Consider the following 57,671-nt stretch of genomic DNA (forward strand, 5'->3'; position numbering starts at 1 on the left):
TCGGTCGGGTGCGTGCCGGCGCCGCATCGGTCTGGTCGCCCTGCTCGCGGCCTCGCGCCTCGCCGCCCGGTGCGGCGCCGAGACGTCCGAGGTATCGGCCGCCCGCCATGTCACGGGACGACAGAACCGCCCAGGGCACGAGGACGACGTCGCGCCCCTTGGCGCGACGCGCGGCGCGCCGTCCGCCGGGCCCGGCGTGTCGTGCCGGGCCCGAGCTCGTCCGCCACGACCTCGGCTCGCACGAGGACGTGACGCTGACGCTGCAGGAGCCCCTCCCGGGCGAAAGCCCGCCGTGGACGCTCTCCGTGCGCGGGCCAGAGCCGCGCGAGCGCACCATCGGCCGTCTGGAGCGCATGCGCCCGCGCGCAAAGGAGTACGCAAAGGACTAACGAGACCTTCACTGCAGCACGGCTGCGCGTGCGTGCCGCGCGCGTGCATCGATTGCGCGACGCATCCTCCTCTCCGCTGGCCTGACCTCTGCAGACACCGGCGACCCAGGTGGCACAGGGTAGGCGTCGGGGGGAGCGGCCATGACAATGCGCATCGGGGCGATGGCGGTGGGCTCAGCGGTTCTCGCGCTGGGCTGTATGGACCTGGATCAGCAAGAGCCGCCACGCGAAGGCGTGGCCGCTCTGCAGATACAGAGCGGCGCGCGGCTGGAGACGGCGCGCTTCATCGAGGGTGGATCGATTCCGTACGTGCTCGGCTTCTCGCCCGAGACCGGGCAGATCCTCGGCGGCTCGCACACGCTCCTCATCCCGCTGAGCGGGACGCGAGAGGCCATCGACGGCGCGAACCTGCCCACGAGCCTGCATCCGGAGCTCAGGGGGTCGTACGTGGCCCTGAACTCGAGCCTGCTGCAAGGCCAGTCCACGGGCCCCTTCGCCTCGCAGTGGTGGCCGCAAAACAGGAACGGCATCGCGGACCGGTGGAACTCCGCGGTCAAGGACTACGGCGATCTGACGTCCGATCCAGACAATCTCTCGCCGGCCGAGAAGTACGATCTCCTGTTCTACGCGGGACAGGGCCGGTCCCTCGATGCGCCCGCGGGCACAATCACCTTGGGGGTGGGCCGGGCTGACGGGCTGCGCGCTCCCCGGGCGACGCGCGTGGCGGGGCCGACGACGTACTGGGAGCTGAAGCACCACGGCCTGTATCAAGGGGTGACCCCGGAGTACTGGTGGGGACACTGCAACGGCTGGGCGGCCTACGTCGTCGCCGAGGACGGCGGGCCGCCGCAGCGCGACATCCGCGTGAAGCTCTCGGGCGGCAAGGTGACCACGTGCGCTTCGGTGGAGACGGGGTGCATCCTGTTCCGCACCGCCGATATCGAGGCGCTGATGACCGAGCTGTACCACAGCGACTCGGCCACGGTATCCGGGCGGCGCTGCGAGGCGCGCGAGGACCTCGTCCAGCGCGATCAGTACGGCAGGCCCGTCGATCCGGCGTGCCGCGATCTGAACCCCGCGACGATGCACATCGCCATGACCGGCCTCCTCGGGCTGGGCGCAAGCTCCATCAGCTCGCCATCCAGCGCTCGGGCGCGGCGCGCGTTCGTCGTCGACTACACCTGGCACCGCGAGGTGTGGAGCTACCCGGTCACGTCGTTCGCCATCGACACGATGGCGGAGGTGAGCGCGCAGGAGGCAGCGCGGCTCGTGTGTAACGGCGGGTTCCAGGGGGCGGATTGCTACAATTACCGGTTCAACCCGTACGCGAGGCGCTTCGTCCGCGTCAGCGGGCGCTACGGGATGGTCTCGGACGAGGTGAGCGCCGAGCAGCTCCTCCAGCCCCCCGCGCAGCGCAACATCCCGGTCATGAACGTGGAGCTCCACTACGTGCTCGAGCTCGACGATCGGCTGGCGGTGATCGGCGGCGAGTGGATCAGGAACCCCGCCCTGGTCAACGGCATCAACGGCAAGTTGATGCACCCCGACTACCTCTGGCTCCCGGTGAGGGCGCAGGGGCCAGGGGAAGACGCCGACGATCTTGGCGGCTCCACGGACAACCCGTACATCGCGTACTCGCGCGCGAAGGCGCTGCTGAATCTGTCGCGCGCTGCCGTGACGGGGAGCAGGCCGTCGGAGTGACTCGGAGTGACCGAGCGCCGACGGCCTCGGTGACAAGGCGCCGGGCATCCCGGTGAGCGCGCGCCGACGGCCTCGGTGACAAGGCGCTGGCCATCGCTTTGCCGGCGCCGCGCCGCCGCGCGCCGGTCTACGATGGCGCCGCCATGGTGCACCTGGACGAGACGTTCGCCGCGGCGCTCCGCCGCGCGGACGTGCGGTGGCTCGCCGAGCACGTCGAGCACGTCGATGAAGCGCGCTGCAGCAAGGAGATGCTCCGCCAGCTCGTCAAGCACGAGGACGAGCGCGTGCGGTACCTCGGGCTCACGCGGATGGCCCAGGCCGCCCGGCGTGAGGGCAGCGCAGAGCGGCGAGAGCTCGCGGCGCTGCTCCCGCGCACGCTGGACAGGACGCCGGAGGTCGCGCTGCTCCTCGCCGGGCTCTACCGCGAGCTGTGGCCCTCCCTCCCGGATCAGCGCCTCCCGGCGTGGCGCGAGGCCTCGCTCCCCGCCGCCGTTCGCGTCGCGTGGCTCCGGACCGAGATCCTCACGCGGCCGGAGGCCGTCCGCGGCGAGCCCGCCGGCGAGCTCCTCTACCAGGCGCTCCACGCGCTCGATCCGGCCGAGATCCCCGCGCCCGAGGCGCTCCTCCCCGAGCTCGCGGCGCGCCGCGATCCGGTCCTCGCGGCCGCGGCGCTCGACCTCACCCGGCGCTGCCTGTACGCGGCGCTGCTCGCGCCCGATCAGGCGCGCGCGGTGCTCGCCGCGCTGCTCGACGCGGCGGCGCCCGCGATCGTCGCAGGCGCGCTGCGGGAGCTCGCCGCGCCCTGGGCCGTCCTCGCCGGCGCGCCGCTCCCGGGCGCGCGCCTGGAGGAGCTCCTCGGCGGCGTCCCCGAGGTGGCCGCCGCCGCGCTGGAGACAGCGGCGCACCACGGCGAGGGCGCCGCGCTCCGCGCGTTCGTCGCCCGCGAGGACGCGCCGCCGCGGCTCCGGCAGCGGGCGCTCACGCTCCTCGGCGAGCACGCGACCCGCGAGGACGTCGGCGCCATCCTGAGCGTCGCGGGGGGCGATCCGCTGCTGCTCGGCCCGAGCGCGATCACCTGCCTGCGCGCGCTGCACCGGCGCGGGCACTTCCCCGCCCCGGAGCACGCGGCGGCCCTGCTCGATCTCGCCCTCGCCGATCCGTCGATCGCCGCGGAGGACGTCGCGGCGATCGCCTTCACCTGCCGGCGCGCGCTCCTGTCGGCGCTCGCCGCGGCGCCGGGCGGCGACGCGAGCTGGCCGCGCCGCGCCGAGATCCTCGTCGCCATGGCGCGGCAGGGCGCGGCGGATCTCCCGCTCGGCGACGCGCTCGCCGAGAAGCTCCGCGACGCGCCCTCGCCCGCCCCCCTCCTGCGCGCGCTGGGCGCCCTGCGCCACGCGGCCGCGGAGGACGAGGTGCTCGCCGCCCTGCCGCGCGCGCCCGCCGCGGCCCTGGAGGCGCTCGCCGCGATCGGCGGCCCGCGCACGGCGGAGGCGCTCCGGGTCGCGCTCGGCCAGGGCGGCGCAGGCGAGGCCATCGCCCCGCACCTCCGAGGCGAGCGTCACCGCGCCGCGGCGCTGCTCTGGCACCTGACGGAGGATCCGGCGGACCGGCGCGCGCTCGTCGCCCGCCTGAACCCCCGGGACCTGCCGGCCGAGATCGCCGCCGACCTCGCCGGGGCCGAGGCGGCGGAGCTCGCGGTGCTCCAGCGCGCGGTGAAGCGGTGCACGCCAGCGGACGCGCTCAGGGCGCTCGCGCGCGCGGGCGACGCGAGCGCCCTGCCGGCGATCGCCGATCTGCTGCTCCGGATCGCGGCGGATCACGCCGCGGCGTGGGCCCCCGGCGGGCCAGCCGAGCCGCCCGATCGCGACCTCGACTGGGGCCCGGCGCGGCCCGCGGAGCCGGCGATCCCGGACGATGTCGCGGAGGCGATCCGCGGCCTCGGGCGGCGGCTCCATCAGCGCCGGAAGATCCGGCCTGTCTGCCTCCTCGACGCCTCGAGCGAGAGCGCTGCCGGCGACGCGCTGCTCGCGAGCCTCGCCCTCGATCTCCTCGACCGACCCGGCGTGTCCGCGGGCGAGCGCGCGCTCCTCGTCGACCTGCTGCGCTCGGCGCGCGGTCAGGCCGCGCGCTCGCGCGTCCCGCGCTTGCTCCGCCACCGCGATCCCCGCGTGCGCAAGCGCGTGATCGCGCTGCTCGCCGAGGACGGCGCCGAGGCGCTCTCGGCCAGCCTGACGCTCCTCACGGGCGCGGGCGACGTGCAGACGGCGAGGCAGGCGCTGCGCGCGCTCGGGGGCATGGGGGCGCGCTGGGCCTGCCCCGCCATCGCCGCGTGCCTCGATCACCCGAACATGAGCATCAAGAAGACGGCGGCCGAGGCCCTGGCGCGGGCGGGCGGGCCCGAGGCCGCGCCGAAGCTCGTCTTCTGGCTCGGCCGCCACGACAACCCGGGGCTGCGCGCGGCGCTCGAGGCCGCGCTGCGGGCGATCGTCGGGCCGGCCTGCGAGGCGACGATCCTCGCCGCCGCGGGGACCGTGGAGGACGAGCGCGCCCGCGACCGGCTGCTCGACGCCCTGAGCGGCAAGCTGTCAGCCCAGGCGATCCGGAGCGGGCTCCGCCAGGGATCGGCCGCTGCGGCGCGGCTGCTCGAGCGGGTGCTCGACGGCGAGATCGCCCTCGCCTCCGGGACCGCCGACGAGCTCGCCGTGGAGATCGAGGCGCACGGCCTCCCCGCCCGCGAGCGAGGGCGGCCGGGCGCCGCGCCTCCCTCAGGCGCCGCGGACGCGCTCGCTGCCGCACTCGCCCGCGACGGCTGGGACGACGCGACGGCGCGGCGCCTGCTCGAGCGGCAGGCGGCGCTGACGCAGCGGTGGCTCGCCGCCCTGAGGAAGCTCGCGCCGGAGTGGCTCCGCCTGGCAGCGGACGAGCCGGCGTTGCGCGACGCGGCGCTCCGGCTGATCGTCCGCGCGTCCACCGCCCCGTGGTCGCCCGCCGAGGCGCGTCTGTACGCCCGGCACGCCGCGGTGCTGCTCGACGGGCTCGCCGCGGCGGCGGCCGATCTGCGCGACGGGCTGCTCCCGCTGCTCGAGGAGGCGGCGCCCGAGCTCGCGCGCGCCGAGGCGCTCGGCGTCGCGGCGCGCGTGCGCGGGCTCGCGCCGGCGCCGGGGGCGCGCCGATCGCCGCTCGCGCTGCTGCGGCGGTGCGGGGCGATCCTCGGGCGCGCCGACGTCGTTCAGGCGCTCGCGATGGCGCGCGCCGCCGCCGATCCGTGGACGGCCGAGCCGGCGATCCTGCGCGAGGCGTTCGGGGCGACGGCCGAGGCGGGCGATGGCGAGGATCCCGAGGGCGCGGCCCCGTGGCGGGCGGCGCTCCGGGCCGCGGCGCTGGAGCCGGCGGCGCTCGCGGCGCTCCGGGCGGGGCCGCGCGGCGGCCTCGGCTCGCGCGCGCAGCTCGCCGCGCTCATCGAGGTGTTCCCGGCCGCGGCCGAGGCGGCGCGGCCGGCGCTGCTCGACTGGATGGAGTCGCTCCAGCCGATCGGCGCGCCGCCCTGGACCCTCGCCGAGCAGGCGGCCGCTCCGAGCGGAGACGCGCGGGTGCCCCGGCCGTCCGATCTCGACCAGCCGCGCTCGGCCGCGCTCCGCGAGCGCCTGCTGTCGATGCTGGCCGCGCCCGCGCCCGAGCTCCGGAGCAAGGCCGCCGTCGCGCTCCTCTCGTGGCCGGAGCCCGACGCCCGCGCCGCCGCGCTGCAGGCCTACCTGCGCGGCGACATGGACGGCGTGGACCGCCCGGGGCTGCCCTCCCTGGCGCCCTCGCTGCTCGATCTCTCCGAGGAAGAGCTCCGGGGCGACCCGGCCGACGAGGCGCGCCGAGAGCGCGCAGCGCGCCTCGCGGACCTGCTGATGCCGCCGGAAGCGGAGCGCCTGTTCCCGCAGCTGCTCTCGTGGTGGGAGTCGGGCGCGCCGGCGACGCGCGCGGCGGCGGCCCAGGCGATCCGCCGGGTCGCGCCCGACGCGCGGGCAGCTCGCCTGGTCGATCGCCTCCGGCAGGGGGCGTGGGGCTACCTCGATCTGGTCGCGGGGGAGCGGCTGCTCCGGACGCCGGAGCTCGAGGCCGTGGTGGAGCGCCTCCGCGCCGAGGGGCGCGCCGATCTGGCCGGGCGGCTCTCGCTCGACGACGGCCCGCTCCGGCCGCCCGGAGGGGGACGCGCTGCCGAGGACGCGCGGGCGCTGGAGGCGCTGCGCGCGCGCCCGGAGCCACGGGCGCCCGAGGCGAGCGACCGAGGTCCGGCGCGGCAGGAGCTCGTGCGGCTCGCGCGCGAAGGGGACGCGGAGCAGGCGCGCCGGGCGCTCTCGGCGCTGGCCGGGGCGCCCGACGGGGAGCTCGCGGCGCTGCTCGTGGAGCTGCTCGGCGATCGGCGCCCCCGGGTGCGGCTCCACGCGCACCGGCTGCTCCGCGACGCGGTCGATCGCGCCGCCTACCTGCGCGCGACGTGCGTGCTCCTCTCGGATCCGCTGCCGGACGTGGTCCGCTCGGCGATCCGGATCCTCTGCTTTGCGCCGTGGCCGCCGGCGCTCCCCGCGATCGTGGGCCTGCTCCTGCACCCGCACGCGGTCGTCCGCCGCGCGGCCGCGGAGGGGCTCGGGCACGTGGGCGCGCCGGCGATCCCCGCGCTCAAGGACGCGCTGGGCCGCGCTCGGCCGGACCGGCGCGAGGTCTATGCAGAGGTGATGAGGCGGATCGAGGGGCGGTGAGCGAGCGGGGCGCCGCTCCTCAGTTGACGCGCGGCCCCGGCGCATCCCCGGGCGCCGCTCCCGGCCCGAGCTCCCCTGCCCCGGGCGCGGCCGGCGGCGACACCGCGCCGCGGTCGGGCTCGCCGAGGACGCAGGCCTCCTTCCCCTCGACGACCTTGCAGCGGTAGTCGGCCGGGCATTTCCCCCCGCACGGCTGCCGCACACACATCCCCGTGGCCGCGTCGCACGCCGTCCCGGTTGGACACGCCGCGTAGCAGGTGTCGTACACCGCGCGGTTCGCGACGGTCGACCCGGCCGCACCGACGAGGGCGGCCGCGGCGTCCGCATAGCCGGTGCCGGTGACCCCGGTGCCTGCGTTCTCGTCCCGGGCACCATCGCTACCAGGTGATGTCCGCACCGCCCTCGCGCCGAGAAGGAACTCCGGCGGTCCCTTCCGCGAGGTGAAGCACCCTGCCAGGATTCCAACCGAGCAGCAGGAGATCAGAAGGACGGTAATTCGCATAGAACCGAGATCCTCCATACACACCGAAACGATTCCACGACAACGCAGGAGCACACTCCGGTACCATCGACGCGATGCAGGGGAGGGAAACGAGGTGAGTGAACCTGTGCACCTAACGCCGTGGCCCACACCACTCCGCTGGGAGGTACCACCCAGGAGCTGGAGCGCCGGGAAAGCGTCGAGCCTGACCGTCACGGCGGGCGGCAAGACCGACCTGTTCCTCGATCCGGAGCGCACCCGGGGCGGGCTGAACGCGCCGCGCTTGCTCGGGACGCCGCACGGGGACTTCCTCGCCAGCGCGCGGGTGACGGTGGGCTTCTCGGCCGTGCGCGACGCCGGCGTGCTGCTCCTCTGGGCGCACGAGCGCTCGTGGGCGAAGCTCTGCTTCGAGCTCTCGCCGGAGGGCGCCCCGACGGTCGTCTCCGTGGTGACCCGCGGCCTGTCGGACGACCGCCGATCCTTCGAGGTCGATGCGGATCACGTCTGGCTGCGCGTCTCGCGCCTCGGGCGGGTGTGCGCGTTCCACGCCTCCACCGACGGGACGACATGGCACCTCGTCCGCAGCTTCTCGCTGGGCAGCACGGCGGAGCTCGCCGTCGGCTTCTCGGCCCAGTCGCCCGCGGGCGACGGCTGCACCGCGGTCTTCGACGACATCCGCTTCGCGCGGCGCCGGCTCGGCGACCTCCGCAGCGGAGACGCCGCGTACGGTGATGCGCTGGCGCGCGTTGGTCAGATGCCGCCGCTCACCGGGATCGCCTTGCCGCTGCCGCACGTGCTGTGAAGCGCGGGCCGCGCGATGGCGCGCGCGGCCTCGTCCGGCGCGCTCCCCCCCGGCGCCTGTGAGCGCGCAAGAGCCGGCGTGGCGGCGGCGCCAGGGACAGGCGAAGGCGCGCCCGGGTGTCCCTGGCACGCCGCGTCTTGTCCCTGGTACGCCGTACGTCGTCCCTGGCCCGCCATACCTCGGCCCTGACGGCGGTCTCCGTGTCTCTGGCGACGACACCGCAGGTCGCCATCGGCCCTGACCGCGGTCCCTGGCCAGGATCTCCACATCCAGGTCGCTCGATTTCGTGTCCCTGGCGGCGTTCTCCATGTCCTGTCGCCAGGCTCCGTGTCCCTGGCGGTCGTATCCATCTTCGATGTCGCTCGTTTCCCTGTCTCTCGTGACGTTCTCCGTGTCCCTGTCGCACGATTTTGCCCCGGGAGCGGAGATGCCTCGATATCTGAAGTTAAGCCAGTGACGCTGTAACGTCGGGTGACAGACGCCCCGAGCATAGCTCTTGCTCGTGAATCCGACGAGGCTCGCGAACGGTGACCACCGGGGCTCCACCGCAACGAGTCTCCGTCGTCGGCAACGAGTCTCCGTCGTAGAAAGAGGGGAAGTATGAGCAATCGTCGCAATCTCCAGAACTGGCTAGGCATGGCGCTGGTGACAGGGCTCGTCTGCGTCTCCGGCTCCGCCTGCGTGGGTTCCATGGATCCGTCGGTCGACAGCGAAGAAGCCGGCGAGACCGAGCAAGCGATCGTGACCGGCTTCGTGGCAGGGAGCAGGCTCGATTGCACGATGTCGGGCCCCACCCCGACGGGGAGGCGGTGGGCATATCTGATCGTCGGCAATGACCAGTCCACCTGTTACCGGACTCCCAACATCCATCGCCCGGACCTGGCGCCGGAGACCGCCATCCACTGCCACTCTCTCGGCAGGAGCATCGGATGTGATTACATCCAGGACCTCTAGGTCCCATCCCATCAGGCGGACGCGCGCGGCGGGGCGGCTCGGCCGAGCGTGACCGCCTGGTCGAGATCGAGGCGACGCCGAGGGCGGCCGTGGCCCCCTCGACGCCGCGAGCTACTCGTGTGGTGCACGCTGGCCCCTCCGCACGCCGCGCCGCGAGCATGACCATCGCCGCGGTCCTCGTCTGCGCCCGCGCGCCGGGCGCCCTCCTCGGGTGGGCGTTCGACTGATCTCCCGGGCTGTTTCCCTCGCTCGCCGGACCCGGTAGCCTCGGGGCCGATGCTTGAAGAGAACACCCCTCAGCGCCCGCCGGCCGGCGAGAGCGCGCGCCGGGTCGGCGCGCTGTTCCAGCCCTTCTCGCCGGGTTATGCAGACGACCCCGCGCGCGCGTTCTATCAGGCGGCCCACCGGGAGGCGCCGGTCGCTTACAGCGAGGCGTTCTCCGCCTACCTCGTCACGGGCCACGCCGAGCTCACGCAGGTGCTCCGCGAGCCGGTCGCGTTCTCTTCCGCGCACATCCTCGACCTGCCGCCGGATCTGCCGCCGGAGGTGATCGCCGAGCTCAAGCAGGGCGTGTACGAGCTGCCGCCGGCGCTCTTCAACAACGACCCTCCCGGGCACACGCGCGCGCGGGCGCTGTTCTCCAAGGGGTTCACGCCAGCGAGGGTCGCCTCCCTCGAGCCGGCGATCGCCCGGGCCGCGGACGGGCTGGTGCGCGCCATGGACCCCGGCAGCGGCCCTGTGGATCTGATGCAGGCGCTCGCCTTCCCGCTCCCCTTGCAGATGAGCGCCGCCCTCGTCGGGATACCGCTCGAGGACGCGCCCCTGCTCAGGGCCTGCCAGGACGAGCGGTTCATTCTCTACGATCCGACGGCCGACACGGCGCGAAAGGTGGAGGCGGCGCGGCGGTTCGTCTCCTACGAGCGCTACCTGGCCGCCCTCATCGAGCGGCGCCGCGCCGAGCCCGCCGACGACCTCATCACCGCCCTGATCGGCGCCCGCGTCGACGGCGAGGCGCCGCTGTCGGTCGACGAGATGATCTCGCATATCATCGTCCTGTTCTTCGCCGGCTACGAGACCGTCGCGAGCCTGATCGGATCGCTCGTGCTCCGCCTGCTGGAGGCGCCCGCGCTCTGGGACGCCATCGGCGGCGACGCGGCGCTGCTCCAGGCGGCGATCGAGGAGACGCTCCGGATCGACGCGCCCGTGCAGATGGAGCCGCGGCGCGCGACGGCGCCCGCGGTCGTCGGAGGCGTCGAGATCCCCGCGGGCGCCACGGCGTTCGCCTTCTTCGGGGCCGCCAACCACGACCCCACGGTCTTCCCGAGCCCGGAGCGGTTCGACGTGACCCGCCCCGTCGCCACCCCGCGGGGGCGGCACCTCGGCTTCGGCTGGGGGGTCCACACGTGCATCGGCGCTCCCCTTGCGCGCATCGAGGTGAGGTGCGCCGTGCAGGCGCTGCGCGCGGCGTTCCCCGGGCTGCGCCTCGCCGCCGCGGCGCGGCCGAGCTACGCGCCCAGCCTGTTTTTCCGCAAACCCACGGCCGTGCCGGTGACGCTCCGCGCGGCGTGACCGCGTCCCGGAGATCAGGAAACATCCTGATGCCGTGCCGAGGGACGGCACATCGCAGGAGGCAAAGCACCATGACAAGAGATCTTCGGGCGCGCATCATGCACGTCGTGGGAGCCGGCATGTTCACCGGCCTGTCGTTGGCTGTCGGCTGCCTCGATGGCGCCGTGGAGGGCACGGAGACAGGTACGGGCGCGGGTGGTCAGGGCGGCGCCGGCGGTCAGAGCAACGCTGCGGGTCAGGGCGGCGCCGCGGGTCAGGGCGGCGCCGCGAGTCAGGGCGGCGCCGCGGGTCAGGGCGGCGCTGCGGGTCAGGGCGGCGCCGGCGGTCAGAGCAGCGTCCAGACGAGGTGCTTCTCGCTGGAAGAGATCCAGGCAAACGCCGGCGACGGGGACGGCGGGGCCGGCGGCGCGGGAGGGAGCGCCGAGGCCTGCCCGAGCGACTACCATCCGAACCCCGTGTCCTGCGTGAGCTACGAGAATGGCCGGCTGGAGGACGGCCAGTGCTGCTACGATGTCGACGACCCGGGCATCGGCGCCTGCGGCCGCCCGTTCTTCGTGGGCGGCGAGCCGCGCCTGGCCGGCGTCGAGGCGCGCGCCGACTGGGTGCTCGATCCTGCCGCGGACGACGTGACAGCGCTCGATTCCGCGACGCGCGCCGCCCTCGCGGAGGCGTGGCTCGCCGACGCGCGCCTGGAGCACGCCTCGATCGCGTCCTTCGCGCGCTTCACGCTCGATCTGCTCGCCCTCGGCGCGCCGCCCGCCCTGATCGACGCCGCGCACCGCGCCCTGTCGGACGAGCTGCAGCACGCGAGGGCGTGCTTCACGCTCGCGAGCCGCTACGCCGGCCGGCCGCTCGGCCCGGGGCCGATGGCCATGGACGGCGCGCTCGGCGCGCCCACGCTCGCCGGCGCCGCGGCCAGCGCGGTGCGCGAGGGCTGCGTGGGCGAGACGCTCGCCGCGCTCCTGGCCAGCGCGCAGCGGGACCGCGCGCGCGACCCCGAGGCGCGCCGTAGCCTCGACAGGATCGCGGCCGACGAGGCCGCTCACGCCGAGCTCGCGTGGGCGTTCGTGCGCTGGGCCGTGGCGCGCGGCGGCGAGCCGGTGCGCGCGGCCGTGGCGCGCGCGTTCGACGAGGCGCTCGCCCAGGTGCGCGGCGCGGACCTCGGCGAGCGCGCCGGCATCGACGCCGCCGCATGGCACGACCACGGCCGGCTCACCGAGGCGGAGCGGGCGCGCTGTCACCTGGACGCCGTGCGCGACGTGATCGCGCCGTGCGCAGAGGCGCTGTTGTCCGCGCCCCTCTCCGCTCCCTCGCCCGACGCCAGCCCCGGCGCCGCGGCGTCGCCCTCGTGAGAGGCTCCAAGAAAGCATCCATACCCCCGTCCCGGTCCGCGTCGGTCGAGAGCAGCCGATATCAGCCGGCGTCAGTGGACATCGGTCGGCGTCGTGCGACTTCAGCCGACGTCAGTCGACGTTGAGCCTCGCCGCAATGGCGCGCTCATGACCCAGCAGTTTCAAGCAGTTGTCGACAGATGGCGGCAGCAAAAAAACATCGCTGAGCGTGTCGATCTCGGGCCCGCCCGTTCGTCGTGACGGTAGAACCAGGGCGCATCCGGTCAGTGCCGTCCGGACGACCCGCTTCGAGCCAGCACGACCCAGGAGAGGAGATACGACATGCGATCCATGATCACCGCGGAACCGGCCACCAACGACGCGAAGGCAGCGCGGGAGCGGCCGGAACACGCGCCGCCGCATTCCGATCGCCGGACGAGGAGCGCGGTCGTGAGGCGCGTCTCGATGGCAGCGTGCCTGTTCGTCGCCGCGTGCGGCGGCGCGGACGACTCCAGCGATCCGGAGCCGACCGCGTGGAAGGACATGAACTTCGAGCAGCGCGTCGCGTACATGAACAACGACGTCCTGCCGCGGATGAAGGAGGTGTTCGTGGCGTACGACCCGGCGTTCGCGACCATGGACTGCGCGACGTGCCACGGCGCCGACGGGGCCACGCGCGCCTACGCCATGCCGAGCCCGGCGATCGCCGTGCTGCCCGACACCGAGGAGGGGTTCCTCGAGTACGTGCAAGACCCGGAGCACCCCGAGCGCGCGGAGTGGAGCACCTTCATGTTCGAGAAGGTCGTGCCCGAGATGGCCAGCCTGCTCCAGCGCGTCCAGTACGACCCCACGACCGGCAATGGCGACTTCTCGTGCAACAACTGCCACACGCTGGGGTCGGTCGAGCCGTGAGGCCGCCCGAGGGGGGAACGAGCGGCGCTGACCTCGGCCCCCTCGCATCCGTCGGCGCACCTCCGCCCTCCGGTCCGCGTCCTTTTGGGATTGGCGCCTTCGTGATGGTTTCGTCACATCCGGCGCCCTGATCCGCCAGGTTCGATCGGATCATCCTGCCAGGCCAGAGCGCTCCGCTGCTGCCGAGCCGACGGCCACGGCAGCATCGCGGGGCCCGCGCGCCCGACGGCGAAAGCTCGATCGCCGGGCGCCTGGCCCGGTATATCTCGATCCAGAGGAGGTCTCCCATGTCCGACCCGACCGAGATCGCAGAGTGCAACGCGCAGTTCCTGGCCGCCTGGATCCACTTCAGCCGCTGCCTCCCCGGCCACCGGATCGAGCACACGGACGGTGTCTCCGTCATCCTCTCGGGCACGGACATGGCCCTGCTCAACATCGCCACGCTCTCCTCGCCGGCCGGTAACCTCACGGATCTGGAGCGGCGCGCGCGCATCGGCGCCGAGCTCGCCCGGACCGGCGGCGTTCCCTGGTTCTTCGCGCTGTCCGACAGCTGGGCGCCCGGCGGCGACGCGGAAGCGACCGCCGAGCTCCTGGCCGGGCTCGGCTTCCAACCTGCGGTGTCGATCATGGGCATGGTGGCCGACGCGCTCCCCACCCCGCGGCGGGAGATCGCCGGCCTCGAGCTCAGGCGCGTGGGCGACGCCGAGACGCGCGCCGCCGTCGCCGATCTCAACTCCGTCGCCTACGGCCTCCCGCTCCCCACCGGGCGCGCCGCCCTGGCCCACGAGGCGTTGTGGGACGACCGGGCGTTCGGGCGGGTCGGCTACGTGGGCGACCAGCCGGTATGCTGCGCGGCGACGTTCATGGTGGCGGGGATCCGGTACGTGGGCTTCGTGGCCACCGCGGCCGAACACCGGCGCAAAGGCTACGCCGAGGCGGTGATGCGCTGCTGTCTCGACGACGCGCTGAGCGCCACCGGCGCCCAGAAGACCGTCCTCCACGCGACGGACCTGGGGCGGCCCGTGTACGACGTGATGGGCTACCACGCGGTCACGCGCTTCGCCTTCTACACGCCGCCGCCGGACTACCTGCCGCCGCCGCAGGCCTGATCCCGCGCGCCCCCGCCTACCACCCGCACGTCTTGCCGCGGTTCTGCTGGTCGAGCCAGTCCTTGAGCGGCCCGAAGTAGTCGAGCATCGCCGCCGCATCCATCCGCCGCGATCCCGTCACCACCTCGAGCGCCTCCGGCCACGGGCGGCTCCGCCCCATCTCCAGCATCCGCCGGAGGCGCTCGCCGGCCTTCTCGCTGCCGTAGATCGTGCAGCGGTGGAGCGGCCCCTTGTACCCCGCTGCGTCGCAGAGCGCGCGGTGGAACTGGAACTGGAGTATATGGGCGAAGAAGTACCGGATATACGGGACGCTCGCCGCCACATGGTACTTCGCGCCAGGATCGAAGTCCGACTCGGAGCGAGGCACCGGCGGCACGACCCCCTGGTACCTCCTCCGGATCTCCCAATAGGCCTTGTTGTATCCCGCCGGCTGGATGTCCCCCGAGAACACCCCCCAGCGCCACCGGTCGACCGAGACGGCGAACGGCAGGAAGGCGATCTTGCCGAGGGCCTCGCGGAGGAGGAGCGAGAGGTCGCTGGAGGCGGGGGGCAGCTGGTCCACGAGCCCGATCCGCTGGAGGTACTCCGGACTGACCGAGAGCCCGATCGTGTCGCCGATGGCCTCGTGAAACGCGGGGTTGGGGCTGTCGCGGTACAGGAGCGGCAGGTCCTTGTATGCCCGCTGGTAAAAGGTGTGGCCGAGCTCGTGGTGGATCGTCTGGAAGTCGCCGGCCGTGATCTCGATGCACATCTTGATGCGCAGATCCTCTTCGTCGTCGATGTTCCACGCGCTCGCGTGGCAGACGACGTCGCGATCCGCCGGCTTGACGAAGAGCGACCGCTCCCAGAAGGTGGCCGGGAGCGGCTCGAACCCGAGCGAGACGAAGAAGCGCTCTCCCGTCTTCACCATCTCGATCGGCGTGTACCCCTTCGCCTGCAGCGCGGTGTCGAGATCGTAGATCGGCGCCGCTCCCTCGGGCTCCACGAGATCGTAGATGTTGCTCCAGTCTTGCGCCCACATGTTGCCGAGCAGATCCGCCCGGATCGGGCCCTTGCCGGGCACGACGTCCTCGCCGTACTTCGAGGCGAGCCGGCCCCGCGCGTAGCAGTGGAGCGCGTCGTAGAGCGGCTTGACCTGCCCCCAGAGGCGATCGGCCTCCCGCGACAGCACGCCGGGCCGCATCTCGAATTTCGAGCGCCACGCGTCGCCTGTGTCCTTGAACCCGAGCTCGCGGGCGCCCTCGTTCGCCAGCTGGACGAGCCGCGTGAAATCGCCCCGCATGGGAACAGAGACCGTGTGCCAGCCGACCCACGCCCGCTTCAGCTCCTCGGGGTCGCGGCTCTTCGCGAGGGTCCTGCTCAGGTCCTCGAGGTTGAGGCACTCGCCGCTCGCGGGGCAGTACTTGCCCGCTCCGTACATGGCCTCCAGCCTCGACGCGATGGTCGCGACCTCCTTCGTTTTCGCGGGATCGGCGGGTGCGTAGAGCGTGAGGGACGTTCGCAGGAGCTCGAGCCGGCGGCGGACGTCATAGGGCAGATCGAGGTCGAGGAAGCGGGCGGCCCGCTTCGCGTAATCGGCCTGCACCCCGAGCAGCTTCGCGCTCGCCGCGGCCGCGAGGATCTCGGTGTCGACGGTGATGTACGTCGCCGCCACCCACGCCGCGCGGTTGTTGTAGGTGCTGAGCTCGTGCAGCTCCGCCTCGGCCGCATCGATGAACCGCGCGGCCTCCTCCGCCGCCGGGTCGGTGGCGGGCCGCGGCGGCGTGGGCGGGGCGGGATCGGAGCAGGCCGCCGTGAGCGCGAGCATGCTGCAGGGCAACGCGACGACGAACATCGGAATGCGCACCATTTCTCGCCGCTCCTCGATCGCGACAGCTCCGGCGTAAGACCGTCCCTCCACCCCGGACGCGCAGAGGGCGCGGGGTGCGCTTCGGCGCCGCGATCCTGGTGGGGCTCCTAAGGCCGCTCGCCGGCTCCAGCAATCCTCTCGGGCGCGCCGCGGCGAGGGCCGAGAGGCGGCAAAGTCCGCTCGATCCAGGTCATCGCGCCAGCCTGGAGGTGGCCCCTCGCCGCGAGATCGCTCAAGATCCGCCGGAGATGGGCAACCGCCCACGAAAGGGAGGAAGCGAGCATGGCCGTCCAGCTCAATCACACCATCGTCCCGGCGCGGGACAAGACGACGTCCGCTACCTTTTTGACCGAGATCCTGGGCCTCTCGGCGCCGGTGCCGTTCGGACACTTCTTGACGGTACGGCTCGACAACGACGTCACGCTCGACTTCATCGACACCCCTGGTGAGATCCGCTCCCAGCACCTCGCCTTCCTGGTCAGCGAGGCCGAGTTCGACGAGATCTTCGGTCGAATCCGCGAACGCCAGATCCCCTACTGGGCCGATCCCAGAGCGCAGCACCCCGGGGAGATCAACCACCATGACGGCGGGCGCGGCGTGTACTTCCCCGATCCCGACGGGCACTTCCTCGAGATCATCACCCGCCCTTACGGCAGCGGCGGCGGATGACGGAGCGATCGCTCGGCCGGGGAAGGATCCGCGGGTTGCGCGGCGCCTGGCCGCGGGCTGCCGGCGCGCGTGACGTCGTCCTCGCCATTTCCTCCCGCGCGTTTCCTGTCTAGCTTCGGGTCCATGGTTCGCACCTCCACCTTCCTCGTCACCCTCGCCATCGCCGGCTGCGGCGGCGCCCCGAAGCCGCCGCAGGAGCCCCCGCAACCCGCGCCGATCGCGGCTGAGCCCGAGCCCGAGCCCGAGCCGGCGCTCGACGACGCGCCGATGCTCGACGTGGTCGCGGCGCAGCCGACCGAGATCCTGCTGGACGGCAAGCCCATCGGGACGACGCCGATCTCGGGGCGAAAGGTCGCGCCCGGGTCGCACGAGGTGACGTTCGTGGACCCGGAGCGCGGCAACCGGACCATGATGGTGACGCTCGAGCCCGGCGACGCGAAGACGGTCCAGTCGGACCCGCCGCCCTCCCTCGTGGAGGCGAGCGGCGGCGCGACGGGCGACAAGCAGGGCGAGAAGAAGTAGCGTCAGAAGAGCGAACGCCTGCTCTGGCGCGAGGAGCGCGAGACTCGGCCAAACAGGGACAGCGCTACGTTTACGCAGATGCGGTCGTCGTGTGCGGCGGCGCGCAGACCGAGCCAGGCGCCGGCGACGTCCTCTCGAACCCAACTGCCATCGTGAACGTGCTCTCGCGCAGCACCGAGGCCTTCGATCGGGGCGAGAAGTGGGAGGGGTACCAGCGCCTCCCCTGCCTGACGGACTACCTGCTCGTCTCATCATGGCACGTGCGTATCGAGCACCATCGACGCGAGGGGGACGGCTCCTGGCGGTATCGCGTGCTCGAGCGGGGCGATACGATCGCCCTGGCGAACGGCGCCCAGATCTCCGTCGATGCCATCTACGACGGTGCCTTCGCGCTAGAAGCCGACTGACGTCGCAGAGTTTCACCGCGGGCGGCCGGATGTGGCAGCATGGGGCCGGAGGAGACCCCACCTTGCGCCTCGGGATCGATTTCGGAACCACGCGGACCGTGGTCGCGTGCTGCGATCGCGGGAACTACCCTGTCATCAGCTTCCAGGACGCGGCGGGGGACACCGTCGATTTCTACCCCTCCGTGGCCGCCGAGCGGCGGGGGGAGCTCCGGTTCGGCTTCGACGCCCTCGCGGTCGCCTCGGATCCCGAGTGGATCGTGCTCCGGTCGTTCAAGCGGGTGCTCTCCGGCCCGCGCGCGTCGCCCGACGTCGAGGTCGAGATCGGCGGGACGAAGCTCCGGGTGCTCGATCTCCTGACCCTGTTCCTGCGGTCGCTCCGCGACGCCGTGCTGAACCGGTCGAACCGGCCCAAGAAGGACGACGACGGGCGCCTCATCTCGGTCGTGGCGACCCCGGCCAACGCGCACGGGTCGCAGCGGTTCGTGACGCTCGACGCCTTCCGCCGCGCCGGCTTCGAGGTCATCGCGCTCCTGAACGAGCCGTCGGCCGCCGGCTTCGAGTACACGCACCGCCACCGCAGCACCATCACGTCGAAGCGCGAGCACATCGTCGTCTACGACCTCGGCGGCGGGACGTTCGACGCGTCGCTGGTCCACATGACCGGGCGCAGCCACGACGCCGTGACGACCGCGGGCCTGAACCACCTCGGCGGCGACGACTTCGACGCCGCGCTGGCCTCGATGGCGCTCGACGCCGGCAAGATCGAGCGCGAGGGCCTGCCGGCGCGCGCGCTCGCGGCGCTCGCGGACCAGTGCCGCGAGGCGAAGGAGCGGCTCAACCCGAACTCCCGGCGCATCGTGATCGACCTGGAGGCCTGCCTGGGCGACCTCTCGACCGCCCGCGAGGTGACGATCGCGACCTCCGACTACTACGACCGGTGCGTGCCCCTCGTGGAGTCGACCATCACGGCGATGCAGCCGGTGATCGCGCGCCTCGACGCCGGCGCGGGCGAGGCGCTCGCCGACATCGCGGGGATCTACGTCGTCGGCGGCGCCAGCTCGCTGCCCATCGTCGCGCGGACGCTGCGCGAGCGCTTCGGGCGCCGCGTCCATCGCTCCCCCTACCCCTCGGCGGCCATCGCGATCGGCCTGGCCATCGCCGTCGACGAAGACGCGGGCTTCGAGCTCTCCGACCGGCTCTCGCGCCATTTCGGGGTGTTCCGGGAGGGCAGCGGCGGGGACGAGGTGGTCTTCGACCCGATCTTCGACCGGGAGGCGCGCATCCCGTCGAGCCACGAGGCGCCGGTGGTCTCGCGGCGCGTGTACCGGGCGGCGCACAACGTCGGCCGCTACCGGTTCGTCGAGTGCGCCGCGCTCGACCGGCTCGGCGTGCCCCACGGCGACATCACGGCGTTCAACGAGGTCGTGTTCCCCTTCGACCGGCGGCTCCGCGACCGCGCCGCCGAGCTCGGCGGGGTGACCGTCGAGCGCATGGGCAGCGAGGGGCCGCTGATCGAGGAGCAGTACGCGATCACCTCGCACGGGATCGTCGAGGTGACGATCACGGACGTCGAGGCAGGGTACCGGCGCGTCTACCAGGTCGGGGCGTGAGGGCGCCCTGGTACCGGGTTGCTCACAACCGCCCATGGGGCGCTGGCAACGGGCACTCCTGATCGCACATCGAAGGAATCGCCTCCGCTCGACGACACGCGGGCTTGCCTGCTCACGCGCCCGAGGCGGCGTGCCCGCGCACGCGCCCGGGGCGAGGCGAGAGGGCATACGCGATGCCCGAATCGAGCGTGGACCGCACCAGGAGCCCGCCCAACTCCGCCCCGAGCTCGACGAGCGTCCGCGCGATGGCGGGCTGGATCCCCGTCAGGAGCACCTGTGCGCCGAGCAGGTTCACCGCGCGCGCCGTCCGCACCAGCGCGCTCGCGACCTGGGTGTCGATGGTCGGCACGCCCGTAACGTCGAGGATCACCATCGAGGCCTGGTGGGCGACGATGCCTGCCAGCAGGATCTCGAGCACCTGCTGAGCCCGCGGCGCATCGATGTTGCCGATGAGCGGCATCACCACCACGCCGCGCGCGATCGGCAGCAACGGCGTGGAGAGGGCGCGCAGCCTGGCCTCCTGCAGGTGGATGATCTCGTCCTGAAGCCGCTGAGCCTCGGCCTCGGCCGCTCGGCTTTCGGTGACCTCCACGGAGATGCCGCACACCGCGTGCAGCTTGCCTCGTGAATCCAGCAGCGGGAACCTCGTGGTCACGAAGGAATGGACGCGGCCCTCGATCAGGAGCTGCTCCTCCTTGACGAGCGGCGCCTCCGTCGCGATGACCTGCCGCTCCGACTGCGCAAAAGCCTCGGCGAGCTCCGAGGGCATGACATCGCGATCGGCGCGCCCGAGCACCGCGTCGCGGGAGAGGCCCATGAGCCGCTCGAAGTGCCTGTTGACGAGCGCATAGCGGCCGTTCAGATCCTTGACGTAGACGGCGCTGGGCGCGTGCTCCACGATTGCGGTGACAAATGCCGTGCTGTCCCGGTACGCCTGTTGGGCGCGCATCCTGTCGGTCACGTCGAGGTTGATCCCGATCACGTAGCGCGCGCCGCCCACGTCGGCCGCCGACATCCTGGTCTCGGTCCAGACGGTGCGGTTCTCGGTGCGCTCGAGGCCGGCGTCGGCCGTGTTGTACGCGGTCGGCGCCATGATCACGCCTCCGCCGCTCCGGATCACCTGATCGAAGTGGGCAGTGTATCCGCCCGCCACGGCGACAGGGTCCTCGTACATATTATGCTTGCCGACCATGGCCTCCTTCGACGGCACGGCCAGTATCTCGCGGTTCCGTCGGTTGATGTCGACAAGTACGCCGTCGGCGCCGTAGAGCGCCGACGGGACCGGCAGGTGCTCGAAGACGCCCTGGTACAGGGCCGCCTGCGCCTCCGCGGCCTGGGCGCGCTGCTCCAGCGCCTTGACCTCGCAGCGGAGCCGCTCCAGCTCAGCCTGCAGTCCCTCGATGTCCATGCCCCCCAGGATCATCGAATCTGCCCTTTCAGCTCGCGAGTGGCCATCGCGCTCAGGTCGAATACATTCATTATTACACGCCGGACACTTACATATTCCTTCCAGCATTGCCAAGCCGATTTGCAGAGCTCGGCTTTCAGCGATTGGGCGCGTGGCGGCGCTCACACCTGCGCGGGACCTGCGCTCTGCGTCGCGTCAGGCCGCGTTATGCCGCGTTGGGTAGCTCGCTCGCGCCTGATGTAGGCACAGCGGAGACTCGCCTGTACCTGGCGGGGCCCCTCGCCGAGATACCGGGCATCCTGGTCAAGCTGTTGCGCGGCCTCACCGTGGCGGTATGGAATTTCGTCTCGCTCACGACCGGCATGGTCCAGAGAGTGGTGCCTGATCAGCGGAGGAGCAGAGGGCGCGCTACGGGACGATCCGGCGCAGCACCTCGATGACGATCGGCAGGCTCGCCAGCGCCCCGAGCGTCGTCACGACCGCCGTGGCCGCCGCGAACTGACCGTCGCAGCCGTACCGCGCGGCGACGATCACGGACACCATCGACGTCGGCATGGCGGACTGAAGCACCGCCACCTCGGAGGAGGGCCGCTTCAGGCCGAGCGCAACCGCGGCGCCGAGCGCGATCGCGGGCGACAGGAGCAGCTTCACGGCGGCGATCGCCGCGAGCGGGCGCACGCGGCCGCGGAGCGAGCCAAGGTCGAGGCTGAGCCCCAGCGCGAGGAACACGAGCGTCGGGGTCGCGCTCCCGAGCGCGCCGAGCGCGTGCTCCAACCACACCGGCAGCGGGATCGGCGCCGCGTGGAGCGTGAGCCCGACGGCGATCGACAGCACGTTGGGGTGCAGGAGCACCGCGAGCAGGCCCCGCCCGTCCCCGCCGCCGCCCCCGCCCATGCGCGCGGCGAGCGCGACGCCGAAGGTCCACAGGAGGAACGCCGTGACGATGCTGTCGACGAGGATCGCCGTCCCCGCCGCGCCGCCCGCGTCGCCGTAGAGGGCCAGCACGACGGGCACGCCGAGGAAGCCGGTGTTGGAGAAGCTGCCGACGAGGCCGGCGGCGCCCTGCGCGGCGCGCGGGAGCCCGAGCGCCCGCGCCACGGCGACCCCCGCGAGGGCGCACGCGAAGAGCGCGACGGTCGACGCGGCGACCGCGCCCCACGCGCCGTGACCGATGCCTGAGCGGCGGAGCACGCTGACGATCAGCGCGGGCGTGGTGACGTCGATGACCAGCCGGTGCAGCACGGCGGCGTCCGCCTGACCGGCGCGGCCCAGCGCGCGCAGCAGCACGCCGACCCCGAGCACCGCGAAGAGAGCCAACAGCTGCGAGATCAGGTCGCCCGACGGCACGGGCCCGCTTTTAGCTCGGCGGCGGGCGGCGTCCAGCGCTGTCGCCGGTCATGCGGCCGGCGTCACTCCGCGCGCCTCGTCCGCGTCCCGGCGGCTGGCCGCGGCGCCGCGCCGCCGTCTGCCGCGGCAGGGCAGCTCTCCGCGGTCTCGCCGGTGCAGCACTCGGCCTGGTTGGCGCCGAACATCGGGCAGCGGCCGTTCACGCAGGCGGCGTGGCCATGAATGTAGGCGAGCGGCGAAGTGCAGATCGGGCAGCGCACCGCGGCAAACTGTAGCGCCGGCCGGCCGGCAGCGGAACGGGAGATCGAGAGAGCGCGCCAGGAGCGCCGAGGAATGTTGCTTCCCGGCGCTCCCGGCGGTCTCTCGCTTCTTCAGAGGGTCAGGGCACGAGGTCCTGCACGGCCTGCACCACCGCCTGGGCATTCATGCCCAGCCGGTCCATCACGATGTCGCCAGGGGCGCTCGTGCCGAAGCGATCAATCCCGAGGGCGATCCCCTTGAAGCCGACCCACCGGTGCCAGCCGAAGGTGACGCCCGCCTCGATGGACACGCGCCGCGTGCACGCGGCGGGCAGCACGGCCTCGCGGTAGGCGTGATCCTGGCGCGCGAACCGCTCCACGCAGGGCATCGAGACGACGCGGACGCCGGGTCCGATCCGCTTCGCGGCCTCGACCGCGTGCTGCACCTCGCTGCCCGTCGCGATCAGGATGGTCTCGAGCGCCGCCGTCTCCTTGACCAGGACATAGGCGCCACGCCGGACGCCCTCGCGCTTGGCGGCGGCGTCCCCCGGAAGCAGCGGGACGGCCTGGCGCGTGAGCGCGAGGACCGTCGGGCCGTCGTTGCGCTCCAGCGCGGAGATCCAGGCGCCGGCCGTCTCCTCGGCGTCCGCCGGCCGGATGACGTCCAGATCGACGATGACGCGCAGCCCGGCGACGGTCTCCACGGGCTGGTGCGTCGGCCCGTCCTCGCCCACGCCCACCGAGTCGTGCGTGAAGATGTAGATGACCGGCAGGTGCGACAGCGCGGCCAGGCGGATGCTCGGCCGCAGGTAGTCCGCGAACACGAGGAACGTCGCGCCGCTCGGGCGCAGGCCGCCGTGGTACGCGATGCCGTTCATGATCGCGCCCATGCCGTGCTCGCGGATGCCGGCGCGGATGTTCCGGCCGCCGGGGTGCTCCGGATCGAAGTCGGTGCTCGACGCGATGTAGTTGAACGTCGAGCCGTAGAGGTCGGCGCTCGACCCGATGAGCGCAGGCACCGCCTCGGCGACGGCCTGCAGCACGGTCTCGCCGGCCTTGCGCGTGGCGACCTTGGTGCCGGCGGCGAAGGCGGGGACGCGCGCGTCGAGGTCCGCCGGGAGCTTCTTCGCGAGGCCGTCGTCGAGCTGGCGGGCGAGCTCGGGGTTCTTCGCGCGCCAGGCCTGGAAGGTCGCCTCCCACGCCCCGCGCACCTTGGCGAGCTCTTCCTTGCGCGTCGCGAAGAACTGCTTCACCTCCTCGCTGACGTAGAAGTGCTCGGCGGGCAGCCCCAGGTTCTTGCGGGCCTGATCCACGAACTTGGCGCCGCCCTCGCCGTGCGCCTTCTGCGTGCCGGCGACCTCCGGGATCCCCTTGCCGATGAGGGTGTGGGCGACGACGAACTTCGGCTTTCCGCTCTTCGACGCCCGCGCCTGGCCGAGCACCCGGTGGACGGCCTCCAGATCGTTGCCCTGCTCGATGTGGAGCACCTCGAAGCCGTAGGCCTCGAAGCGCTTGGCCGTGTCCTCGCTCTGGGTCTTGATGGCCATCGCGTCGAGGGTGACGTCGTTGGCATCGTAGATGAGGATCAGGTTGTCGAGCTTGAAGTGCCCGGCGAAGGATGCCGCCTCGGCGGCCACGCCCTCCTGGAGGCAGCCGTCGCCGGCGAGGCAGTAGACATTGAGATCGAAGATCGTGTGCTCCGGCGTGTTGTAACGCGCGGCGAGCATCTTGGCGGCCACCGCGTGCCCGACCGCGTTGCCCACGCCCTGGCCGAGCGGGCCAGTCGTCGCCTCGACACCCTCGGTGTAATGGTACTCCGGGTGGCCGGGCGTCTTCGACTCCCACTGCCGGAAGCGGCGGACGTCGTCGAGGGACACCGGATAGCCCGAGAGGTGCAGCCAGGCGTAGAGGAACATGCTGCCGTGACCGGCGGACAGGACGAAGCGATCGCGGTTCAACCAGTGCGGTTCGCTCGGATCGTGGCGGAGGATGTCGCCGTACAGCGCGGCACCGATCTCGGCGGCCCCTAGCGGTAGGCCGAGGTGACCGGATGAGCAGGCGTGGACGGCATCCATGGCGAGGCCGCGGGCGATCGAGGCCGCGGCGGCGAGCTTGGCGAAATCAGGCATGGCGCGCACTCTAACCTACTTCGTCGCGAAGCGCGCCCCTTCGCGAGGCCCCCTCACCCCGCCGCCCGGCGCCTGGACCGCTCCGAGCGCGCCTCGGCGCTCGCGTGACTGCCCAGGCCTTCGTGAGACGCGCGGGGCCGCGGAGCGGAGATCGGGCCGAGCCGGTCATCAACCCCCCCTCGGCGAACGTCGCTCCTCCCTCGGCGGGACCACGAGACGTCCCTCGCGGGGGGCGCCACGGCGCCTGTCCCGCCCGCTGGTAGACCGCGTCGACGCGGGATGCAGCCCCCCGCGGCTCGCCGTCGACCCGCAGGCGCAACGCCTCCGCCGCGCGGCCAGCTGGCGCTCACGGAGCCCCCGACCGCTGGTCGCGCTTTCACCCCCACCTGGGCCGTCGTCGGGGTCACCCAACCTGGACCGAGCCACCGCGGACCACTCCCGACGCAGGCGCGCTCGCGTGCTTCAGGGGGCGAAGGCCGCGACGAAGCCGTCCTTGCTCGTAGCGGTGAGCGGGCCGGTGCCGAAGCCGGCTGTACCCGTGAAGTCGCCGACGAGCGCGATGCGATCGGCGGGATAGGTCGTCAAACCTCTTATCAAAGTGCGTTCCGGCGGGACTGGCCCACCGCCGAGATCCAGAGGCGGCTTGGCGGGTTTTCTGCCGCTCCGGGGCAATTTTCCGCCGTCGTGTTAGCCCCTGCCACACCCAAGTGCCTCCGTGTCTCACGCGCTCCACCCTGCCGTTCCGGGTGCGGCGTCGCGGCGCCCGACGCCAGGTCGCTCTCAACATGGCTGTCCTCGCCCAGGCCACGCCGTGATCCTTCGCACCTCCGTGGCCCCCCGGAAGGCACCGGGGAGGCAGGGATGGGACGGGAGAAAGAGGCCCTGTTCGCGCCCGAGCTCAAGGCGGAGGCGGTACGTCTGGCGAAGGCGGACGACCGGAGCTCCGGCCAGCGGCCGGGAGCGCTCACGACGCCCGAGCGTGAGGAGCTCCAACGGCTGGAGATGGGGATGGAGCGTGAGAGCCGGAAAAAGCGGAGACCTCGTCACGAAGGAAAGCGAGTGAGGCGAGCCGACATGGGACCTCGGAACGAGGCGGAAAGCGCCCATCTCATGCGTACTCATGCGTATGTAGATGGAATGGATGGCCTGTGTGGCTCAGCCTACCCTCTCCACCGCACCCTGCACCCCTCTCCGCTTCCGCCTACAAAAGGTATGTTAAGGCTGAACAGCCCGTGGTACGAACGGAAGAAGAGAAGACGGAATGTTTCCTGTGATGGGGCCGCCGGCTCACAGTGTACGTATTTGCTCGCCCGCCGTGCGTTGGGGCACGCCGACCGGGCGCACCAGGATCGCTCGATCGTGCTGAGCCGGCAGAGACCCATGCAAGAACAAGAAACTCCGCTCTCTGGCCTCGTCCTCATCGTGGACGATAGCGCGGACAACCTGACCGTGCTGTCGCACGCGCTCATGTCGGATGGCCTGGAGGTCGCTGTCGCGCGCGACGGTGAGGAGGCGATCGAGCTGGTCAGCCGGGCCCAGCCGGACCTCGTCTTGCTCGACGCTCTGATGCCCGGCCTCAGCGGGTTCGAGACATGCCGGCGGCTCAAGGCCGATCCGGCGACGCAGGGCATCCCCGTCATCTTCATGACGGCGCTCGCTGAAGCGAGGTTCAGGCTCCAGGGCTTCCGCGTGGGCGCCGTCGACTACGTGACAAAGCCGTTCGAGAAGACCGAGCTCCTGGCGCGGGTGCACACCCAGATCTCGCTCCGGCGCGCAACGCGGGCTCTCGAGGAGCGCAATACGAGGCTCTCGGAGGAGATCCGGGAGCGCGCCAAGGCGGAGGAGGCGCTGGCGCAGGCCGTGCAGATGCTGCGCGACACGAACGAGCGGCTCTCGCAGCAGCTGATCCAGAGCGAGCGCGCCGAGGCGGCCAGGGCGGCGCTGCAAGAGCAGATCATCGCGGCCCAGCGGGAGCGGCTCCTCGAGCTGTCCGCTCCGCTCATTCCGATGATCGATGGCGTCCTCGTGATGCCCCTCATCGGCACGGTGGACGTCGAGCGTGCCGGACAAGCGGTCGAGACAGCGCTGCGCGGAGCGAGCGAGCGCAGGGCGGACTATCTCATCATTGACATCACCGGCGTAAAAGCAGTAGATGAGACGGTTGCGCGCATGCTCGTGCAAGCCGCGATGGGGCTCTCGCTGCTCGGCACGCGGACGGTCGTCACGGGCATCCGCGCAGAGGTAGCGCAAACGTTCGTGGCGCTCGACCTGCACCTCGATCAGCTCGTGACGAAGGCCACCCTGCAGTCGGGCGTGGAGCACGCGCTGCGGACACGCGACCGCCGACAGCACAAGCCCGAGCGTTGAAGTACCGGAGAATTCCGCTGTTCACCCGGCGTCTCCGCCGGACCCGAAGAGGAGCTGAACCGGGATGGATCTGAGAGACTACGTTGTGGGGGAGGTGATGCACGAAGGGGCCGAGACCCGCGTGTGCCGCGCGGTCCATCGTCCCTCCGGCGACCGGGTGGTGCTCAAGCTCCCCGTGGCGGCCGCGCCGAGCTCGCGCGTGACGGGGCGCATCCTGCATGAGCATCACATCCTGACACAGCTGAGAGAGGTGTCAGGGGTGGCACGGGCGCGGGAGCTCCTGCAGCGGGGCGGCACGGTCGCGCTGGTGATCGAGGACCCCGGCTTCCGGTCGCTGGATCTACAGCTCGCCGAGCACGGGCGCCTGCCGGTGGAAGCGGGGCTGAGGCTAGGAGCGCTCCTCGCCCGAGCCCTCGAGGCCGTGCACGCGGCCGGCATAACGCACAAGGATATCAAACCCCAGAACGTGCTGGTCGACGCGGCGTACGCGCAGGTCAAGCTGCTCGACTTCGGCATCGCCTCGTCGCTGCCGCTGGAGGCGACGGCGGCGAGCATCCCCGAAGGGCTCGAGGGGACACTGGCGTACATGTCGCCCGAGCAGACGGGCCGCACGGCGCGAGCGCTCGATCCCCGCACCGATCTGTACTCGCTCGGAGTGACGCTCTTCGAGGCGCTCTCGGGGCGGCTGCCGTTCACCGAGCGCGACCCGCTCGCGCTGGTGCACGCGCACCTCGCCAAGGAGCCGCCGTCCCTCGACGAGGTCGTCCCCGACGTGCCTCCGGGCCTCGCGGCGATCGTGTCCAGGCTCCTCGCGAAGTACCCTGACCGGCGGTATCAGACGGCCAAGGGGGCAGCGGAAGACCTGGAGCGAGCGCTGCGCATGTGGCGCGAGCGCGGCGCGGTGGAGCGCTTCACGCTCGGGGACAAGGATTTCTCGCAGAGGCTGCGGCTGCCAGACGTCCTCGTCGGGCGGGAGCACGAGCGCGATCTCCTGGGCGCAGCCTTCGCCCGCGCCGCCGAGGGCGCGGCGGAGCTCGTGCTCATCGGCGGCCCGTCCGGCATCGGCAAGACGGCGCTCGTGCGCACCGTCTACCAGGACATCGCGCGTGCGGGGCGCGGGCTCCTGATCTCGGGCAAGCACGACCAGCTCGCGCGGTCGACGCCCTACGCGGCCATGGCGCAGGCGTTCGGGGCGCTGATGCAGCAGTGGCTGGCGAGCCCGAAGCCGACGCTCACGGCGTGGCAGGAGCGAATCAGGGCCGACGTGGGGGACAACGCCCGGCTCATCGCCGACGTGGTGCCGGAGCTCGACCTGATCATGGGCAAGCTCGCGCCGGTGCCGCCGGTGCACGGCGAGCAGGTGCTCGCCCGCCAGAGGCTGACCTGGCTGAACTTCGTGCGGGCGGTCACGACGCCGAACGCGCCGCTCGTGATGTTCCTCGACGACATGCAGTGGGCCGACAGCGCCACGCTGGAGATCCTGAGGACGCTGCTGACCGACGCAGAACGAAGAGAGCTCCTCGTGCTCGCGGCGTACCGCGACAACGAGGCGCCCCCCGAGCACCCGCTGTGGAGGCTCGTGGCGTCGGTCGAGGAGAGCGGGGCGAGGGTGTCGAGGATGTCGGTGCACCCCCTGTCGGCGGAGCACGTGCAGGCATGGACAGCGCGGGCGCTGAACAGCGAGGCGGCGCAGGTGGAGCCGCTCTCGCGCATCCTGTGGCAAAAGACGCGAGGAAACCCGTTCTTCATGGAGCATCTGCTGCTGTCCCTGCACCGGCAGAGCAAGGTGGCGCGGGACCCGGAGAGCGGCGCGTGGCGCTGGGGCCAGAAGGAGATCGAGCAGGCGCAGGTGACCGACAACGTCGTCGCCCTCCTGACGGACAAGCTGCTCGAGATGCCTGAAGCGACACAGCAGCTCCTGGGGCTCGCGGCGTGCGCGGGGCACGCCTTCCACCTCCACGACCTGGAGCGGCTCAGCGGATGGGAGCGCGCCCGGGTGACCGGCGCGCTCTGGCCCGCCCTGCGGGAGGAGCTGGTGGTGCCGGCCGATGGAGCCTACCGGACCGCGCAGGCGCTGGGAGCGGCCGGAACTGGAACCGGAACTGGAACCGGAGAAGGAGCGCTCGACGCTGAATACCGCTTCTTGCACGACCGCGTGCAGCAGGCGAGCTACGAGCGGGCCCCGCCGGCGCAGCGCGTCCTGGCGCACCTGGAGATCGGCCGGCGGCTGTGGGCGCGGCATCGGACGCAGAAGGGCACACCGCAAGAGCTCCTGGAGCTGGTGCGGCACCTCAACCTGGGCTCGGCGCGGATGGACTCCGCAGGCGAGCGCGAGGCGCTGGCGCGGCTGAACCTCGAGGCCGCGCGCGCCGCGAAGGCGGCGAGCTCGTACCGGCTCCTCCTGAGCCTCGCCGAGACCGCGCAGGACTTGCTGGGCGATGACGCCTGGCGCAAGGACGCGCCGCTGTGCGCGGAGCTCGCGCTCGAGCAGATCGAGGGGGCCTTTCTGCTGCGGGAGTTCGACGACGTCGAGGCGCGGTGCGCGCGGCTGCTCGCCAGGCCGCTGCCGGCGCTCACCAGGCTCTCGGCGCACGAGATGCGCGTCCGCAGCGCCCAGGCGGCGGGCCAGTTCGCGCGAGGGGTCGAGCTCGGGCTCGCCGCGCTCACCGAGCAGGACATCGCATTTCCGGGCGCGGACGAGGCGCGCGGCGCCGCGCTCCTCGAGGAGTCCGCCGAGCTGGATCGATGGTTCGAGCGCGACCCGGACGCGTTCGAACGGATGCCCCTCGATCCCTCCCCGGAGCAGGTGCTCATCGATGCGCTGACGATGCACCTCATGGTGTGCGCGGCGATCGGCGGTCAGCCGGTGCTGTCCGGGCTCGTGATCGTTCGCGCCGTGCTGAGGGTGCGAGAGCGGCGCGCGCTCACGCCGGTCTCTCCCTTCATCATCGTTTGCTTCGCGAACGTCTGGTCGCTCACCACAGGCATGTATCGTCGCGCTGCGTGCTGGGTCGGCCCTGGAGTGCGCGCAGCCGAGCGCGTCGCGTCGCCCTTTCTGGCAGAGTGTCTGTCCTTCCAGGGGCAGTACACGGCCTACGGCCGCCCCGCGGATGAGATGGCGCCCATCTTCGAGCGAACCTGCGCGACCGGCCTGAAGGTCGGCTCGTTCCAGGGGACGAGCTGGGGGCTGGAAGGCGACCTGTTCTACTACCGAGTGTGGCGCGGCCAGCCGCTCGGGCAGCTCGAGGCGCACCGGGCGGCGCGCTGGGGGTTGATGCAGCGCGCGGGGACCGCGCTCGGGACGCACTATTTCGAGGCGATCGCGTCGTGGTGCGACCTCTTGACGACCGCCGACGGCGCAGGGAGGCTCCTGTCGGGCGAGCCGCTCTCACGAGGATCGCGCTCCCTCCTGGCTGACGGAGACGGGATGGCAGCCGAGCTGGCGCGCATCCTCGAGGCGCACCTGTTCCTCGTCGCCGGCGCGTACCCGATGGCCCTCTCGCGGGCACGGGAGGCCGAGCAGTTCCGCGTGTCCATCTTCGGCTTTCCCCCGGTCACGGACATACCGCTCTGGCTCGCGCTCGCGGCCGCGAGGTGCTGGCCGGCGGCCGCGGACGCGGGGGAGCGGGCCGGGCTCCGCGACGACATCGAGCAAGGCCTCGCGCGGCTGAGGTACTTCGCCGAGGGGAGCGCGGACAATTTCCTCCACAAGCTGCGCCTCCTCGAGGCCGAGGACGCCCGCGTGCAGGGCAAGACCGACGAAGCCATGGCCAGGTACGACGAGGCCATCGAGCTCGCGCGCGAGCAGCGATTCTTTCACATCGAAGCCCTGGCGGCTCAGCTCTGCGCCGAGTTTCACCTCGAGGCGGGCAGGAGCCGTGTCGCCGCGCTGTACCTGCGCGAGGCCAGGGACGCTTATGTTCGCTGGGAAGCGCACGCCGTGGTGGCCCACCTGGAGGCGAGATGGCCGGCCCTGCTCCGTGCGCCTGCCCAGCCCGCGACGGCGGAGCGCCGCCGCACGACGGGCGTCGCCACGCTGACCACCACGGGAGTCACCGGCGGCGCGCAGCTCGATGTGAACACCGCGGTGCGCGCGGCGCGGGCGCTGTCGAGCGAGCTCGACCCGGAGCGGGTCGTCGGGCGTCTGATGGAGCTCGTGCTGGAGAGCGCCGGGGCGCAGCGCGGCGTCCTGCTGCTGGGCGAAGGCGAAGAGCTCTCGGTCGTGGCGCGGCTCTCGGTGGAGGGAGGCCACATCGAGACGGGCCTGTCCGAGCCGCTCTCGCAGAGCAGCGAGGTGGCGAGGACGGTGGCGCACTACGTGGCGCGCACGAACGAGCCGGTCGTGGTGGACGACGCCAGGTCGGACGCGCGCTTCGCGGCCGATCCGCACCTGGCCTCGCGCTCCGTGCTCTCGCTCCTCTCGCTTCCCTTGTCGCATCGAGGGCGCCTCGTGGGCGTGCTCTACCTCGAGCATCGCGAGGTGCCTGCGGCGTTCCCCGAGCGGCGGGTGGAGCTCCTGTCGGTGCTCGCCGCGCAGGCCGCGATCGCCGTCGAGAACGCCCTCCTGTACCGGGACCTGGAGGCCAAGATCAAGGAGCGCACCGTCGAGCTCCGCATCGCCAAGGAGGCCGCGGAGCGCGCCAGCCAGGCCAAGAGCGACTTTCTCTCCAGCATGAGCCACGAGCTGCGAACGCCGCTCAACGGGATCATGGGTTATGCCCAGATCCTGGAGCGAACGCCCGACGTCCCGCCGGCGTGGCGGGAGGGCCTGCGGGTCATCCAGAAGTCGAGCGAGCACCTGCTCTCGCTCATCAATGACCTGCTGCACCTGGCCAAGATCGAGGCGGGCAAGATGGACTCCGTCCTGACGGAGTTCCGGTTGCCTGCGCTCGTGCGGACGGTGGTCGACCTGTGCCGGGTGCGCGCCGAAGCGAAGGGGATCACGTTCTCCCATGAGCTGCTCGGCCCTGCGCTTCAGGCCGTCTGTGCCGACGAGAAGCGGCTGATGCAGGTACTCTTGAACCTCCTCGGCAATGCCATCAAGTTCACCGAGCGGGGACGCGTGTCCCTCCAGATCGAGGTGCTGGAGGAGACCGTCCCTGCAGGGCGGATGGTGCGGTTCCGGGTCGAGGATACGGGTCCTGGGATCGCCCCGGAGCACCTGTCACGCATCTTCGAGCCCTTCGAGCAGGTGGGGGAGCAGAGCGCGAAGAGCGAGGGCACAGGGCTTGGCCTCGCCATCACGAAGAAGCTCGTGCAACAGATGGGCGGTGCGATCGAGGTGCAAAGCGAGGTCGGCGAGGGCAGTGTCTTTACCGTGACGCTCCCGCTCGCCGAGGCGCAGCTCGCGACGAGCCCAGGCGAAGCCAGGGGGTGGGACACGATCGTCGGCTATCCTGGGGAGCGCCGCACGATACTCATCGTGGACGACAGCTCCGACAATCGCGCGGTGGTGCGCGGGCTCCTCGGCCCGCTCGGCTTCGATCTGTGCGAGGCTGACGGCGGGAAGGAGGCGCTGCGCATGGCGGCGCTGCGCGCGCCGGCGCTCATCCTGCTGGACGTCTACATGAAGGACATGGACGGCTACGAGACAGCGCGTCGCCTCAGGCTCATGCCCGAGCTCCGGCACGTCGTCATCCTGGCCTCGTCGGCGAGCGTATCCGAGGCCGAGCGGCAGCAGTGCGCCAGCGCCGGCTGCGATGACTTCTTGTCCAAGCCGATCGTGGCGAGCGCGCTCCTCGACAAGATATCGCGCTTGCTGAGCATCGAGTGGCTTCGCCGCGATGGAGCCCCCGCTCGGGACGCGCCGGCGAAGGAGCCCGAAGGCGGCGGACACCTCGCGCCGCCTCCGGCCGAAGAGCTGGCGATCCTGTCGGCGCTCGCGAAGAAGGGGCTCGTCCACAAGATCCTGGAGGAGGCGGAGCGGATGGCGCAGCACGATCCGCGGCTCAGACCTTGGATCGAGCAGCTCACGACGCTGGCACGCAGCTATCAGACCCGGAAGCTGCGGGACTTTGTCGGCGTGTACGACCCAGGCGGCGCGGGCGGCGCCGACGGCCGCGCGGATCCACAGGAATCGATGTAGCGAGTGGCCCAGGTCGGGGGGACGATGCCAGGGATGGCGGGAGAGAGCCGCCGGGTCGCGGTCGTTACCCCGATCTGGGGCGGGTCGCCCGTTCGAGCAGCCGCTCCACCGTCGCTGTCTGCAGGTCGCGCGTCTGGGCCGTGAGCGAATAGAGCATCGCCTCGCGGAAGAGGCGCTGCGCGGCGTGGTCGAGGAGGTTGGCGCTGCCGCCGGTCGCAGCGACCGCAGCGTGCGCGGCCCTGACGCCCAGATCGATGCACCAGGCACGAACGCGGACCGCATGCTGTGCATGGCCCTCCGCCTCCGGCCGGTCCGCCCATGCATCGACCTCGGCGCGGGCGGCCTCCCTCTCGTCCTCGAACGCCCGCGCGGCGTGCGCCAGGCGCGCGCTGCCGCGGCGCTCCGAAAGCTCCGCGAGCAGGGCCGCGGCGGAGCAGGCCGCGCCCAGGGAGAGCGCCGACGGCGTGAGCAGGCCCGCCACGTCGCGGGCAGCCTGCTGCTCGCGCGTCAGGATGGCGATCACCTGCTCGGGCCCGACGCGCAGATCACGCAGCGTCAGCGACACCGTGGCCGAGGCGTTCATCGCGCTCAGGCGGAGCGGCGGCGATGCCTCGATGGAATCCCCCGCCTCCAGCGACGTCAGGACGTACACCAGGCGGCCATCGGGGAGCGCGCCGGCGATGACCGCATCGTCGGCGATCCCATGGCCGGTCAACCAGGGCACGGTGCCCTCGAAGCGAAACCGGTCACCGTCGGGCTCCACCCTGACCATCGGCGGGCCCGGGCGGCGGACGTGCGAGAAGCCCACGGTGCAAAAGCGCTCTCCAGAGGCGAAACGAGGCAGGACGCGCTCCTTGAGCGCCTCGTTGTCGCCGCGCGCGATGAGCGGGCACGCGGCGGCGTGCTGCATGTGGACGAACGCCGTCACGCCGCAGGCGCCGGCGAGGATCTCCAGGACCTCGCGCGCGACCTGCGGCGGGGCGCCATGGCCGCCGTGGCACGCAGGCGTCGCGATCCCGAGGAGACCTGCGTCCGCGAGGGCGCGGATGTGCTCTCGGGGAACCGCCGCGGCCTGATCCGTGGCGTTCGCCGAGGGGGCGAGCACGAGCGTCGCGAGCCGGCGGGCGCGCTCGATCAGCGCGGCGGAGCCGGCCGTGGCCGGCGGCGTGGGCGATCCGGGGGACATGCGAAGGGAGTGTAGGCCGCGGCGGCGACGCGACCCAGCGCCCCGACCGAGCGCGGCGCCGACGAGAGGCGGCCGAGCGGCTCCGCGCGGCCGCGGCGGCGCTCCCGGACGGCGGCGCGCGCCTGCGCTTCGGGGCGCGAGGCGCGCGCCTCCACCTGCTGGAGGCTGCAGCCTCCTTGCAGCGGCGCCGGGGCGGCGCACCAGGGTCGAGGAGGACCGCGCGCCCCTGAGGTGTTCATCAGGCGAATCAGGCAAAGAGGAGCGCGAGCGCGCACAGCATGATGCAGATGCCGAAGATCTTCCCGACGTGCCGCCCGTGCCCGAGGATCTCCACCATCACGCGGCCCGCCACGACATAGATCATGAAGCAGGCGAAGCCGATGGTGACGATCGGGACGCCTATCGCGATCACGCTGCCCGCCACGCTCCGCCCCACGAACTGGGGAAAGAGGGCGGCGAAGAACACGATCGCCTTGGGGTTGACGATGGCGAACATGAAGCCGTCGCGGACGTGCTGCCACGACGACCCGGCCCGCGCCGCGACCTCACGGTCGCTCCCAAAATTGGCGACGCCCATCAGCGTCCAGCCGATGCAAAAGATGTACAGCGCCCCTACGAGCTTCATGCCGAGCAGGAGGGTGCTCGACAGGCTGCCGACCTTCAGGATGACGAGATAGGAGGCGACCGCCTGCACGATCGTCGCCGCAATGTTTCCCGCCCCGGAGAGCGCCCCTGCCCCCCAGCCGTGGTTGGCGCCCTTGGCGAGCGCGAGCAGCATCGATGGGCCCGGGATGATGGACGCGACGAAGATGGCCATGCAGTAGGCCAGCAGCACCTCAGTGCTCACTGTCGGCTCCCCGGACGATCTGGCGGAACAGCTGTCGGTTGTTGGTGGCGTTCTTCGGCACGATCTTGTCCGTCGCCACGAGCTGCCCGAGGGTGTATCCCTCATCGATGTAGTCATCGAGGACGCCTCGATCCGCCTCCTTCTTGAGGTTGCGCACGAGGTGCCCCATGAACACCTCGCCCGTGATGGTGAGCTGGTAGCGGTCCCCCGACCGGAAGATCAGCCCCTCCTCGATGAACGAACGAAAGTTGCTCATCTGCGCCTCGTCGAGCGCGCCGGACTCTCGCAGCGCCTCGTACTCGCTGACGGCGAGCCCGTTTCCCATGAGCGGAAAGACCCACAGCGCCATGTCGCGCTGGTGCGACAGGGACGACTTGTCGAGCGAGAACCCGTGCTCGCCCCGCTCGGCGAATGCGCTCCATGCGTCGATGTCGACGATGTTCTCGGCACGCGCGCCAGGGATCGACGAGATCGCCTGGGCCCCTGCGCCGATCAGGAAATCCTCGTATCGCCGGGCGCCGATGCACTCGTTGCCTGCGACGATGGAGAGGGCGCGCTCCGGGATCTTGTCCGGGTTCATGTACGTGTTGGTCCCCTTCCGTATCCATCCCCGACGCAGCAATGTCGCGTAGGTATGCAGCCTGAACAGCGCCTGGTGCTCGTGGCGGGGCTGCGCCGGGACCCTGCCCGCCTGGATGTCCCCGACGAGCTTCGGCGCCGCGCCGGGCGTGAGGAGATAGCTGCTGACGGCGTTGATGTGCGGATGGTCGACGATGCACTCCAGATCGGACAGCACCGACTCGACGGTCTGACCCGGGAAGCCCGTCATCAAGTCGGCGTTGATGATCGGCACGCCGCGCGCGAGCTTCTCGCATGTCTCATCCATGTTCCGGAGCGCCGATGGCATGTGCAGGTGGCGCCGGATGGCGGGATCGAGGACCTGCACGCCGAAGCTGGCCTTCGTGACCTGGTGCTCTATCAACGCGTCGATGAACTCGTCGGTCACCGTGGAGAGGGTGAACTCGACCGAGATCTCCGTGCTGTTCGTGCATCCCGGCAGGTCGCGGACGGCCCGGAGCACCTTGCCGATGTGAGCGCGCAAGAGATCCGGGCTGCCACCGCCGATGTTCACCGAGGCGATCGGCTTGCCCTTGGCCTGGCTGCGGCCGAGCAGGTCGCGCATCTGCCAGATCAGCAGATCCGCGTAGCGGTCGGCCATCTTGAAGCTCAGGGAATTTCCGCCGGAGAACGCGCAGAAGCTGCATTTCTGGGCGCAGTACGGGACGTGCAGATAGAGCTGCACGGTGGCGCGGTCGAGCCAGGGCGCCAGGGTCCATGCGTCGAGGAGCTCGGCCGCCGACAGGTTGGCGCTATCGGGCTTCATCCAGTAGTCGATGGTGTTCCTGGCGACGTGGTCAAACCTGCTATGCAGCAGCATCGAGCCTCCTGCTGTGCTGGTGGGTGGGTGATAACTCCGCGTTTCCGGCGCCCAGCCGTCCGGGGCCGCAGCGACGCGACGCGCGCTGTGCCGAGGCTGTGGGGCAAGCGTCGGACCAGCGGCGATCCTCGTCCGGTTCCGGCGAGAAAGACCGTCACGAGGGCCAGAAGCGCACCTCGGCCAACCAGGGGTTCAGGGCGCGCCTCGAGGCGCGCCGCGGGAGATAGGCAACACATTGCGTGGTCGAGCAACAGCCTGTCATGCGGCAGGAGCGAGCCGCCGATCAGCCGCGGCTCGGGCTCAACCACCTGCTCGATCGACTGCGCTTTGCCGGACGTCCGGTGTCTGCTCGGCGCCGACGTCAGCGCGCGAGCCGAAGGTTCCTCCGGCGGGTCTCGGCACCCTCCGGTTCGACTTTCAGCTCTCCTGGGCAGCTCGCTCGCCCGACGGCCGAGGCTTGCGAGCGTCCTCCCTCACCGGACGCGACGCGGCCCCTCCCGCGCCCTGCTCCCGCCCGCGCTACCGCCGCTGTCCTGCCTTCCTCGCCCGGAGCGCCGCCGCCGACCGGACCCGCCGCGCAGACCGCGCAGCGTCCGCCTCCCGCGCACCTGCGCGCGCCGCCGCCGCGGCGCGCGCGCAGCCCGGCGGCGAGCCGTGCTCGCGTACGCGGCCCGATCATTTCAGCCGCACGCTTCTAGGAATGGACACGTGCGACGGCAGGCGCGCAGACCTCCAGCCGGCGAGCCGGTGGATGCTCGGGCTCAACGAACAAGGCAGCAAATTTACAATGGCAGTCCATGAGCGTCGCTGTCTCCGATTTCTGTGGAGACATGAAGACTCGACTGGAGTACTTTCCTCACATGGTCCGCGGGCGACACACAATGCAGCTCCGATGCAACGCGGCAGCTCGCCGCACAGCGCACGCACTGGCCTCCTACGTGGGAGCCGCCGCGCTCCGTGAAGGCGGGCGGCAGCGGCATGGCGCGTGGTGCGCCACGCTCGCGCTCGCGCTCGGCGCTGCGGCGTGTGGCAGCGATGGCGCCGACGGCTCGAGCTCGGGTGATGCGGGCGGCGGCGCCGCGAGCAGCGGCGGCGCCACGAGCAGCGGCGGTACCACAAACAGCGGCGGTACCACGAGCAGCAGCGGCGGAGGCGCGGGCGCGTCGGGCGGCGGCAACCCCACGGGCGGTCAGGGCGGCGACTCGGCCTCGGCCGGGAGCAGTGGGTCCGGCGGCAGCGCGAGCGTCGACGAGCCGCCGAGCTGTGCGCCCGGCGGACCAGGGCTCTCGACGTGCGGCCCGGACGGCAACGAGAGCTGCTGCACGAGCCTGCTGGTCACGGGCGGCACGTTCTATCGAACGTACAGCAACAACGGCAGCGGTGCGACCAACACGAGAGATCCAGCGACGGTGAGCTCGTTTCGACTGGACAAGTACGAGATGACGGTGGGCCGCTTCCGGCAGTACGTCGATTACCTGGTCGCCGGCGGCTCCCCGCCTGCGGCGGGCAGCGGCAAACACACGCATTTGAACGACGGACAAGGCGTGGCCGATAGCGCAAAGCGCGGAAGCTTCGAGTCCGGGTGGAACTCGAGCTGGGACAGGTACATTCCGACGGGCCAGGGCGCGGCCGCCACGTGGACCAAGAACCTGACCCCCACCGTGTACGGCACCTGGACGGCGAACGCCGGCGACAACGAGATGCTGCCGCTCACGTTCATGAACTGGTACGAGGCCCACGCCTTCTGCATCTGGGACGGCGGCTTTTTGCCGACCGAGGCCGAATGGAAATACGCGACCGCCGGTGGAGACGAGCAGCGCATGTACCCCTGGGGCTCGATGGATCCCGGCTCTGGCAACCAGTACGCGATCTATGATTGCTACTATCCGAGCGGCAGGCGAGGCGCTTGTACGGGCGTCGTGAATGTGCCGGACGTCGGGAGCACGCCGCTCGGCGTCGGGCGCTTTGGACAGTGGGATCTCTCGGGAAGCGTGTGGGAGTGGAACCTCGACGTCTACGCGAACTACGTGAGCCCCTGCGAGGACTGCGCAAACCTCACCGGCGCCACGAACCGGGTGCTGCCTGGCGGCGGCTTCCACACGGGGTTGATGCCGTACCTCCTGTCGTCGAATCGCTCGGCGGTCTCCTACGATCCGGCGAACTATCGCGGCGACTACGGCGTCGGCGTGCGCTGCGCGCGCACGCCGTAGCGCCGAGCCGTCGCCGAGGGCGGCCCTCGCGCGACCGGACGCGCGCGAGCTGAGCTCGAGCGCGCGGTGCCACCACGGGCCGACGTGCGCGACGGACGCTGCGCTGGCCGGGCAGGACGAACACGAGGCACCCTGTGGCGGGGACGCCACAGAAGGGTGGATTTCGAAATGATCGCACCCGGGATCCGCGAGCTGTCGAGCGGCTACGCGGACACGGCGAGGTTCGCCGCGGACCTTGCTGCAAGGTGGATCCTCCGGCAGGCTTCCGACATGACGTCCCTCGCCTTCGCGATGCCGGCGGAGATCGTCGACCCGAGCGTCGTCGCTCCGCCGGGCGATCTGTACAGCAACGAGCCTCCGATGGAGACCTACCAGCACCTCGTCCAGATGATCGTGCTGCTCGAGAGCCTGGAGCTCTTCTGGAAGGACCGGGCCGACTTCTTCGCCGCGGGGAACCTGACCATCTACTTCAGCCCCAGGCAGCTCAAGACCGAGCACTTCCGGGGTCCGGATTTCTTCGTCGTGCTCGGCACCGATCGGAGGGCGCGCAAGAGCTGGGTCGTCTGGGAAGAAGACGGCCGGTACCCGAACGTGATCGTGGAGGTGCTCTCGGAGAGCACCGAAGGCGCCGATCGCGGCCTCAAGAAGCAGATTTACCAGGACGTCTTCCGGACGCCGGACTACTTCTGGTTCCATCCGGAGACCCTCGAGTTCTCGGGCTTCCACCTCGTCGACGGGCAGTACGAGCCGCTCTCCCCCGATGCTTCCGGGCGCCTCTGGAGCGCTCAGCTTGAGCTCTTCCTTGGCGTCCAGGAGGGACAGCTCCGCTTCTTCACCCCCGAGGGAGAGCTCGTCCCCGCTGGCAAGGAGCTCGCGAAACGGGCCGAGTCCGCCGAGCAGCGCGCCGAGTCCGCCGAGCAGCGCGCCGAGTCCGCCGAGCAGCAGGCAATGCGGCTGGCAGCGAGGCTCCGGGAGCTCGGCGTCGATCCCGACACGCTGAAGTAGCGATCGGCGCCCGCGCTCCTCTCGCTCCTCCTGTGAAGCGCATGATGAAGCTCTATTTCAGCCCTGGCGCCTGCTCGCTCTCTCCGCACATCGCGCTGCGCGAGGCCGGCCTCCAGTTCGAGCTCGAGCAGGTCCACCTCGGCACGAAGAAGACCCGGTCGGGCGCCGACTTCACCTTGATCAACCCCAAGGGCTACGTGCCCGCGCTCGAGATCGAGGGAGGCGAGGTGCTCACCGAGGGGCCGGTGATCGTCCAGTACATCGCCGATCGGAGGCCCGAGTCCGGGCTCGCGCCCCCGGCCGGCACCCTGGACCGCTACCGGCTGCAGGAGTGGCTGAGCTTCATCAGCACCGAGCTGCACAAGCAGTTCTCGCCGCTCTTCAAGCCGCGGGCGCCGGACGAGCAGAAGAACGCGGCGAGGACGCTCCTCGGCCGGCGCTTCGCCCACGTGGCGCACCGCCTCGAGGGCACGACGTACCTCCTCGGCGAGCGGTTCACGGTGGCGGACGCGTACCTCTATACCGTGACGACGTGGACGAGGTTCGCGGGCGTCGATCTCGGCGGATGGCCCGTCCTCGGCCGCTACAGGGAGCGCGTCGGCGCCCGCCCTGCGGTGCAGGCCGCCATCGAGGCCGAGCGGCGGCGGTAGGCCTCCTTCGTATCCCTGGTGGGTACACGCCTTGACGCCTCGATCACGCGCGACTTTGCATGACGGCATGCTGCGGGCGATCGCCGAGGAGGTGTGGGCGTACGAGAGGGACTTCCGGCTGCCGTTCGGCGATCTGCCGGCGCGCGCGACGGTCGTGAGGCGGGCCGACGGCGGGATCGTCATCCACTCGCCGCTGGCGTTCGATGACGACACCGCCCGGGAGATCGACGCGCTCGGCGAGGTGCGCGCCCTCGTCGCCCCGAGCTGCCTCCACCACGTCTTCTTGAGGGCCGCGACCGAGCGCTGGCCGCGCGCGAGCGTGCTCGGGGCGCCCGGGCTCGAGAAGAAGCTCTCCGGCCTCCGCTTCACCCCGCTGCCCCGATCCGGCGTGGCGCCGGAGATCGGCGACGATCTCGGCGTACGCCTCGTCGAGGGCGTGCCGTACATCGCGGAGCACGTGTTCCTGCACGCGCGGTCGCGGACGCTCATCGTGACGGATCTCCTGTTCAACGTGCATGAGGCCCGCAGCTTCGCCATGAAGGTCTTCCTCTGGGTGGGCGGCGTGTGGAGGAAGACCGCCCAGGACCACGTGTGGCGCGTGCTCATGAGGGACCGCGCCGCGGCGGCGCGCAGCGTCGCCGACGTCCTCGCGTGGGAGTTCGAGCGCGTCGTCGTCGCCCACGGAGACGTCATCGAAGGCGAGGCGAAGGACCGGACGCGCCGCGCGCTCGCGTGGATCGGCGCCGGGGCTGGCCGGCTCCTGCCGGCGAGATGAGGGCTCTCAGGCGGCCGCCTGCGCGCGGCGCAGCCCGATGACCTGCGCCTCCGCGAAGAGCGCGACGGCGAGCGCCTGCGCCGCGACGAACGCATGGCCGATCGCCGTCGGCTCGAACCAGCCGAGCGCGAGGAGGAGCACGCTGTCCACGACCCAGAGCGCGTTCGCGATGACCACGGCGACGACGGCCCTCCGCGCCGGACGCTCGCGCGTGCCGAGCCACGCGACGAGCGCCGCGAACGGGAGGAGGCTCGCGCCAGCCCATCGGAACAGCGCCTCGGGGAGGCCGGTCAGGCCGGCGAGGGGCGCCGCGGCCGCGAGCATGAGGAGGCCTGTAGCGCCGCTGAGGGCCGCGTCGGCGAGGAGGACACGGCGCAGGAAGCGAGGAGAGATCACGAACGACATGGTGGGCTCCTTTCGTTGCGGTCGGGGCTCATCGCCCCTCGATGGGCGGGACCGCTCGACATCGGACGCGCGTGGCGCGCCGGGTGTCCGCAGCGCCCCTGACACCGCTCACCTTGGGGCGCCCTCGGCACGGATCGATTACCTCCCAGGTAATGGGCGTCATTTTCCGGCGTGCTAGGGTCGACTCGCGATGACGAGCTCACACCCGCCGGTCGGGGGTCTCCTGCGCGAGTGGCGCCAGCGCCGTCGAATGAGCCAGCTCGACCTGGCCTGCGAGGCCGACATCTCGACACGCCACCTGAGCTTCCTCGAGACCGGCCGCGCGCAGCCGAGCCGCGAGATGGTGATCCACCTGGCCGAGCGCCTCGATGTGCCCTTGCGCGACCGCAACCGGCTCCTCGTGGCGGCGGGGTACGCGCCGCTCTATCCGGAGCGCAGCCTCGGCGATCCGGCGCTCGCGGCGGCGCGCAGGGCGGTCGATGTGGTGCTCGCCGGCCACGAGCCCTATCCGGCGGTCGCCATCGATCGGCACTGGACCCTCGTCGCCGCGAACGGCGCGATCGGCCCATTCCTGGCTGGCGCCGACGCCGCCCTCCTCCAGCCCCCGATCAACGTGCTGCGCCTGAGCCTGCACCCAGGCGGCCTCGCGCCGCGCATCGAGAACTCACCCGAGTGGCGCGCGCACCTCCTCGCCCGCCTGCGCCGTCAGATCGACGTGAGCTCCGATCCCGCCCTCGTGACGCTCTTCGAGGAGCTCATCCGCTATCCATCGCAGGAAGGATCGATGCGCCCCGAACCCGCCCGCGAGCCCGACCCGGTCGCCGTCGCGGTGCCGCTCAGGCTCAGGACGGAGGACGGTATCCTGAGCTTCCTCAGCACGACGATGGTCTTTGGCACGCCGATCGACGTCACCCTGTCCGAGCTCGCCGTCGAGTCGTTCTTTCCCGCAGACCAGGCGACCGCGGAGGCGCTGCGCGCGACGGCGCGACGCCGAGGACAAGGGCCCTCCGCCGAGGAATCCCATCGGATCCCGCTCTGAGGGCGCGCGCCGCGCGCGCGTCGACGAGCCGTGCACGGCCCGCGCTCCCCTGAGCAGCGCCGGGAGCGCTACCGGTGCATCGCGATGTCGTTGCGGGGAAAAGGCTTGATGCGTCGGGTGTGCCGCCCAGTGGACGGGATGGTCTTGGTCCGCCCGGGCGATCGCGCGGGGCGCACGGAGGGCTTCTTCTTCGTTGTCGACCGCGAGGCCTCGCTGGTGGGCGCGCTCTCGGGCTGCGCCGCAGCGGCCTGGACGGGCTCCTGGAGCTCCGGCGCGAGCAGCGGCCGGGGTGCCTCCACGACGCTGGCGAGGAGCGTCGACTCGGTCGAGCTCGCCAGCCCGGCGCGGGGGGCGACGGCGGCGAGCGCGGCGCTGTCAGCAGCGGGCGCTGCGAGCCGGACGCCGAAGAACAGGCTGGCGCCGGCCAGCACGGCGCCGATCACGGCGGCCGCCGCGAGCCGCGCGGATGGCCTCTTGCGCTTCTTGCGGCTCGACGCCGCGCCCAGGACCGCCGTCGTGCCATCGCCGCCGTCGTCCTCGCAGAGATCCGCCTCCACGACCGGTATCGACGGGGACGTCATGACAGGGTTGCGCCGGGTGACAACGCCGTCCTGCGAGCTCACGGGCGGCGCCTCGACAACGCTCTCCGCAGCCGCGTCCCCGACCGCCGGCGCCGGCGTCTCGGTGCCCCACTTGCGTGACGACAGCGCACGCTCCAGCGCCTCCGCCATCTCCTTCGCCGACCCGAAGCGCGCGCTCGGATCCTGCTGCAGGGCCTTCGCCATCCATTCGTCGACGGCGGCCGGCACGTCGATCCGGTGCGCGCTGGGGGGCGTGAACCGCCCCCTGTGCACGGCGAGCGTGAGCGCCGCGAGCGTCTCTCCGGAGAACGGGGTCCGCCCCGTCATCGCATGGTAGGCGACGACGCCGAGCGACCAGAGATCCGCACGGAAATCGAGATCCCTCGGGCTGACGAGCTGCTCCGGGCTCATGTACAGCGGCGTCCCAACCACGTTCCCCGTCGAGGTGACCCGCAGGTCCCGGACCCGCTTGGCGATACCGAAGTCAAGCACCTTGACGAAGGTCTCCCCGTCCACCTGGGTCAGGAACAGGTTGTCCGGCTTGATGTCGCGGTGGACGATGCCGAGGCGGTGCGCCTGCCCGAGCGCCTTGGCCGTCTGCGCCACGATACGCGCCACCTCGCCGAGCGGCAGCCGGCCCTGGCGGCTGATGCGGGTCCTCAGGTCGTCGCCACGGAGGAGCTCCATCGCGATGTACGGCATGCCCTCCGCCGTCAAGCCGTGATCGAGGACCTGCGCGACGTGCGGGCTCGTGATCTGCGCCGCAGCGACCGCCTCTCGCCGGAACCGCTCGACGTAGCCCGGATCATCCGCGTACTCGGGCGACATGAACTTCACGGCGACCTGAGCCTTCAGCGGAAGCCGATCGGCAACCCAGATGCTCCCCATCCCGCCGCGCCGGAGGATGCGCACGAGCCTCAGCGAAGGCGTCACCATCTGTCCGGTGTGCAGGGGCATACCTCTGCTACTCCTTCTCGCACAGGCCCGAGCCGGTGGTTCCGTCAGCTCCAGCCGAAAACTCGCCCGTATGGCGTAAATAGATCACTACGACGCCTTCATTACCTCTGCAAGAGAAACAAAGTGCTCTCCGCCACGTCGGTCACGTCGGTCACGTCGGTCACGTCAGTCACGTCAGTCACGTCAGTCACGTCAGAGCGTGTGTCGCGTATCCGCGCACATTGAAGCCAACCCGTCTCTTACATCCCCCAGGAGCGCAGGGGCCACGGAGCACTCATGTGCGATACGGCCACGTGGACGGACATCCACCGTGCGCCGGTGTCGGCGCATGAGCGCATGCCAAGCGCCAGGTTCGTCCGGCCGGCCGAAAGCACCTGTCGTCGCGAGCGGTGACGCAGAACAACGGAGTTGAAGGTAGGCCACCTGATGAACAGGTGGGGAGCCCGGGAACAAGCGTGCCTGTCGTGCGGCCATGGCTCGCGATCCGCTGCGGCTTCATCCATGGGCTCACCTCGCGGCGCCAGATGAGCCCCCGGGGGCGCGCGAGGGCTCATCGCCTCTTGACTTCGAAAAAAGTCTTTCATTTTACCTCCACAACCACCGTCCGGGCAGCGCGGAGGACGGCGCTCGCGTCTTCATCCAGCGCGGGAATCACGAGGACGGGGCGAGACCCATTGGGGTGTCGGCATCGTCCGACATCGGAGGGCGGGCCTGTCCAGAGCTCCACCCGCGCGGCGCGCTCGCGCTTCCTCGGAGCACGCGCCGCGACAGGCGGGTTGTCTTCTGGAGGAGGATTGAAGCCTCTCGTCTTCTGGATGCCGGCTCACTGAAAGAGTTCACCCTGCCGAGGACGGCCTGGACACCCGCGGAGCTCGCGCGTACGCCGGCGGAGGAAATCCACCCGCGCCGAGGCTGAAGCTGAGGCGTAGGGGTGCGATAAAAAATGAAGCGCGGGTGTCATCCATGGTTGCGTCTACGCGCGCAGGCGTAGAATCGCCGGAACCATGAGCCGATCCCCCTCCGACAAGGACGCGCACAAAAAGGCAACGGTCAGCCCCGTGCCGTCGCGAGGGATCCCGCCGGAGACGATCCCGTCGCGCGCCAGCGCCGGCGCCAGCAGCGCCCTGCCGTCAGCGCCGCCTCCGACACGCAACAGCGCCGGCAACGGCAGCGCCCTGCCGCCGGCGCCCGCATCGAACCGCGGGGGCAGCACCCTCCCGCCTCCTCAGCAGCACGCGCCGCCCCCGGCGCGCGGCAGCCACTTCCCGGCCGACGCGCGCGTGCGGCGAGATCGGCCGAGCGTCCCGCTCTCTCCGCACGGCGCCTATGCGTCGCAGGAGGCGCGCGGCTGGCGAGAGCGGCCGACCGCCGCCGCCGCGGCCGCGGCGCGCAGCGGCTACACCTTGCAGGATCCGTTCGACCGGTGGGACCCGCCCGAGGGCGCCCCCGCGGCGCCCGCGACCCAGCCGCCCGAGCCGCCGAGCTCGCGCGTCCCGGAGGGGTCGCGCCACGACGACGCCGGCCGTGGCCACGCGCCGGCGTCGTCGCCGGCCAGGCGCACGGCGACCGGCGGGCTGCCCGCCGCGCATCAGCCCGCGCCGTCGGCCCGGCCGACCGCGGGGCGCGAGCCGCAGCGGCTCCACGAGCCGCACGGCGGGGGCCACGACCCGTACACGCCCATCAACCAGATCCTCGGCTACACGCGCCTGCTCGTGGCGTCGCTGCAGGGCAAGGTCGCGCCGCAGCACATCGAGGACATCCGCAACATCGAGCTCGCGTCGCGCAAGCTGCTCACCATCGTGCAGGCGATGGAGAACGGCGACGAGGACGCGCCCTCGAGCGTGAAGGTCAGCATCCCCTCCCCGCACGAGGAGCCCGCGGTCCACGCCGAGATCGAGGGCAGCGGGCGCGGCGCCATCCTCGTGGTCGACGACAGCCGAGGCAACCGCGACGTCCTCTGCCGGGTGCTGCGGGACAACGGCTACCGCACCGCCTCCGCCGAGGACGGACCCCGCGCGCTCGGGCTCGCCGCGCGCGAGCGCTTCGACGCCGTGCTGCTCGACGTGAACATGCCCGGCATCAGCGGCCTCGGCGTGCTCTCCGCCCTGCGCCAGAGCCGGTCGCAGGCCGAGCTCCCCGTGATCATGGTGACGACGCGCGGCGCGAGCGAGGACGTCGTCGAGTCGCTCAAGCTCGGCGCCAACGACCATGTGACGAAGCCGATCGACTTTGACATCCTGCTCGGGCGGCTCGACACGCAGCTCACGCTGAAGCGCTCGCGCGAGCAGCTCTCGCAGCTCGCGGCGGAGCTGTCGGTCAAGAGCGAGTTCATCCGCAAGACGTTCGGCCGCTACCTGAGCGACGACGTGGTGAACCGCCTGCTCTCCTCGCCCGAGGCCCAGCTCCTCGGCGGCGAGGAGCGCGAGGTGACCATCATGATGACGGACCTCCGCAGCTTCACGACGATGACCGAGAACATGCCGCCCGACGTCGTCATGCGGCTCCTGAACGGCTACCTCGGCGAGATGGCGCGCATCATCGTCGCGCGCGGCGGCACGATCATCGAGTTCATCGGCGACGCGATCCTCGCGCTCTTCGGCGCCCCGTTCCCGGCGGGCGACGACACCCGCCGCGCGGTCGCGTGCGCGCTGGAGATGCAGATCGCGATGGACGCGGTGAACGAGAAGAACAGCGCCGAGGGCCTGCCGACGCTCCAGATGGGCATCGCGCTCAACACCGGCCCTGTCGTCGTCGGCAACATCGGCTCCGAGGCGCGCACGAAATACGGCGTTGTCGGCGCCCAGGTGAACCTGACGTCCCGCATCGAGTCGTGCACGGTGGGCCGCCAGATCCTGATCGCGGACGCCACGCGCCGCGCCGCCGGCGCGGGCCTCCTGCTCGGCCAGAGCCACGCGCTGGCCGTCAAGGGGTTCTCGAACCGCGTGCTGGTCCACGAGGTCCTGGGCCTCGACAACCCCGAGCGTCTCTACCTGCCCGAGCGGCGGGTCGAGATCCTCTCGCTCTCGTCGCCGCTGCCGGTCGTGTGCGCGCGCCTCGCGGGCAAGCGGGTCGAGGGCGAGCCGCAGTCCGCCTTCATCCTCGGGCTCTCGCCCTTCGGCGCCGTGCTGCGGATCCATCCCCGGCCCGCGCCCTTCACGAACCTCCAGATCCACCCGTCCGGCGCGCTCGCCGAGCAGCTCGGCGGCGAGCTGCACGCGAAGGTGATCGAGCTCGACGCGCGCGCCGACGACGTCGTGCGCATCCACTTCACGTCGTCGCCGCCGGGGCTCGCGGCGTTCGTCCAGAAGCTGCACCGCGCCGAGGCGTAACGGCTCGCCGCCGTACAGGCAGGCTCGCGTCTGGGTGGATGGGAGGTGCTGCCGAGCCGCCCGGCCCCAAGGAGGGAGCTCGTCGCGCGGGGCGCGGACGGGCTGAACTCGCCTGAGACGTCCTGCGCCCGACGTGCTGCGCACGCCGGACACAGGACGTTATTTGGGCTCAAACCCCAGCCCGTCCCCGCCCCGCGCGGAGTGCCCGTGCTCTCCGCAAACACTCCCGCATCATGCGTCCACCCACGAGCGATCCACGATCTACATTCGAAAAATAGAAGCCAATAGCGTCCCCGCGACTCGCGCTGCTCCTACCTGTCGCAAACATTCTCGCAGTCCATCGCACAAGTGAGCATACGACTTCAACTCCGAAAGGTCCATATCAAGAGAAACCAAAGCCTGCGCCACCTCGGGCTTGATTCCCGTAAGAATATACGATGCGCCGAGCATACGCACTGAGGCAGAGAGTCGGTACAAATGACCAGCGCTCGCTGTATCCATCAACTCCACGCCACCAACATCAATTATCACAAATCGCGCACGCTTGATCGAGATGGCCGGAAGCAAGCGGTCCATGAGCTCCGCCACTCGATCCAAATCAATCAAGCCGAAGACAGGCACTACCAGCACCTTGTCCCAGACCTCCAGGACCGGCAACGAAGACGAGCTGATGGCTTGCAGCTGCCGCTGCGTAAACTCTAGGCGTTCCCTGAGCTCCTCCTCTTGTCTGCGCTGCGCGTCCTCGGCAAGGCCGCGGCGGACCAGCTCGCCGAGGCGCGCCGCTACGATCTCGAGAAAGTATCGCTTTCCCTTCGAGAAGGCATCGGGTCCTGCCAGCAAAGCCTCCTCGCGGCAATGGACCTCCACCGCGCCAATCGCCTGCCCTTGCAGGACGATGTCCTGCGCGAGCACCCAGGCCGTCTCGCGGAAATTCTTCGTCAGAAACGAGCGCTCGCCGACCTTCGCGCGGGCGCAGGTTGCCTCTGGGTCGCCAAACGAGAGCGGGACGAGATCCACAGTGTGTTGGAACAGCTCCTCGAGCGAGGCCTTCTCGGTGATGTCGGGATTCAAGATCGCGTGAAGGCAGTCGATCTCTCTGCCTCGCTCCTCGAGCTCTCGTCGTGCACGCTCGGGATCCGCGACCGTCTCCGTGAGCGCCGTCTCCACCTTGTTCATGCCACCTAACCTTCTCAATCGGCCAGGAACCCTACGCGCACCCGCTCGCCTGTCGTGTCACGACGAGCCGCCAGCTGCGAACGGTACTGCACGGCAGAGGCTGCCATCCAATAGACACCACCACGGAAGATGTAGTACGATTGGGGCTGGTCGGACAAGAGCTAGCGCGAGCAACCTGGTCGGAGATCAAGCGATGCAGGCGGGACAGCATGTAACCCCGACGATCCGGCTGGTGCGCCCCCTGGGAGAGGGGGCGATGGGGTGCGTGTGGGTGGCAGAGCACCTCGCGCTCGGGACGCAGGTCGCGGTGAAGCTGATGGCTCGGGACTACGTGCAGCGGCCGGAGTTCACGGTGCGCTTCCAGCGGGAAGCGCAGGCGGCAGCGCGGCTCAGGAGCCCGCACGTGACGCAGGTGTTCGACCACGGAGTCACCCCCGAGGGGGAGCCCTTCATCGTGATGGAGCTGCTCGAAGGGGAAACGCTGCGCCAGCGGCTGAAGCGGCATGGCCATCTGCCGATCGAGCAGGTGGTGAGGCTCGTCGAGCAGACGGCCAAGGCGCTCAGCCGGGCTCACCAGCTGGGGATCGTGCACCGCGACATCAAGCCAGACAACCTGTTCCTGATCGACGAGGAAGGAGAACCGTTCGTCAAGGTGCTCGATTTCGGGATCGCGAAGCATGTGCACCCCGATGTCATGGGCATGACGGCGACCGGAAGGACACTGGGGACGCCGCTCTACATGAGCCCAGAGCAGTTCAGCGCGCCCAAGCACATCGACCACCGGACAGATCTGTGGGCGCTGTCCGTCGTCGCATACGAAGCGTTGACGGGACGAGCTCCCTTCGTGGGCGATACATTCCTGGCGCTGGCGCGGTCGGTCTGCGCCGGGAAGTTCCCGATGCCAAGCGCGCTCCGCACCGACCTGCCCACAGGGGTAGACGCGTGGATGGCGCGGGCCCTCCAGTGTGACGCCGCACAGCGGTTCGAGTCGGCGACCCAAATGGCTCAGGCGTTCGCGACGTCTGCGCAACGAAGCGCGATGCCCGCGCCATCGACGGCGTTTGACGATACCGCGCCCGCGTCACGGCCCGATGAGCCCGTGCGGCCGGCGCAAAGAGCCGCGCCTGCCAGGCCCCTCCAGGACGTAGCGCGCGCAGAGGGCGCCCGTGGAGCTGCCGAGGCACGTGGGCACGCAGGAAAAGAAGCTGCGTTCGACGCGGCGGTGCTCCGCAGGCTCTTTTCCCGTCCATCGAGCGGAGGTGAGCGGCCGGAGCGCGACGTCACGCCCGGCGTAGACGTGTCGCAAATCCAGATCACCGACGAGCCATGGGAAGACGCCAGGGTGCTCTCGCTGTCGATACCGGGCATCAAGCCCAGCGCCGTCAAGCTTGGCTCGCGTGGTCTTACGCTCTATGGCGGCTTTTCGCTAGGCCTGGTGATGTGCTGGGAGCTCGAGGCGAGGCGCTGGCGGTGGTGGCGTAAACATCTCGCACGCCCGCTCTGCTTCGCCAGAGCGCAAAGCCAAACAGCGATTTTCCTCGGATGCAGCGACGGCAACATTCGCGCAATCGACGCCAAGAACGGCGCGACAGAAAGAACCCTCCAAGGCCACGCTACATCCGTCCGTTGCGTCGCGACGAGCCCGACAGGACAGCAGCTCGCCTCCTGCTCCGACGACAAGACGGTCCGGCTCTGGAACATCTCCACCGGCGAGCTGATGTTCACCGGCAAGGAGCACTCCGACCGCGTTCGAAGCGTGGCCTTCAGTCCGAATGGTACCGTTCTTGCGTCCTCCGCGAACGACTCGACCATTCGCCTGTGGGATCAAAGCCTCCGGCCGCTCCGGGTCCTTCGCGGCTCTCCAGGTGGGGTGCGGAGCGTGGCCTTCTCGCCGGATGGCGCCTTCCTGGCGGCAGGCTGCGGCGACGGCACGATTCGCATCTGGGAAATGGGCAAATATGAACAGCCAGTGAGGGTGCTTGAGGGCCATAGTCAGCGCGTCGTCTCCGTTGCCTTCGGCTGGCGTGGCGGCGTGCTCGCCTCGGGCTCACCCGATCGCAGCGTTCGACTCTGGAACGTCGCAACCGGCAAGCCGCTTCGAGTGCTTCCCAGGCACGGAGGAGCGGTCGAAAGCGTCGCCTTGAGCCTTCACGGCGAGCACCTCGCGTCGGCGTCCGACGACGGTATGGTGCGCGTCTTTAGCTTCTCGAAGACTACCGGTTAGCAGCAAACCGGCTTCTTACCGGAGCACGCCTGCGGCTTGCGGATGCCGCTGTCCCGCCATCCTGTGGACGTGATCTCGTGCAATAACGCCCCCATGTTCCTCGTGCTCGCCGACGGAGCCGGGAAACGCACCGACGAGCGCCGCCTTGCTCCGGAAGAGCGCCTCGCCTACGCTCCCCGCTCGCAGCGCAATACGGCTCCTTCACGCGGCCACACACACCGAGGTAGCAGACGCACATGCGTTCCCTGACCGTCGCGGGCCCTGCGGGCGCGCTCCACATCGTCGATCATCCGGCCACGGGCGCTCCTACCGCCGCGGGCGCGGGTCCCTCGAGCGAGGCGCTGCCGGTCGTGCTCGTGCACGGCATGGTCGGCCACGCCGGCTTCTGGGAGGCGCCGCTCGCGCACGCCTCCGGCCGGCGGCGCGCGGTCGCCATCGACCTCCGGGGGCACGGCGCGTCGGAGCCCCCGCCCGACGCGGACTACGCTCCGTCCGCGTGCGCGGCCGACGTGCTCGCGGTCCTCGACGCCCTGGCGCTCCCCCGCGTGGCGCTCGTCGGCCACAGCTACGGCGCGCTCGTGGCGCTCGCCGCCGCGGCCGACCATCCGGAGCGGGTCGCGCGCCTCCTGCTCGCCGACCCGGCCCGGGATTTCACGCAGATCCCGGCGGAGGTCCAGGCGCAGCACTTCCCGCCCTACCTCGCCGCCCTGGCGGCGGACGGCTGGCGTGACACCGCCTTGGCCACCTTCAGCGAGGCGCTCGCGGGCAGCACGCCCGCGACCCGGGAGGCGGTGCTGACGCGCGTCGCCGCCACGCCGCACGACCGGATGCTCAACATGTCCCGGCATTTGCTGGAGTTCGAGGCGGTGAACGCGCTGGACCGCTACCTCGCCGCCCCGGGCGCCCGCGCCCACGCCATCGTCGCCCCCTCGAACGCATGGCCGCAAAGCCTGCACGCGCTGAGGCCCGCGCTCACGGCGGTCGTGCTGCCGGAGACGAGCCACTGGCTGATGCTCGACGCGCCGGCGGCGTTCGCCGCCGAGCTCGAGGCATGGCTGGACGCCGCCTGAGCCCGGAATACGGCGCTCCCGCTCTCCGGCTCAGCTCCGCCCTCGCTTCCCCGCGGCGAGCTCGCCAAACCGCTCCAGGTAGCCCCCGAACCGGTCCAGCACCTCCCGCTCGGTGAGCCCGAACTCGTCGAGGGCATAGCGATGGACCCCGCACCGGTGCTGCGGGTGCTCGCGCATCCACCCCTCGATCCGCGCGGCGACAGCGCCGTCGAACCCGAGCCCGAAGCGCTCGTGGATGCGCCGCACCAGCCCGGCGGGATCCGCGGTCAGCTCCTCGTAGCTCGCGTCGAGGAACCGCGCCGGGTCGAGCCGCGCGCGGGCCTCGAGGAAGCGGTCCATCATGGCACCGAGCAGCTCGAGGGCCCCCGGGCCGACCGCGCGCGGCTCGACCCGCCGCTGGTGTATCGCGCGCGCGGCCGCGACGAGGCTGCAGAACGACGGGACGACCCGGAGCGGATCGCGGTGCGTCATCACGATGCACGCGTCCGGATACACCTGCAGGAGCGCGGCGATCGCCGGCAGGTGGAAGGGAGACTTGAGCACCCAGCGCCCCTCGGGGCGCCCCCATTGCAAGACCTGCAGCTGGCGGCGGTGATGCTGGTAGTCCGGGACGAGGTCCTGCGCGAGCGCCCACCTCCCGTACGACGGCGTCTCGGCGCGGACACAGGGGAGAAGGGTGTTCTGCAGCAGGAACACGCACTCTTCCGGGCCGTCCGCGGAAAGCTCGTGGATGGTGGCAAAGATCGGACAGACGGTGTGCGCGAGGCGGACGCGGCGCCTCGCCGCCGCGCGCCGGGGGTCGCGGGCCTCGTCCTCGGGACGGACCGGCGGCGACGGCGCCTGGAGCCGCCAGAGGCGCGGCGCGTGCGCGTCCGGGTGCAGGATCATCAGGTTGTGCAGCAGCGTCGTGCCGGTCCGCGGATAGCCGACGATGAAGACCGGGCGCGGCGTGCGCTGCTCGACGATCCGTGGCTCGCGCCGCACGTCCTCGCGCAGCAGCAGGCGATTCGCGATCTGCCGCTCGATCTCGTCGCCGAAGCCGAGCCTCCCGAGCAGGGCCAGATCGGCCTCGTCCTCGAGCGAGGCGGAGAGGACCCGCAGCCCCTCCCAGAACCAGCCCTCGCCGGGATCGGTCAGCCCCGTGCGCCGCCGGGCGCGCTCGGACAGGACGTCGACGTCCAGGGGGGCGAGCGCACGCAGGGCCGAGCGCCCCATCCGCGCCCCGACCGCGTTGAGCGCGCGGAACGGCATCGACACGCGGTACGGATGAGGGGTCGATCGGGTAGGTCCGTGCATGCGCCGGCCTCAGGGTAGGCGCGCGCCGCACGGAGGGGTAGCGCCGAACGGGCGCACGCGGGCCGGGCGGCGGCCGCACCACGAGCGCCTCGCCGTCCTTTTCGGCGGGGCGCTCCCGGCCCACACTGCCGCCATGCACGACGACAGCGCCCCCCGGCACTCCGCGCTCACCGAGAGGACCCTGGCTCATTACGACGATCACGCCCTGTCGTTCTGGGAGGGCACGCGCGATCACGACGTCTCGCAGAACCGCGCCGCGCTGCTCGCGGCCCTGGAGGGGGCAGGCCCGTTCACGATCCTCGATCTCGGCTGTGGCCCCGGGCGCGATCTCGCGGCGTTCCGGGCCGCTGGGCACAACCCGGTCGGCCTCGACGGGTCCGCGCGGTTCGTCGACATGGCGCGGCGGCACGCGGGCTGCGAGGTGCTCCACCAGGACTTCCTGCGCCTCGACCTCGAGGCCGGGCGCTTCGACGGGATATTCGCCAACGCGTCGCTGTTCCACGTGCCGAGCAAGGAGCTGCCGCGCGTGCTCCGCGAGCTCCACGCCGCGCTCCGCCCGCGCGGCGTCCTCTTCAGCTCGAACCCGCGCGGCGACGATCGGGAGGGGTGGTCGGGCGACCGGTACGGTTGTACCTGGTCGCTCGAGCGGTGGCGGGAGCACGTGACCGCCGCCGGGTTCGAGGAGATCGAGCACTACTATCGACCGGCGGGCCGGCCGCGCGAGCAGCAGCCGTGGCTGGCGACGGTGTGGCGCAAGCGCTGAGCCCCCGGCGCGAGCAGCTTGCAATCCGTCGCCCCGAAGCGTGCGGAGACGCGCGGGTGCCCGCGGTCAGTGCGCCCTGATCACCTGCGGGCGCGCGGACGCGCGGGCGGCGGGGGCGCGGGACGCGGGCCCGCGGATGACCGCAGGGCCCACCGCGACGATCACGAGGGCCAGCGCCACGACGAGGGCGAGGCCGCCGCGCAAGGTGAGGTGGTCGGAGACCAGGCCGATGGCCGGAGGGCCGACGAGAAAGCCGCCGTACGACAGGGTGGCGAGCGTCGCCAGCGCCTTGCCGGGCGCGACGCCGGGGGCGCTCGCCCCGGCGCGGAAGACCAGCGGCACCACGACGGACAGGCCGGCACCCACGCACCCGAACCCCAGCAGCATGGCGACGGGGGCGTTGGCGAGCAGCGCCGCGCCGAGCCCGCCCGCGACCACGACACCAGCCACGCGCACGACCCGATCGGCGCCGAACCGCTGCGTCAGCCCGTCCCCGGAGAACCGCCCGAGGAGCATCGCCAGCGAGAACGCGGCGTAGCCGGTCGCCGCGAAGGCCGCGGTGGTGTGGAGCTCGTCGCGGAGGTAGACGGCCGACCAGTTGGCCATCGCGCCCTCACCCACGGACGAGCAGAACGCGACGAGGCCGAGCAGGAGGAGCGCTGTCGAGCGGGCGGTCCCGGGGCCGGCCGCGGTCGCGGGCTCGGGGCGCGCGTCGGCCGAGAGCGCCCTGCCCTCGCGCGCGACGGCCGCGGCGAGGACGGCGGCGACGGCGACGAGGTGCGCCGCGGGCGACAGCGCCCGGTCGGCCGCGAGCGCGCCAAGGGCCGCCCCGATCAGCCCGCCGAGGCTGAACATGCCGTGGACCGAGGCGAGGATGGGCCGACCGGAGCGCCGCTCGACCTCGACCGCCTGCGCGTTCATCGCGACGTCCATGAGGCCGTTGCACACGCCGAGCAGCAGGAGGGCCGCGACGAGCGCGGCGAAGGAAGGGGCGAGCGCGGGCAGGGGCAGCGCCGCGCACAGGAGCAAGGCCGAGACCCGGGTGATGCGCCGGCTCCCGAAGCGGGCGACGAGCGGCCCGGCGGCGCGGAAGGCGAGCATCGCCCCGCAGGCGAGGCCGAGGAGGGCGAGGCCGAGCAGGCCGTCGCGCAGCCCGAGCCGCTCGCGGACCGCAGGGACCCGCGCGGCCCAGGACGCGAAGGCGATGCCGTTCGCCACGAACATGACCGAGACGGCGCGCCGAGCGCGCGCGACGTCATCGACGAGCGAGAGCGGGACGCCCATCACGGCACCCCCCGCGCAGGACCAGGCGAGCCGCTGGCGCACAGCCGCGGCCAGGGGAAGGCCGTCCGGAGGACGGCGGTGAGAGTTGGAGGCTCCCCGGAAGGTTCGTGCATTTTCGTGAACATCAGGGAAAGATCATGGGGCCGGAAGGGACCGGAGCAAGCAACTTCGTGCACAAACAGGAACAACCGTGCAAAACAACGCAGACACCTCCGGCCTGATGGTGGCCGAGCGGCGCCAGCATATTCTCGTGGTACTAGAACGCGACGGGAAGGTGGTGGCGGCAGAGCTGAGCCGTGCCTTCGGCGTCTCGGAGGACACGATCCGGCGCGATCTGCGCGAGATGGCGAACGAGGGGCTCTTGCAGCGGGTTCACGGCGGCGGCCTGCCCGTCTCGCGGGTGAACCCGAGCTTCCCTGCGCGCGAGCGGCAGCGGCCGAAGGCCAAGGAAGAGCTCGCGCGGGCCGCGGCGACCTTGATCAAGCGGGGTCAGGTCGTGTTCATCGACAGCGGGACGACCAACGTGGCTGTCGCGCGCCACCTCCCGCGCGATCTCGAGGCGACGGTCGTGACCAACAGCCCTCCTGTCGCCATCGCGCTCTCGGAGCACCCGCGGGTGGAGGTGGTCCTGCTGGGCGGGCGCATGCGCAAGGATCCGCTGGCCGCCGCCGACGGGGTGACCATCGCGGGGGTGCGCCAGATCCGGGCGGACCTCTGCTACCTGGGGGTGTGCACGCTCGATCCAACGTTCGGCGTCACCACGCTGGATCTGGACGAGTCGTACGTGAAGCGGGCGATGGTGGAGGCCTCGGCCGAGGTCGTCGCGCTGGTGACCGCGGACAAGCTGGGCACCGTGTCGCCGTACGTGGTCGCGCCGCTGAGCGAGCTCACGTGGCTCTTCACCGAGCGCGGCGTGTCGAAGGAGGCCCTCGCGCCCTACCGGGCCGCGGGCGTCACCGTCACGCAAGACCTCGAGGCGGAGCCGGCCTAGAGCGGGGCGCAGGCTCGCGCTGGCCATGCCGAGCTCGATGTGCCTGGAGGCCTCCGCTCACTTCACGACGACCTTCGCCGTCGTGAACTTGACCGTCCCGCTGTTGTTCTGGGACTCGACCAGCAGCTTGACCTCGTGCAGGTTCCCCAGGGGAAGGCCGAGCGCTTCCCACTTGGTGAAGTGTTCGGAAACGGAGATGGTGCCGCACGTGCGAGCCGTCCGCCGGATGCTGAAATACTGATCGAACGTCTCGCTTGAACCCGTGATGGCCGGCTTGTTCACGCGGGTCTTCTTCCACACGTCGTAGGTCTCGCCGTCGGCGGTGAGCGTGCCGACCTCGTCCCGCGGCGTCCCGTCGGAAGAGAACCCTGCCGGCTTTACGCTCCCCCAGTCGTCGAGGATGTAGAACTCGCGCAGCGGGTTGACGGTCCAGCCGTAGATACCGATGTACGTCAAGCCACCGTCCTCCTCCGTCTTGGTATGCGCGAACTCCGCCGAGAAGGTGCCGATCTGGGCATGCTTCCGGGTCTGGTTGAAGTCGAGCCCGACGCGCGCAAGGAAATCCTCGACGTTGTTCCATTCCGCGCTGAACGCGGCGTCGACGCCGTGCACGGTCATGCAGCCCGTCCCGCTTCCCTCCGCCCAGAGCTCATAACCGTACCCATTGCCCGCATTGCCTTTGCTGTTCGAGCAATACTCCCTGCCTCCGGTCAGGGGTGTCGCCGGCGGGCAGGTGTTCGCGCCGCTGCCCGTGGACCCGCCTTCGCCGGTGGACCCGCCGCCGTCGCCGGGGGAGCCACCTCCACCCGTCGCTCCGCCCGCACCAGGGAGCCCGCTGCTGCTGCTGCTCGCGCCGCCGCTCCCCGTGACGCCTCCGGAGGTAGCGCCCGCGCCCCCGGCGCCCGGTTGACCACCGCCTCCACTCGCGCCGGTGGACCCCGCGATCGATCCGCCGCTCCCGCCGTCGTCCTTCCCTTCCCCGGAGCCGGAGCAGCCCGTGAAAGCCGCGGCAGCGAGGCAAGCGGCGAGGGTACCCAACGACCAACGGGACGGAGCGAGAACCTTCATGGTTGGAGCATGCCAGGGGTTGCACACGGGGATCAAGGGAGGCGAACCGCTGGAAGGAGAGCTCGTCGTCGGCTCGCCGCATCGGGCAGAAGTTTCCAGACCCGCGCAAACATCCCGTTCCATGGGCTGCTCGACAGGCTCACCGGCGCGGTGACGAGCGCCGGCTCGACAGGCCCTCCCGCGATCCGCAGAACCCGTTCGGCCATCCACGTGAGACAACCAGGGTCCTGAGACGCCTGTACGCCGAGCACCGAAAACGCCGAGGTGGGCCTGTATCCGAAGAACGTGATCTCCGGTCTAAGGCACCGTGTCTCGACGGAAAATCGACGAAGAGCGGAAGTTGGCTACCTTCGCGTCGACCTCGGTGGACGACAGGATCGCGTCCTCGGCGAAGTAGACCCAGTCGACATCCTCGTGGTATGTTCGCGAGCTGCCCTTCGCGGCATCGAGCTCATCGTACCAGAGGTTGAAGAAGATGAACTGATCCACCTCTGGAACGTACATGGAACCGTGCGTCGTGCGATGCACCCCATCGATGTAATAGCTGATGGACGTGCTGGTAACGTGGAGAACGAGCGTGTGAAATCCGTTGAAGTTCGCGGAGACCAAGCTCGAGACGTTCACGTCCGACGTCTCCCACGAAGTCAGCCACATCGTGCTCGTGTTGCCCTGGCCCCAACCGCCGTTGGGCATGTACTCGAAATCCTGCTCCGAGTAGTCCGGGTCGCCGACGGCCCATTCGGTCAAGG

Annotated in this window: 41 protein-coding genes (1 of these 41 cut by a window edge); 24 read left to right on the forward strand and 17 right to left on the reverse strand. The window is 71.3% G+C overall.

Annotation, left to right across the window (positions count from 1 at the left end):
* Positions 1–530: 530 nt before the first annotated feature.
* Together WME82_RS21885 and WME82_RS21890 are read left to right on the forward strand one after the other, a co-directional pair.
* A complete protein-coding gene (locus WME82_RS21885; protein WP_438044365.1) occupies positions 531–2,090 on the forward strand; it encodes a hypothetical protein in 1,560 nt (519 codons plus the stop codon).
* Between the two features lie 143 nt (positions 2,091–2,233).
* Positions 2,234–6,838 (forward strand): HEAT repeat domain-containing protein, encoded by a 4,605-nt coding sequence (locus tag WME82_RS21890; protein WP_438044366.1) that lies wholly within the window; start codon positions 2,234–2,236, stop codon positions 6,836–6,838.
* Between the two features lie 19 nt (positions 6,839–6,857).
* On the opposite strand, the gene WME82_RS21895 is transcribed toward WME82_RS21890, so the two are convergent.
* A complete protein-coding gene (locus tag WME82_RS21895) occupies positions 6,858–7,340 on the reverse strand; it encodes a hypothetical protein (RefSeq protein WP_438044367.1) in 483 nt (160 codons plus the stop codon).
* A gap of 106 nt (positions 7,341–7,446) precedes the next feature.
* Between WME82_RS21895 and WME82_RS21900 the strand changes: the two genes are divergently transcribed.
* From WME82_RS21900 to WME82_RS21925, 6 genes are all read left to right on the forward strand, one after another.
* Complete coding sequence (locus tag WME82_RS21900) at positions 7,447–8,121, forward strand: DUF1349 domain-containing protein (protein WP_438044368.1); 675 nt, start codon at positions 7,447–7,449, stop codon at positions 8,119–8,121.
* Between the two features lie 600 nt (positions 8,122–8,721).
* Positions 8,722–9,075 carry a hypothetical protein gene (locus tag WME82_RS21905; protein ID WP_438044369.1) on the forward strand — a complete coding sequence of 118 codons (354 nt, stop codon included), beginning with the start codon at positions 8,722–8,724 and terminating at the stop codon, positions 9,073–9,075.
* Between the two features lie 276 nt (positions 9,076–9,351).
* Positions 9,352–10,644 carry a cytochrome P450 gene (locus tag WME82_RS21910; protein WP_438044370.1) on the forward strand — a complete coding sequence of 431 codons (1,293 nt, stop codon included), beginning with the start codon at positions 9,352–9,354 and terminating at the stop codon, positions 10,642–10,644.
* A gap of 71 nt (positions 10,645–10,715) precedes the next feature.
* Positions 10,716–11,996 (forward strand): ferritin-like domain-containing protein, encoded by a 1,281-nt coding sequence (locus WME82_RS21915; RefSeq protein ID WP_438044371.1) that lies wholly within the window; start codon positions 10,716–10,718, stop codon positions 11,994–11,996.
* Positions 11,997–12,317: 321 nt separating this feature from the next.
* The gene (locus WME82_RS21920) at positions 12,318–12,887 is read left to right on the forward strand and encodes a hypothetical protein (protein ID WP_438044372.1); all 570 of its coding nucleotides are present in this window, start codon (positions 12,318–12,320) and stop codon (positions 12,885–12,887) included.
* Positions 12,888–13,174: 287 nt separating this feature from the next.
* Entirely contained in the window at positions 13,175–13,996 is an 822-nt protein-coding gene (locus WME82_RS21925) for a GNAT family N-acetyltransferase (RefSeq protein WP_438044373.1), read from the forward strand.
* Positions 13,997–14,012: 16 nt separating this feature from the next.
* On the opposite strand, the gene WME82_RS21930 is transcribed toward WME82_RS21925, so the two are convergent.
* A complete protein-coding gene (locus tag WME82_RS21930; protein ID WP_438044374.1) occupies positions 14,013–15,845 on the reverse strand; it encodes a M2 family metallopeptidase in 1,833 nt (610 codons plus the stop codon).
* A gap of 282 nt (positions 15,846–16,127) precedes the next feature.
* Between WME82_RS21930 and WME82_RS21935 the strand changes: the two genes are divergently transcribed.
* From WME82_RS21935 to WME82_RS21950, 4 genes are all read left to right on the forward strand, one after another.
* A complete protein-coding gene (locus WME82_RS21935) occupies positions 16,128–16,514 on the forward strand; it encodes a VOC family protein (RefSeq protein WP_437747423.1) in 387 nt (128 codons plus the stop codon).
* A gap of 123 nt (positions 16,515–16,637) precedes the next feature.
* Positions 16,638–17,036, forward strand: coding sequence for a PEGA domain-containing protein (locus tag WME82_RS21940; protein WP_438044375.1), 399 nt, complete (start codon positions 16,638–16,640; stop codon positions 17,034–17,036).
* Between the two features lie 23 nt (positions 17,037–17,059).
* Positions 17,060–17,443: a Uma2 family endonuclease gene (locus tag WME82_RS21945; RefSeq protein ID WP_438044916.1), complete on the forward strand. Its 384-nt coding sequence runs from the start codon at positions 17,060–17,062 to the stop codon at positions 17,441–17,443.
* Positions 17,444–17,505: 62 nt separating this feature from the next.
* A complete protein-coding gene (locus WME82_RS21950) occupies positions 17,506–19,053 on the forward strand; it encodes an Hsp70 family protein (RefSeq protein WP_438044376.1) in 1,548 nt (515 codons plus the stop codon).
* A gap of 112 nt (positions 19,054–19,165) precedes the next feature.
* Here WME82_RS21950 and WME82_RS21955 read toward each other — a convergent pair whose 3' ends face one another.
* From WME82_RS21955 to WME82_RS21975, 5 genes are all read right to left on the reverse strand, one after another.
* Complete coding sequence (locus WME82_RS21955; protein WP_438044377.1) at positions 19,166–20,461, reverse strand: PAS domain-containing protein; 1,296 nt, start codon at positions 20,459–20,461, stop codon at positions 19,166–19,168.
* Between the two features lie 408 nt (positions 20,462–20,869).
* On the reverse strand, positions 20,870–21,808 hold the full coding sequence (locus WME82_RS21960) for an AEC family transporter (RefSeq protein ID WP_438044378.1): 939 nt from the start codon (positions 21,806–21,808) through the stop codon (positions 20,870–20,872).
* Between the two features lie 62 nt (positions 21,809–21,870).
* The gene (locus tag WME82_RS21965) at positions 21,871–22,068 is read right to left on the reverse strand and encodes a hypothetical protein (protein ID WP_437873315.1); all 198 of its coding nucleotides are present in this window, start codon (positions 22,066–22,068) and stop codon (positions 21,871–21,873) included.
* 119 nt (positions 22,069–22,187) lie between these two features.
* Positions 22,188–24,176, reverse strand: coding sequence for a transketolase (tkt, locus tag WME82_RS21970; protein ID WP_438044379.1), 1,989 nt, complete (start codon positions 24,174–24,176; stop codon positions 22,188–22,190).
* 462 nt (positions 24,177–24,638) lie between these two features.
* Positions 24,639–24,761 carry a hypothetical protein gene (locus WME82_RS21975; protein ID WP_438044380.1) on the reverse strand — a complete coding sequence of 41 codons (123 nt, stop codon included), beginning with the start codon at positions 24,759–24,761 and terminating at the stop codon, positions 24,639–24,641.
* Positions 24,762–25,037: 276 nt separating this feature from the next.
* Between WME82_RS21975 and WME82_RS21980 the strand changes: the two genes are divergently transcribed.
* Both WME82_RS21980 and WME82_RS21985 read left to right on the forward strand, forming a co-directional pair.
* Positions 25,038–26,543 carry a response regulator gene (locus tag WME82_RS21980; protein ID WP_438044381.1) on the forward strand — a complete coding sequence of 502 codons (1,506 nt, stop codon included), beginning with the start codon at positions 25,038–25,040 and terminating at the stop codon, positions 26,541–26,543.
* A gap of 64 nt (positions 26,544–26,607) precedes the next feature.
* Complete coding sequence (locus WME82_RS21985; protein WP_438044382.1) at positions 26,608–32,628, forward strand: AAA family ATPase; 6,021 nt, start codon at positions 26,608–26,610, stop codon at positions 32,626–32,628.
* Positions 32,629–32,692: 64 nt separating this feature from the next.
* Here WME82_RS21985 and WME82_RS21990 read toward each other — a convergent pair whose 3' ends face one another.
* From WME82_RS21990 to WME82_RS22000, 3 genes are all read right to left on the reverse strand, one after another.
* A complete protein-coding gene (locus tag WME82_RS21990) occupies positions 32,693–33,814 on the reverse strand; it encodes an acyl-CoA dehydrogenase family protein (protein WP_438044383.1) in 1,122 nt (373 codons plus the stop codon).
* A gap of 247 nt (positions 33,815–34,061) precedes the next feature.
* Positions 34,062–34,661, reverse strand: coding sequence for a LysE family translocator (locus tag WME82_RS21995; RefSeq protein WP_438044384.1), 600 nt, complete (start codon positions 34,659–34,661; stop codon positions 34,062–34,064).
* Complete coding sequence (locus WME82_RS22000; RefSeq protein ID WP_438044385.1) at positions 34,651–36,099, reverse strand: radical SAM protein; 1,449 nt, start codon at positions 36,097–36,099, stop codon at positions 34,651–34,653. Before WME82_RS22000 ends, WME82_RS21995 begins: the two co-directional genes overlap by 11 nt.
* A gap of 830 nt (positions 36,100–36,929) precedes the next feature.
* Between WME82_RS22000 and WME82_RS22005 the strand changes: the two genes are divergently transcribed.
* The 4 genes from WME82_RS22005 to WME82_RS22020 all read left to right on the forward strand — a co-directional run bounded on the left by WME82_RS22005 (position 36,930) and on the right by WME82_RS22020 (position 40,739).
* Positions 36,930–38,309, forward strand: coding sequence for a formylglycine-generating enzyme family protein (locus WME82_RS22005; protein WP_438044386.1), 1,380 nt, complete (start codon positions 36,930–36,932; stop codon positions 38,307–38,309).
* Between the two features lie 270 nt (positions 38,310–38,579).
* The gene (locus tag WME82_RS22010) at positions 38,580–39,314 is read left to right on the forward strand and encodes a Uma2 family endonuclease (protein WP_438044917.1); all 735 of its coding nucleotides are present in this window, start codon (positions 38,580–38,582) and stop codon (positions 39,312–39,314) included.
* Positions 39,315–39,358: 44 nt separating this feature from the next.
* The gene (gstA, locus tag WME82_RS22015) at positions 39,359–39,964 is read left to right on the forward strand and encodes a glutathione transferase GstA (protein ID WP_438044918.1); all 606 of its coding nucleotides are present in this window, start codon (positions 39,359–39,361) and stop codon (positions 39,962–39,964) included.
* 67 nt (positions 39,965–40,031) lie between these two features.
* Positions 40,032–40,739, forward strand: a complete 708-nt coding sequence (locus WME82_RS22020) for a DUF4336 domain-containing protein (RefSeq protein ID WP_437747437.1) — start codon at positions 40,032–40,034, stop codon at positions 40,737–40,739.
* 6 nt (positions 40,740–40,745) lie between these two features.
* Here WME82_RS22020 and WME82_RS22025 read toward each other — a convergent pair whose 3' ends face one another.
* Positions 40,746–41,144 carry a hypothetical protein gene (locus WME82_RS22025; RefSeq protein ID WP_438044387.1) on the reverse strand — a complete coding sequence of 133 codons (399 nt, stop codon included), beginning with the start codon at positions 41,142–41,144 and terminating at the stop codon, positions 40,746–40,748.
* A gap of 190 nt (positions 41,145–41,334) precedes the next feature.
* Here WME82_RS22025 and WME82_RS22030 point away from each other — a divergent pair, with 190 nt between their 5' ends.
* Positions 41,335–42,183 carry a helix-turn-helix domain-containing protein gene (locus WME82_RS22030; RefSeq protein ID WP_438044388.1) on the forward strand — a complete coding sequence of 283 codons (849 nt, stop codon included), beginning with the start codon at positions 41,335–41,337 and terminating at the stop codon, positions 42,181–42,183.
* 68 nt (positions 42,184–42,251) lie between these two features.
* Here the strand turns inward: WME82_RS22030 and WME82_RS22035 are convergent, their stop codons facing one another.
* A complete protein-coding gene (locus tag WME82_RS22035) occupies positions 42,252–43,721 on the reverse strand; it encodes a protein kinase domain-containing protein (RefSeq protein WP_438044389.1) in 1,470 nt (489 codons plus the stop codon).
* A gap of 1,004 nt (positions 43,722–44,725) precedes the next feature.
* On the opposite strand from WME82_RS22035, the gene WME82_RS22040 reads away from it, so the two are divergent.
* A complete protein-coding gene (locus WME82_RS22040; RefSeq protein ID WP_438044390.1) occupies positions 44,726–47,050 on the forward strand; it encodes an adenylate/guanylate cyclase domain-containing protein in 2,325 nt (774 codons plus the stop codon).
* Between the two features lie 261 nt (positions 47,051–47,311).
* Here WME82_RS22040 and WME82_RS22045 read toward each other — a convergent pair whose 3' ends face one another.
* Positions 47,312–48,226: an STAS domain-containing protein gene (locus WME82_RS22045; RefSeq protein WP_438044391.1), complete on the reverse strand. Its 915-nt coding sequence runs from the start codon at positions 48,224–48,226 to the stop codon at positions 47,312–47,314.
* 193 nt (positions 48,227–48,419) lie between these two features.
* Between WME82_RS22045 and WME82_RS22050 the strand changes: the two genes are divergently transcribed.
* Both WME82_RS22050 and WME82_RS22055 read left to right on the forward strand, forming a co-directional pair.
* Complete coding sequence (locus WME82_RS22050; RefSeq protein ID WP_438044392.1) at positions 48,420–50,450, forward strand: WD40 repeat domain-containing serine/threonine protein kinase; 2,031 nt, start codon at positions 48,420–48,422, stop codon at positions 50,448–50,450.
* Positions 50,451–50,686: 236 nt separating this feature from the next.
* Positions 50,687–51,520, forward strand: coding sequence for an alpha/beta fold hydrolase (locus WME82_RS22055; protein ID WP_438044393.1), 834 nt, complete (start codon positions 50,687–50,689; stop codon positions 51,518–51,520).
* Positions 51,521–51,550: 30 nt separating this feature from the next.
* On the opposite strand, the gene WME82_RS22060 is transcribed toward WME82_RS22055, so the two are convergent.
* Positions 51,551–52,816, reverse strand: a complete 1,266-nt coding sequence (locus tag WME82_RS22060; protein ID WP_438044394.1) for a sulfotransferase family protein — start codon at positions 52,814–52,816, stop codon at positions 51,551–51,553.
* A 133-nt stretch (positions 52,817–52,949) separates the two neighbouring features.
* On the opposite strand from WME82_RS22060, the gene WME82_RS22065 reads away from it, so the two are divergent.
* Complete coding sequence (locus tag WME82_RS22065) at positions 52,950–53,579, forward strand: class I SAM-dependent methyltransferase (protein ID WP_437747443.1); 630 nt, start codon at positions 52,950–52,952, stop codon at positions 53,577–53,579.
* 66 nt (positions 53,580–53,645) lie between these two features.
* Here WME82_RS22065 and WME82_RS22070 read toward each other — a convergent pair whose 3' ends face one another.
* The gene (locus WME82_RS22070; RefSeq protein ID WP_438044395.1) at positions 53,646–54,863 is read right to left on the reverse strand and encodes an MFS transporter; all 1,218 of its coding nucleotides are present in this window, start codon (positions 54,861–54,863) and stop codon (positions 53,646–53,648) included.
* A gap of 220 nt (positions 54,864–55,083) precedes the next feature.
* Between WME82_RS22070 and WME82_RS22075 the strand changes: the two genes are divergently transcribed.
* Positions 55,084–55,854: a DeoR/GlpR family DNA-binding transcription regulator gene (locus tag WME82_RS22075; RefSeq protein WP_438044919.1), complete on the forward strand. Its 771-nt coding sequence runs from the start codon at positions 55,084–55,086 to the stop codon at positions 55,852–55,854.
* A gap of 57 nt (positions 55,855–55,911) precedes the next feature.
* On the opposite strand, the gene WME82_RS22080 is transcribed toward WME82_RS22075, so the two are convergent.
* Together WME82_RS22080 and WME82_RS22085 are read right to left on the reverse strand one after the other, a co-directional pair.
* Positions 55,912–56,922, reverse strand: a complete 1,011-nt coding sequence (locus tag WME82_RS22080; RefSeq protein ID WP_438044396.1) for a glycoside hydrolase family 11 protein — start codon at positions 56,920–56,922, stop codon at positions 55,912–55,914.
* Positions 56,923–57,219: 297 nt separating this feature from the next.
* Positions 57,220–57,671: the 3' portion of a cellulose binding domain-containing protein gene (locus WME82_RS22085; RefSeq protein ID WP_438044397.1), read on the reverse strand. 1,207 nt of this gene lie beyond the right edge of the window; the window shows 452 of its 1,659 coding nt (coding positions 1,208–1,659); its start codon lies beyond the right edge, outside the window; the stop codon is at positions 57,220–57,222.

Origin of the sequence: Sorangium sp. So ce128, assembly GCF_051525245.1 — a bacterium.
Lineage (GTDB): Bacteria > Myxococcota_A > Polyangia > Polyangiales > Polyangiaceae > Sorangium > Sorangium cellulosum_B.

Bases quoted from the DNA above. Each gene is read 5' to 3' on its own strand.
- WME82_RS21885 (WP_438044365.1), top strand. From the start codon at position 531: ATGACAATGCGCATCGGGGCGATGGCGGTGGGCTCAGCGGTTCTCGCG.
- WME82_RS21980 (WP_438044381.1), top strand. From the start codon at position 25,038: ATGGGACGGGAGAAAGAGGCCCTGTTCGCGCCCGAGCTCAAGGCGGAG.
- WME82_RS21895 (WP_438044367.1), bottom strand. From the start codon at position 7,340: ATGCGAATTACCGTCCTTCTGATCTCCTGCTGCTCGGTTGGAATCCTG.
- WME82_RS21935 (WP_437747423.1), top strand. From the start codon at position 16,128: ATGGCCGTCCAGCTCAATCACACCATCGTCCCGGCGCGGGACAAGACG.
- WME82_RS22025 (WP_438044387.1), bottom strand. From the start codon at position 41,144: ATGTCGTTCGTGATCTCTCCTCGCTTCCTGCGCCGTGTCCTCCTCGCC.
- tkt (WP_438044379.1), bottom strand. From the start codon at position 24,176: ATGCCTGATTTCGCCAAGCTCGCCGCCGCGGCCTCGATCGCCCGCGGC.
- WME82_RS22000 (WP_438044385.1), bottom strand. From the start codon at position 36,099: ATGCTGCTGCATAGCAGGTTTGACCACGTCGCCAGGAACACCATCGAC.
- WME82_RS22065 (WP_437747443.1), top strand. From the start codon at position 52,950: ATGCACGACGACAGCGCCCCCCGGCACTCCGCGCTCACCGAGAGGACC.
- WME82_RS22045 (WP_438044391.1), bottom strand. From the start codon at position 48,226: ATGAACAAGGTGGAGACGGCGCTCACGGAGACGGTCGCGGATCCCGAG.
- WME82_RS21940 (WP_438044375.1), top strand. From the start codon at position 16,638: ATGGTTCGCACCTCCACCTTCCTCGTCACCCTCGCCATCGCCGGCTGC.
- WME82_RS21915 (WP_438044371.1), top strand. From the start codon at position 10,716: ATGACAAGAGATCTTCGGGCGCGCATCATGCACGTCGTGGGAGCCGGC.
- WME82_RS21985 (WP_438044382.1), top strand. From the start codon at position 26,608: ATGGATCTGAGAGACTACGTTGTGGGGGAGGTGATGCACGAAGGGGCC.
- WME82_RS22055 (WP_438044393.1), top strand. From the start codon at position 50,687: ATGCGTTCCCTGACCGTCGCGGGCCCTGCGGGCGCGCTCCACATCGTC.
- WME82_RS21990 (WP_438044383.1), bottom strand. From the start codon at position 33,814: ATGTCCCCCGGATCGCCCACGCCGCCGGCCACGGCCGGCTCCGCCGCG.
- WME82_RS22050 (WP_438044392.1), top strand. From the start codon at position 48,420: ATGCAGGCGGGACAGCATGTAACCCCGACGATCCGGCTGGTGCGCCCC.
- gstA (WP_438044918.1), top strand. From the start codon at position 39,359: ATGAAGCTCTATTTCAGCCCTGGCGCCTGCTCGCTCTCTCCGCACATC.
- WME82_RS21905 (WP_438044369.1), top strand. From the start codon at position 8,722: ATGAGCAATCGTCGCAATCTCCAGAACTGGCTAGGCATGGCGCTGGTG.
- WME82_RS22080 (WP_438044396.1), bottom strand. From the start codon at position 56,922: ATGAAGGTTCTCGCTCCGTCCCGTTGGTCGTTGGGTACCCTCGCCGCT.
- WME82_RS22040 (WP_438044390.1), top strand. From the start codon at position 44,726: ATGAGCCGATCCCCCTCCGACAAGGACGCGCACAAAAAGGCAACGGTC.
- WME82_RS22075 (WP_438044919.1), top strand. From the start codon at position 55,084: ATGGTGGCCGAGCGGCGCCAGCATATTCTCGTGGTACTAGAACGCGAC.
- WME82_RS22030 (WP_438044388.1), top strand. From the start codon at position 41,335: ATGACGAGCTCACACCCGCCGGTCGGGGGTCTCCTGCGCGAGTGGCGC.
- WME82_RS22035 (WP_438044389.1), bottom strand. From the start codon at position 43,721: ATGCCCCTGCACACCGGACAGATGGTGACGCCTTCGCTGAGGCTCGTG.
- WME82_RS21955 (WP_438044377.1), bottom strand. From the start codon at position 20,461: ATGGACATCGAGGGACTGCAGGCTGAGCTGGAGCGGCTCCGCTGCGAG.
- WME82_RS21925 (WP_438044373.1), top strand. From the start codon at position 13,175: ATGTCCGACCCGACCGAGATCGCAGAGTGCAACGCGCAGTTCCTGGCC.
- WME82_RS21890 (WP_438044366.1), top strand. From the start codon at position 2,234: ATGGTGCACCTGGACGAGACGTTCGCCGCGGCGCTCCGCCGCGCGGAC.
- WME82_RS22010 (WP_438044917.1), top strand. From the start codon at position 38,580: ATGACGTCCCTCGCCTTCGCGATGCCGGCGGAGATCGTCGACCCGAGC.
- WME82_RS22005 (WP_438044386.1), top strand. From the start codon at position 36,930: ATGAAGACTCGACTGGAGTACTTTCCTCACATGGTCCGCGGGCGACAC.
- WME82_RS22060 (WP_438044394.1), bottom strand. From the start codon at position 52,816: ATGCACGGACCTACCCGATCGACCCCTCATCCGTACCGCGTGTCGATG.
- WME82_RS21930 (WP_438044374.1), bottom strand. From the start codon at position 15,845: ATGGTGCGCATTCCGATGTTCGTCGTCGCGTTGCCCTGCAGCATGCTC.
- WME82_RS21910 (WP_438044370.1), top strand. From the start codon at position 9,352: ATGCTTGAAGAGAACACCCCTCAGCGCCCGCCGGCCGGCGAGAGCGCG.
- WME82_RS22020 (WP_437747437.1), top strand. From the start codon at position 40,032: ATGCTGCGGGCGATCGCCGAGGAGGTGTGGGCGTACGAGAGGGACTTC.
- WME82_RS22070 (WP_438044395.1), bottom strand. From the start codon at position 54,863: ATGGGCGTCCCGCTCTCGCTCGTCGATGACGTCGCGCGCGCTCGGCGC.
- WME82_RS21920 (WP_438044372.1), top strand. From the start codon at position 12,318: ATGCGATCCATGATCACCGCGGAACCGGCCACCAACGACGCGAAGGCA.